This window comes from Citrobacter sp. H12-3-2, assembly GCF_009649895.1.
Taxonomy (GTDB): domain Bacteria; phylum Pseudomonadota; class Gammaproteobacteria; order Enterobacterales; family Enterobacteriaceae; genus Citrobacter; species Citrobacter portucalensis.
Genome location: NZ_CP045837.1, coordinates 4,722,765 through 4,778,434, shown reverse-complemented (window position 1 = coordinate 4,778,434; position 55,670 = coordinate 4,722,765). Strand labels below are relative to the sequence as shown.

Here is a 55,670-nt window from a genome sequence, read left to right as displayed (position 1 = left end):
GAGTACTTTGTTGAGCGTTGCCGCCAACAGGAAATGAATACGCAAACTGGTCGATTCGCTGCGGATATGCAGGTTTCACTGGTTAATGATGGCCCCGTGACGTTCTGGTTACAAGTATGAACCAGCTACCGGTGTGGCCGCGGACAACAAGAGAGAATACGACGATGTATCACCTTCGTGTACCGCAAACAGAAGAAGAATTGGAGCGTTACTACCAGTTTCGCTGGGAGATGCTGCGTAAACCGTTGCACCAGCCTAAAGGCTCCGAACGGGATGCCTGGGATGCGATGGCGCATCACCAGATGGTGGTGGACGAAGAGGGGAATCTGGTCGCAGTAGGACGTCTGTACATCAATGCGGATAACGAAGCCTCCATACGCTTTATGGCCGTTGACCCCTCCGTGCAGGAGAAAGGGTTGGGCACGCTGATGGCGATGACCCTGGAGTCTGTGGCGCGTCAGGAAGGGGTAAAGCGCGTAACCTGTAGCGCCCGTGAAGATGCGGTCGAATTTTTCGCCAAGCTGGGGTTTGTGAGCCAGGGAGAAATCACCACGCCGCAAACCACGCCGGTGCGTCACTTTTTGATGATTAAACCCATCGCGACGCTGGACGACATTCTCCATCGCGGGGACTGGTGCGGACAGCTACAGCAAGCCTGGTACGAACATATTCCATTGAGTGAGAAAATGGGTGTGCGCATTCAGCAATATACCGGGCAGAAATTTATCACCACGATGCCCGAGACGGGCAATCAGAACCCGCACCATACGCTGTTTGCCGGTAGCTTGTTTTCCCTGGCGACGCTAACGGGCTGGGGGCTAATCTGGCTAATGCTGCGCGAGCGTCATCTCGGCGGGACGATAATCCTTGCTGACGCGCATATACGGTACAGCAGGCCGATCACCGGGAAACCTACCGCTATCGCCGATCTGGGTTCGCTGAGCGGAGACCTGGACCGTCTGGCAAGAGGTCGTAAGGCGCGCGTTCAGATGCAGGTCGGGGTATTTGGCGACGACACGCCGGGCGTGGTGTTCGAAGGCACCTACATTGTGCTACCCGCAAAACCTTTTGGCGCATATGAAGAAGGTGGGAACGAGGAAGAGTAGGTCAGAGGGTATCTTCTCTACTCGATGAATGCGTCTGCCGGAAGATTAAAGCGTTCTGCAAGCGCTTTAATATGGCTTACAGTCAGTGCTCTGCGACCATTTAAGATGTTGCTGACGTTCGATTTTGAACCGAGTTCGTTGGCAAGGTCTGCTGCTTTGAGACTGTATTGATCCATGAGCGTACGCAATACTGAAACGCCAGAGGGTGTTTTCTCCAGGTGTTGGTTGAGTGCTTTGAATTCCGGCGCATGTTTTTCATATTTACTGATTCGGGCACAGAGCAATTCAAATAGTGGGTTTTCAAGATCGTCGTGGTCGACCAGATACTCCACTAGCGCAAGTGCCCTGCGATACTCAGTGTCATTTCGGTCTTCCCCCAACAGTGGGATGGTTTTTACCGCATCGCTGAAGGTATCAACAATCTTTTTTGCGCTGGCTGCATCCATATGACGATGCGTTCTCATTCTTTATTACCCCGATAATATGCTGTCAGTTTGTCATATTCGGCATGGGAAACGATATGTTTGACAAATATCTTATGTGACCTGAAATCTATGTAGGAGATGAGTCTTAGGCTGTTACCAGAAACATCAATCACCCACCATTTATCTCTGTACTTAAAATTATCCAGTGAAGGAATATACTGCTTCATCTCTTCAGGCTGAATGAATGTTTTTTTCTCCAAAACATTCAGTAAATCAGCGAGAGCAAGCTGATGATTTGGATACATGAGCATTGCCTCGTTAAAAGGTTTTCGGCTGATAACATGCACGGTGTAGTTCCATTACAAGGTTTTCAACCTGAAAACAAAATAACGCAACGCAATTAAGTTTACAAGATGAAAACACTATATTAATTAAGCATGTCTTATTGCTGTAGAATTTATGGCGCGCCAGGCAACATCCCGCATTGCGCTTCGTGCCGCTTGACTCACCCCTGCTAGCTGGAAAAATCCGTGGATAACACCGAGATAGCGTTGGCAGGTGCAATCCACGCCCTGCTCCTGGAACCGTTGATACAGGGCCTCACCCTCATCTCGCAGTGGGTCGAATTCAGCTGTAATGATGTGCGTGGGCGGTAAACCGTTGAAGTCTTCGCGCCAGAGCGGGCTGGCTTCGGGATGCAATGGATCGGTTTGCGGCATATACATCTCGTAGCCCGACAGGAGTGTGTCGCGGGTGATAATGTAATCCTGTCCATTATGGTCATAGCTCGCAAAGCTGGCGGTTGCATCCAGCATCGGGTAGATCAGCATAAGCTGCGCAGGTTGCCATTGCCTGGTAGCTTTCAGGCGTAGTGCGGTGACCAGCGCCAGATGCCCGCCAGCGCTGTCGCCAGCCAGCGTAATGTTGTCCCGGTCTACTCCCAGTTTCTTGGCATACTTCCAGATAATATTGGCCCCCGATTCAGCATCGTTATGTGCTGCCGGGAAGATGTGCTCTGGTGCGAGGCGATACTGCACCGCAATGACCCGACAGCCGCTGTACCAGGCGAGTTGCCTTAGCTGGTTATCATGAGTGGTAAATCCGCCGCTGACAAAGCAGCCGCCGTGATAATAGATAACGCAGGGGAGATTTCCCGTGCTGCCCCGCGGCGAAACTACGCGAAACATCATGGCATCGAGTTCAATATCTTCAACCTGTACGCGGGTTTCAGTGTCTCCGGCCAGTACCGTGCTGGCGATGTAGCCTGCTCTCCGGTCATCAATATTCTGCTCGCGCGAAGAAGGACGTCCCGCCGCGATAAATGCCTCAACCAGCTGTGCAATCCCGCTTTCCAGTGCCATTTTCACATCCCCTTATCTGTATGGATATACAGGTTTATAACCTGGATAACTAAGAATGAAAATGGGAAAAATGGGGGTGGTTATGATTCTGGAAAGTGGCTCGCAAAAGTAAAAATCGTTCGTGTGAAGGCTACTTTCCCGCTTTTCTCAGGTGTATGTTGTGTGGAAATTAATCGCCGATGATATACTGGAGGTATATGTGAGTATGATGGTTGGGATGGATATGGGCAGAATTTTACTCGATTTATCAGATGAGGTGATTAAACGTCTTGATGACCTCAAGGTTCAGCGCAATCTGCCGCGAGCAGAACTCTTACGGGAGGCCGTTGAACAGTATCTTGAGAGGCAGGATCAGGCTGAAACAACAATTTCACGCGCTCTTGGGCTGTGGCAAGGCTGTGAGGAAGATGGTGTTGAATACCAGCGTAAACTCCGTGAGGAATGGTAATGGTCAAAGGATCAGCGCTTTTTGATACCAACATCCTCATCGATCTGTTTAGCGGTAGAAATGAAGCAAAACTAGCGATAGAAACATGGCCGCCGCAGAATGCAATCAGCCTCATTACATGGATGGAGGTGATGGTGGGCGCAAAAAAATACCATCAGGAAGCCCGTACTCGCGTTGCGCTAGGCGCTTTTAACGTGATCGGCGTTTCACAGGATATTGCTGAACGAAGCGTGAGTATCAGGCAGGAGCATGGGATGAAATTGCCGGATGCCATTATTTTGGCCACTGCGCAGATTCATCGTCTTACACTGGTTACGCGAAATACCAAGGATTTTGCAGGCATATCAGGCGTGGTCACGCCGTATACGTTATAACCCGGGCGACTTACGCCGCCCGGTGGTGCGGAGTACTTACTCCCCTTCACCTGGGAACAGGAACGGGTTGATAGAGCTGCGGGCAAAGCCCTCTTGCTCCATGTGCGCGTCCAGCATCAGTGAGGCGAGATCGTCAGCCACGGCCTCAACTTTAGGGTCTTTTTCCTGATAGAGAATCTTCAGGTAAGTCCCACAGTCGCCGCAGCTTTCAGCTTTAATTGCCGCCTGTTCGTTATCCAGCGACCAGTAGTTCAAATCACGGCTTTGCTCGCAGTTGCTGCACTTCACGCGCACCACGTGCCACTCGGTTTCGCACAGGTTGCAGTGCAGATAGCGCAGCCCCTGAGTGGTACCGATTTGCACCATGCTGGAGACCGGCATTGAACCACACACCGGGCAGTACTGACGCTGTTCGCCGTATTCCGCACGGGCTTTGCCGGGGATCAGGCTTGCCATCTGCGCCCAGTAGAGCGACAGGGCAGCCCAAATAAACGGTGCTTTATCGCTGCTGACGGAGGCGAAATCAGAGGCAAACAGCGCGCTGGCCATCAGCTCCAGTTCCTGCTCTGAGGCTTTTTCCAGATTTTCGATCACGGCAAGCGCAGGGCCGCTCATTTCTGGTTTCAGCTCAGCAATTAACGATTGCAGCAGTTTTTGCCAGTGCTTGTCGCGTGGCAGAACGTGGATATCCAGCGGCGGTTTGCCCTGATCGTTCGCTTCTTTGATGCGAGCGGTCAGATCCATCTGCAGCGGATGGTCGTACAACACCACTTCCTGCGCGTGGGCGATCAGTGCGGCAAAGCGCAGGTAGTCGCCCAGCGGGTTGTTCTCGGCCAGCTCGCGCAGGCGCTCAGCGCGGCGGTTATACAAATTTTTGAGTCTGGGGAATAATAACGGCGGAATCATATCCGCCGTGCGTTTCTCGCTCTTCTCCAGCTCATCTTGCGGGATTATGCGAATACTCATTCAGATGACTTTTCCTGTTTCTGGCGGACTTCACGGTACCAGCGCGGGTGATGTTTCTTCGCCCATGAACTGGTAACCCATCCTTCCACCATCGCGGTAATGGTGCCTTTCACCCAAAGGGCGGCGTAAATGTGCACCATGATAACCACAATTAACGCTACTGCGGCAAATGAATGCAGCATTAACGCGAATCGGATCACCGGGATTGAGAAAGCAGGCGCAAAATACGGACGCCAGATGACCACTCCGCTCACCAGCAACAGGACCAGGAAGATAATCGCCGCCCAGAATACGCATTTCTGGCCGAAGTTATAACGTCCCGTGTCACCTACTTCCTCGTTGACGACAATCTTACGAATATTCTTCGCCCAAAAGATATCATCCCGATTGATTAGATTGTGGTGCCAGTAACGGAAAAACATGATGATAAACGAGGCAAACATGATCACGCCGACAAACGGGTGCACAATTCGCGCCAGTTGTGGAGTGCCCATGATGTGCATCAGCCAGTTAAAAGACGGGAAGAGAAAGCCCATCCCGCTCACCGCCGCCAGAATGAAGCAGAAGGCGGTGATCCAGTGGTTGATGCGTTCCGGCGCCGTGTAGCGCACGATGGTGTCACGTCGTTTCATTTGCGCACCTCGTCGTCTTTTTCATGCAGATTGTCTTCTTCCTCTTCCGCACGGTTCGGGCCTACGCCGACGTAGTGGAAGATGCTGGCCGCAAATGTCGCTGCAAAGCCGACGGCTGCGAGGGGTTTCCAGATGCCTTTCCAGAACTTAACGGTAGCGCTGATCTCCGGGTTCTCCGGCAGGCCGTGATACAGATTTGGCTTGTCAGCATGGTGCAATACGTACATCACGTGCGTCCCGCCAACACCCGCCGGATCGTACAGACCCGCGTTTTCGTAACCACGCGTTTTCAGCTCCGCCACGCGCTCGCCTGCCAGCGTTTTCATCGACTCTTTGGTGCCGAAATGAATGGCGCCGGTTGGACAGGTTTTCACGCAGGCCGGTTCTTGCCCGACCACAACACGGTCAACGCACAGCGTACATTTGTAGACGCGGTTGTCTTCCGGATTGAGGCGCGGCACGTCGAACGGGCAGCCCGCGATGCAGTAGCCACAGCCGATACACTGCTCAGACTGGAAGTCGACAATACCGTTGGCATACTGAATGATTGCGCCTTCAGCCGGACACGCCTTCAGGCAGCCCGGATCGGCGCAGTGCATACAGCCATCCTTGCGGATAAGCCATTCCAGTTTGTCGTTTTGTTCCACTTCCGAGAAGCGCATCACCGTCCAGGATTTGGCGGTCAAATCGGCCGGGTTGTCGTACACCCCAACGTTGTTGCCCACTTCATCACGGATGTCGTTCCATTCAGAACACGCCACCTGACACGCTTTACAGCCGATACAGGTGGTGACGTCGATAAGCTTCGCCACTTCTTCCTGATGGTCCCGCGCCTGAGGCGCGGGGGTGAAACCGTTAGTGGCGGAACGACGAATGATGTCTTGCGATTGATAAGCCATAGGTCGTCTCCGTTACACCTTTTCCACGTTCACGAGGAAGGACTTAAATTCCGGCGTCTGCGTGTTCGCATCACCGACGAATGGCGTTAACGTGTTAGCGATAAAGCCTTTTTTCGCCACACCTTCGTAGCCCCAGTGAATCGGAATACCGATAGTGTCGATATCCTTACCGTTAGCCTTCAGCGTGCGAATACGTTTGGTCACCACAGCCTTGGCCTTAATGTAGCCGCGATTAGAGGAGACTTTGACGGTATCGCCGTGGGAGATACCGAGCTTATTCGCCAGCTTCTCGCCAATTTCCACAAACTGTTCCGGCTGAGCGATGGCATTCAGCAGCGCATGCTTGGTCCAGTAGTGGAAGTGCTCGGTCAGACGGTAGGTTGTACCGACGTACGGGAACTTATCTGCTTTACCCAGTGCTTCTTCGTCACCTTTAAAGATGCGTGCGGCAGGGTTAGAGATAACGTTCGGGTGCAGCGGGTTAGTCCCCAGCGGTGTTTCAAACGGCTCGTAGTGTTCCGGGAACGGACCTTCCGCCATCTTATCGATAGCAAACAGGCGTCCCATCCCTTCCGGCTGCATGATGAACGGCCCTACGTTGCTGCCAGGTGCGGCGGCACTGTAGTCCGGAATATCCATCCCGCTCCACTTCGCCCCATCCCATTTCAGGATCTGACGTTTTGGATCCCACGGATTCCCCTGCGGATCAGCGGAGGCGCGGTTATACAGAATGCGTCGGTTAAGCGGCCATGCCCAGGCCCAGCCCAGCGTATTACCAAGGCCTGACGGGTCGGCGTTATCGCGACGTGCCATCTGGTTGCCTTCCGGCGTCCAGCTACCGGCAAAAATCCAGCAGCCGCTGGAGGTCGTGCCATCGTCACGCAGTTGGGCGAACGAGCTAAGCTGTTGGCCTTTCTTGACGATAACCGCACCGGTTGCCGGGTCGGTAATGTCGGCCAGCGCTTTACCGTTGCTCTCCATCGCCACTTCTTCCGAAGCTGGTTCGTGCGGGGTGGAGTAGTTCCAGGTCATGCTCAGCACCTGTTCCGGGTTCGCGCCACCTTGCTCGGCATACATCTTGCGCAGACGCAGGAAGATACCGGCGAGGATTTCGCCATCGGTAACGGCAATCCCCGGGGCATCCGCGCCTTTCCAGTGCCACTGCAGCCAGCGACCGGAGTTAACGATAGAACCGTTCTCTTCAGCGAAGCAGGTGGACGGCAGACGGAATACCTCGGTCTGGATTTTCGACGGATCAACATCGTTTGACTCACCGTGGTTCTGCCAGAAGGTGGAGGTCTCGGTGTTGAGCGGGTCGATAGTGACCAGGAACTTCAGTTTGGACAGTGAAGCCACAACTTTGTTTTTGTTCGGGAATGACGCGACCGGGTTAAAGCCCTGGCAGATATAGCCATTCACTTTGCCCTGATTCATCATCTCGAAGTACTGCAGGACGTCGTACCCTTTATCCCACTTCGGCAGCCAGTCGAAGCCCCAGCTGTTTTCCGCTGTCGCTTTATCGCCAAAGAAGGCTTTCATCATCGAAACGAAGAATTTCGGGTAGTTGCCCCAGTAGTTCACCTGACCTTCCAGCAACGGTTTTGGCGTGTTGGCGGCAAGGTAGGTTTGCAGGTCAGTTTGTTTCTCGCTTGGCAGCGTCATATAGCCTGGCAGGCTTTGTGACAGCAGACCTAAGTCGGTCAGGCCTTGAATGTTGGAGTGACCGCGCAGGGCGTTAACACCGCCGCCAGCCATCCCCATGTTGCCAAGCAGCAACTGGATCATCGCCATGGTACGGATGTTCTGCGCACCCACGGAGTGTTGTGTCCAGCCCAGGGCGTACAGGAACGACGCGGTTTTATCTTTGGCGCTGGTTTCTGCGATGTACTCACAGACCTTCAGGAAGTCGGCCTTTGGCGTACCGCAGATGTTTTCTACGACGTCCGGCGTGTAGCGGGAGACGTGCTGTTTCAGCAGGTTCCACACGCAGCGCGGATGTTGCAGGGTGACATCGCGTTTGGCGAAGCCTTTTTCATCCAGCTCGTAGTTCCAGCTGGTTTTGTCATACTTGCGTTTGTCCGCGTCGTAGCCGGTGAACAGGCCATCTTCGAAACCGTAATCCTCACGCACGATCAGGCTGGCGTTGGTATAGGCCTCAGTGTATTCGCGGTTAAATTTTTCGTTGTTCAGCAGGTACAGCAAAACGCCTGACAGGAAAGCAATGTCAGTACCGGAACGAATTGGCGCATAGAAATCAGCCACCGCAGCGGTTCGCGTAAAGCGTGGATCGATAACAATCAGCTTCGCGCCGTTGTGAATTTTGGCTTCCATCGCCCAGCGGAATCCGACCGGGTGAGCTTCAGCGGCGTTACCGCCCATCACCACGACGAGGTTGGCGTTTTTAATGTCGACCCAGTGGTTGGTCATCGCACCGCGACCAAATGTTGGAGCAAGACTTGCTACCGTTGGTCCGTGTCAGACGCGTGCCTGGTTGTCGACCGCGAGCATACCGAGCGCGCGGGAGAATTTTTGCGTTAAATAGCCGGTTTCGTTACTGGAAGCGGAAGCACACAGCATTCCGGTGGAAAGCCAGCGGTTAACGGTTACGCCTTCAGCGTTTTGTGCAACGTAGTTAGCGTCGCGGTCTTCTTTCATCAGTTTAGCGATGCGGTCAAATGCCTCATCCCAGCTAATCTGTTGCCACTTATCTGAGCCTGGTGCGCGATATTCCGGGAATTTCAGGCGGCTTTCGGAGTGGATGAAGTCCACAAGTCCTGCCCCTTTCGGGCACAGCGCGCCACGGTTCACCGGGTGATCCGGGTCCCCTTCGATATGGAAGATGGATGCTTTGGCGTTTTTTGCGCCGTCACCGAGGCTGTACATTAACAGTCCACAGCCAACGGAACAGTAAGTGCAGGTGTTACGGGTTTCGCGGGTGCGCAGCAGTTTATATTGCCGTGTTTCCGCGAGCGCTACGCCGGGTGCAAAACCCAGTGCCGCTGCCGTGGTGCCTGCCATACCGCCAGCGCAGATCTTAAAGAACTGCCTTCTGCTGACCTGCATGGTTCGCTCCTTGTTTCGACATTGTCACGTTCCCTTCGCTTTTCTGTAACGCGAACGCGAGGGAAGTGGTTGTTATTTTTCTTTGCGGACGGGACCGCAAAGGTCCAGAATTGGGTGAATTTCCCTCCGTCCAGGAGGGATTTGTAAAGAATACCACAATGTTGGTATGCGTGTTCCAATATGGTTAAAAGAAAGTGAATAAGATTATTCAAGAAAACATCAAGAATGTGACATCTTCGACAGGATCGCGCCAGTTGACCCTCTGGAAGCGCGAGGATTTGCAACATCCTCAGCCTGATGAGGTAGCTGAAGAAGTGCCTGTTGCGCTGGTATACAACGGGATTTCGCACGTGGTGATGATGGCATCACCGAAAGATCTTGAGCACTTCGCGGTGGGTTTTTCACTTTCTGAAGGCATTATTGAGTCCCCGCAGGATATCTACGGAATGGACGTAGTGCCTTCCTGCAACGGATTGGAAGTGCAGGTTGAACTGTCCAGCCGTCGCTTTATGGGGCTGAAGGAGCGTCGTCGCGCGCTGGCCGGTCGCACCGGTTGCGGCGTTTGTGGCGTGGAGCAGCTCAATGACATTGGCAAGCCGGTCCAGCCGCTGCCGTTTACCCAGACATTCGATCTGGCGAATCTTGATAACGCTTTACGACATCTCAACGATTTTCAACCCGTGGGGCAACTGACAGGCTGCACGCACGCGGCTGCCTGGATACAGCCGTCAGGTCATCTGGCGGGCGGGCATGAAGATGTTGGACGTCATGTTGCGTTGGATAAACTGCTGGGACGACGTGCAATCGAAGGGGAAACCTGGCAACAGGGCGCGGTATTAGTCTCCAGCCGCGCCAGTTATGAGATGGTGCAGAAGTCGGCGATGTGCGGTGTGGAGGTCCTGTTTGCTGTTTCTGCGGCGACAACGCTCGCCGTGGAAGTTGCAGAACGTTGTAACCTGACGCTGGTGGGTTTTTGCAAACCGGGCAGGGCGACGATCTATACGCATCCGCAACGTCTGGTCGCGCAGTGACGCCACCAGGCGGCCAGAATACTGCCGGAAAATGCCAGTTCCATGATTACGGCAACTGGCGAGCCAACAATCACATTGTTCAGCAGCCAACACAGGCTGCCACACAAGGTGTATCCCCGTAATTTTCCGCTGCGTTTTTGAAATGACGCAAAGGTCATCAGCAGGCTTCCCATCAGCGGCAAAATACTCGACAGATTTTGCCAAAGATAAATGCTACACAGCAGCGACCCCAGCATAAATCCCCACATCACCCAGCGGTGAAACGTGACGATGGCTGTCGCGTAGCGGCATGCGGCAATGATCATTAACCCAGCCGCAGCGTGTTGAGCCAAAAGATAGAAATGGATAGCTAACAGAGAAGTAGAGCTGGTGAGCAGCGTTAAAGTGATAGCCCGGCGTTGAAAATGAAAAGCGGAAATATCCAGTAAGAAGCTGATGCCAGCCAGCATCTGAGAAAGAAGAAATGCGTTCATTGTGGTCGCCATCTATTAAAGAGTGACGGGACAATAATCGACACATCACCGTAAGGCGTTAACCTTTGTTAAGACGCTGGCGAATACGGGACAGGCTAACGGGGGTAATGCCGATATAGCTGGCAAGATCGCGCTGGGTGAGCTGTGACTCCCAGTCCGGGAAGTGTGTTTGTACGTACTGATAGCGTTGCTCTGGGGTATTGAGCAGCAGCATTTGCTCTTTTTTCTCTTTGTAGATCAATTGCTGGACCAGTAGCTGAGTCTTAATATCCTGATTTTCCGGCGCATCAAGCAAAGCCAAGGGGATTTCAGTGGTTTCTCCCGCGGCGATCATTTGTAGGCTGTAATCGGCAGGTGTGTTAGTTAGCCAGTTCAGGTACAGAAAGCAGTATTCCCCGGCAAAGTAGAACTCTTTAACCCTTTCAACGCCGTTATCCGCGTGATAAACCGCACGAGCCACACCATGATGTAAAAGATGAATTTTACTTTGTAGTTCACCCTGACGAAGTAACCAATTACCCGCCGGTTGCGTTTTTCTACGGCTGCCAGCAAGCCATTGTGATTCCTGATTACGTAACATCTTATCTCTCAAATAATTTGAATAAGACTGGCAAATCCTTCCGCTTTCAGTTGTTCGGGTATCAGCCTATTATTTATCACATCAAGGCACGGTACCTTACTCAAACAACTAAGTTAAAGGGTCTATATCATGAAAAGCATCAAAACTTTTGTCGCAGTTATCGCTCTGGCTACTTCTTTCGGTTCTTTCGCTGCTCAGACAGTGACCGCAACCGGTTCTACGCTGGAAAGCGCTGAAGCAAAAATCGCCGCTCAGGCTGAACGTGCAGGCGCCAGCGATTACAAAATCACTCAGGCATACACCGGTAACCGCGTGCACATGACCGCCGAACTGCTGAAATAAGATACCTTAGTACTGTCGAAAGAGCGCCCTTGAGGCGCTTTTTTAGTTTATACCCGCCATTCGCAGCAATGCGGTCACCACTGCGGCAGCGACGATCACCACGATTAGCGGCATCTTGCGCCATGCGAGAAATACCGCAAAAGCCACGCCCAGCACGCGCGCCATGCCAGCGAAGTGTTCGCCTTCGTAAAAGGTAGTCGCCAGCGCAACGGAGAACAGTAATACCGTTGCGGCGTCGGAAAGCAGCGCCTGCGAGCGTTCCGAGAACGCTAAACGGCTCCCAAGCTTCGCTCCTCCTAAACGCATTAAATATGTTCCCAGAGATAACATGGCGATACCGACGATAAACAGCGTCATGTTGCCCATTATTTTTTCCTCGTCAGTAAGCCAAACAGTGAGAGCAGAACAGGTAAACCGACCGGCGCAAAGGGGATGGCGGCAAGCGACAACCCGGCGCCGCTACAGGCGCGAATCAGCGTGGTGCGGTTTTTAAAGGCCGGGACCACTAAGGCTAATAAAATTGCAGGGAAGACGGCATCCAGACCGATGGTTTCCGGGGCGGGGAGCAGTTTGCCGACGCCCGCGCCGATCAGTGTGCCAACAGGCCAGAAAAGCGCGACGCCCAGACCGCACAGCCAGAAGGCGGCTTTACGTTGTTCGGGCGTTTTTTGCGACAGGCCAAAGACTACGCTTTCGTCGTTCATGATATGACAGCCGAGGAAACTCGCAGCCCGCGAGCCCACCAGATCGCGCACCGTGACGCCAAACGGCACGTGTCGGGCGTTGACCAGTAAACCGGCAGCCGCCGCCGCCAGTGGGTTACCGCCGCTGGCGACGATACCGATAAACATAAACTCGGACGCACCCGCCAGTACCGTAATCGAAAGCACAAACGGTACCCACAGCGGGAAGCCGTAGGCCATCGCCAGCGAGCCGTATGACATGCCGACTACGCCGACGGCCAGACAGACCAAAAATATTGCTTTTATCGTGTCGCCTTTGAGACTGGAAAAATAATGTTTCATACCGTTTTAGCCATATCGAACGAATTTCCATTATAATGAACGCGACCAGTCAATATTACAAGTCGAACGAATCGTTCGATATAAAGAACGTGGAGTCGTGAATGACCCAGCCCATCAGTATGATCGCGAAAAGCCTTGTGCGTGAACGTCAGCGCACCGGTTTGTCATTGGCAGAGATTGCCCGTCGCGCAGGGATTGCAAAATCGACACTCTCGCAATTGGAAGCGGGCAATGGCAATCCTAGCCTGGAAACGCTCTGGTCGCTGTGTGTGGCGTTAGATATTCCCTTTGCTCGCCTGCTGGAGCCGCAGGAACAAAAAACGCAGGTGATTCGCCGCGGCGAAGGAACAAAGGTGGTGGCTGAGCAGGCCCACTATCAGGCCATTTTACTGGCCGCCTGCCCGCCGGGGGCGCGGCGGGATATCTATCTGCTGCTGACGCAGCCGGGCGCGGATCGTATTTCACAGCCGCATCCACCGGGATCGGTTGAACACATCATCGTGACGCAGGGTAAGGCGATGGTAGGATTGACGGAAGCCCCGGAGGAGTTAGGCGAGGGGGACTATATTTGTTACCCCGCCGATCGGGCGCATATTTTTAAAGCGCTGGAGCCTGACACCCAGGCGATTCTGGTTTCTGAGCAAAATTGAATTGCCGGATGGCGCTATCGCTTATCCGACCTACAAAAAATAAAACCGTAGGCCCGGTAAGCTTGCGCCACCGGGCATATAACTTACTGCAAATAAAACACTTCTTTTAGCTCTGCGCTAACCGGGCTGTTGTCCGGGTTTGCTGGCATTACGTCACGCATATGCTTCCACCAACGTTGGCAAACGTCGGTGCTGGCAACGGCATTCCAGCGTTCTTCGGACTCAATCTCAACGGTGGCGAACAGCAGATTGCGCGCCTGATCGAGATAAATCGCGTAGTGATGGGCGCCGTGCTCTTTCAGCACAGCTTCCAGCTCTGGCCAGATGGGATTGTGCCGACGTTGATATTCAACGTGCGCGTCGGCATTCACCTGCATCACAAAGGCCTTGCGGATCATAACGCCTCCAGATACAGCTCGCGGACCTCGTCGCGGCTGGCGGTGCGCGGGTTGCATGGCGCACACGGATCGGCCAACGCTTTATCCAGCCAGCCTTCAATATCCTCTTTCGTCACGCCAAGGGAACTAAAGCCCGCAGGAATACCGACACGCTTGCTGAGTGCACGAATCGCGTTGATGGCCTCCATACTTGCCGCTTCATCGCTCATGTCACGGGTATCGACGCCCATCGCCTGCGCCACGCGGGCAAAGCGCGCCACGGCGTTCGGACGGTTAAAGTTTTCGATTACCGGCAGCAGGATGGCGTTGCAGACGCCGTGTGGCAGATTATGGGTTGCGCCCGGCTGGTGCGCCAGCGCATGCACCAGACCCAGACCAGCGCTGTTAAATGCCATCCCCGCCAGATACTGACCAAACGCCATTTGCTCACGAGCTTCGAGGTTATGACCGTCGTCGACCGCTTTTGGTAGCCACAGGTTGATCAGGCGAATCGCTTCCAGTGCGTTAGCGTCGGTGAGCGGATGAGCACCAACGGAAACATAGGCTTCCACCGCGTGGGTCAGGGCGTCCATACCGGTTGCGGCGGTGACGGAGGCCGGGATTTCCAGCATGACGCTGGCATCATCCACGGCGATGTCCGGGATGATATTCGGGTCGATGATCACCTCTTTAACCTTACGGGCAGAGTCGATAATGACCGCGTTGCTGGTCATCTCTGCTGCCGTACCGGCGGTAGTGTTGATGGCGACCAGCGGGACGCCAGCATTTTTCACTTTGCCCACGCCGGAGTAGGTGGTAGAAGGGCCAGGGTTGGCTGTCAGGATTTTCACCGCTTTGGCGGTATCGATCGGGCTGCCGCCACCGAAGGCGATGATGTAGTCACATTCTGCGTTCTGATAGGCTGCAAAACCTTTCTGTACCAGCTCTTCTGTCGGGTTCGGGAATACTTCATCAAACAGGTGGTAAGACATTTGATGTTTATCCAGCGCGGCAAACAGGCTATCCAGCAGGCCCAGTTTTACCAGTTGACCATCGGTGACGATCAGCGCTTTGCCCCATTGTTTATTCGCCACGAGATTCACCATATCGGCAATCGCGCCGGCGCCATGCAGGCTAATTTTTGGCAGTGCCAACATAAAGCTCATCACTATTCTCCTTAATAATAAAATCCTGTAGGCCGGATAAGGCGAAGCCGCATCCGGCGTTGAGTTGGGAGGTATCAGTACAGCTCTATGGCGCTTGCCAGCGGCGTAACACCAAAGCGTTTGCCAAGTGCGACCAGCTCTTCACGTGAGATGGTTTGCTTCATACCGCCCATCGAAAAGATTTTGACCAGAACTTCGGCGGATTTCTCTGCGGTATCTATCAAACCGAACGCTTCGTCGAGGGTAGGTCCGCTTCCGAACACGCCGTGGAACGGCCAAAGTACCAGCGAGTGTTTCTGCATTTCCTTGGCGGTAGCCTGACCAATTTCATCTGTACCCGGCACCATCCACGGCAGAATGCCAACGCCATCCGGGAACACCACCAGGCACTCGGTGCTGCCTTCCCACAGCTTGCGGGTAATCAGCGCTGTATTGTTTTCCAGTACGTAGGTCAGAGCGATCAGGTTGGTGGCATGGCAGTGCATGATCACGCGGTCTTTACCGTTCGTCGCTTTAATGCGTTCGCAGTGAGAGAGGAAGTGAGCCGGCAGTTCAGAGGTCGGCACGGCCTCGTGGGTCAGGCCCCAGAGGATGTGGTAGCCCGCACCGTCGCTGTCTATTTGTACCACGCCCAAGTTTGCCGCGGGATCGAGCTGGACGTTACGGAAAAACTTACCGGAACCGGTGACGATAAACGGTGTGTTTGCCAGCAGCGGCATCGGCTGACTTAGCGCAATATAGCGTGGTTTTTCGTGGAAATCGGCGCTAAACGGCGCGATATCTGCTTCATCAAGACGCAGCGTCAGGTTGCCGCCATTACGCTCGTCCCAGCCTTTCAGCCACGCATCAGAAGTGGCTTTGATCATCCCCTGGACGAACCAGGAAGTCGTAATTTTTTGCATGTTCGGTGTTCCTGTTTATTGCCCGAACGTTATCGGGTCTTACGTAGGCCGGATAAGCGAAGCGCCATCCGGCAATCGTGTTTCATTTATTGCCGGATGGCGACGCGGGGCGTCTTATCCGGCCTACAAGCCTGGCGTCACGGTTAGCTACGTTTGCTCAAAATCTCTTTTTCATAAGCGCGCACGCTGTCCAGCCACTGGCTGCCCGCAGGCGTGTCGTGGCGCTGGCAATACATCTCCCAGACGGCCTGCCACGGCAGCGATTTTTGCTCTTCCAGCAGGGCCAGACGTGCGGTGTAGTCGCCGCTGGCTTCGAGCTGACGTAGTTGCTCGGTGGGTTCTAACAGCGCGCGCAGCAGGGCTTTTTTCATATTGCGGGTGCCGATCACCCACGCGGCGATGCGGTTAATGGAGGCGTCGAAGAAGTCGAGGCCAATGTGTACGCGGTCGAACAGGTTGTGGCGAACGATCTCGCTGGCAATCGCCTGAGTTTCATCATCCAGCAGCACCACGTGATCGCTGTCCCAGCGCACCGGACGGCTGACGTGCAGCAGCAGGCGTGGTACATACAGCATGGTGGCGGAAATTTTGTCGGAGATCACTTCAGTCGGATGGAAGTGGCCCGCATCCAGACACAGTGCGGTCTGGCGGCTGGTGGCGTAACCCATGTAGAACTCGTTAGAGCCCACGGTGTAGCTTTCCGCACCGATGCCAAACAGCTTGCTTTCGACGGCATCGATATGGTGCGCCGGGTCGAGTTTCTCGCTGATCACTTCGTCCAGTGCGTCCAGCAGACGCTGGCGCGGCGCTAAACGGTCAACGGTGATGTCTTTCATGCCATCCGGGATCCAGATGTTCATCACCGATGGTGTACCCAACTGCTCGCCAAAATACGCCGAGACGCGACGGCTGGCTTTGCAGTGATCGATCCAAAACTGGCGAATGGTGTCGTCGGCGTGCGCCAGCGTGAAACCGTCGGCGCTCAGCGGGTGTGAGAAGCAGGATGGGTTGAAATCCAGCCCTAACTGGTTCGCTTTCGCCCACTCCACCCAGTTTTTAAAGTGCTCAGGTTTGATTTGGTCGCGGGCAACCGGCGTATCAGATTCCAGATAGATCGCGTGCAAATTCAGACGTTTTGGACCAGGAATCAGGCTCAGCGCCTGCTCCAGATCGGCCCGCAGTTCGGTGGCGTTACGCGCTTTACCCGGATAGTTACCAGTAGCCTGAATTCCGCCAGTGAGCGAGCCTTCCGGGTTTTCGAAACCGGCGACGTCATCGCCTTGCCAGCAGTGCATGGAGACCGGCAGACGATCGAGCTGGCGTAAGGCCGCCTCGACATCAATACCTACCGCGGCGAAACGCAGTTTTGCCAGTTCCCAGGCTTGTTCAAGTTGAGTGGTCATGCGCAAAGCTCCTTTGTCTGTCGTAGTGATTGAAACTGCGCCTGGTAGCGGGCAATTTCACTTTCAGGATTGGGAATGAAGGTGGTCAGTTCGTAGTTGGCGCGCACCACCTGACGGAAATCATCGACGTTGTTCAGCTCGTCCAGCGTCATCAGCTGGATGCCAATATTGCCGAGCGTGGAGGCCTCAATCGGCCCGGACATCACGCGAATACCGCAGGCGTCCGCACACAGCTGGTTCAGTAAGGTGTTCTGGCAGCCGCCACCGACAATGTGCAGTTGGCTAAATGCTGCACCACGCAGTTGTGCCAGTTCTTGCAGGATGTCGGCGTACAGCAACGCCAGGCTGTCGAAGATACAGCGCGCCAGTTCGGCGTTTTGCAGGGGAACGGGTTGGCCTGATTCACGGCATGCTGCCTGAATTTCTGCACTCATATCGTCGGGGTTGATAAAGCGATCGTCGTTCGGGTTTATCAGGAACTGGCAGGCCGGCAGCGCTTGCGTTTGGCTGATAAGCGTTGGCAGGTCGGTAATCTGGCGCTCTTTTAATACGCGCTGGAGCAGCCATAGCCCCATGATATTTTTCAGGACACGGTAGCGTCCTTCCGCGCCGCCTTCGTTGGTAATATTCGCCGCCAGCGCCGCATCGTTGGTATACGGTGTTCTGCTCTCAAAGCCCATCAGCGACCAGGTCCCGGAAGAGAGATAGGCGCTGTTTTTGTCGGCCAGCGGAGAAGCAATGACCGCGCTGGCCGTGTCGTGACTGGCGACGGCGACAACCGGAATTTGGTTTTTCTGTGGGCAAATCCAGTGGCCGATCACGTTCCCTGGATGCGTCGGGCGACCAAACCAGGCTTTGTCTGCCCCGGTCCATGCCAGCAGTGTGTCATCCCAGTCGTCGGTATTGATATTGACGAGCTGGGTGGTGGTGGCGTTGGTGTATTCCCAGTTCATTTTGCCGGTCAGGCGAAAGCTGAAGTAGTCGGGGATCAGCAGGGCATGGGCCACCTGCGGGAGCAGTTCTGGCTGCTGTTCAACCAGCGCACGCAGTTGATACAGGGTGTTAAAGGGCAGAAACTGAATGCCGCTACGGCGGTAAATTTCACCTTTACCCGGCTGCTCCATCGCCTGCGCCATAATGCCAGTCGTGCGGCTGTCACGGTAAGAGACCGGCAGACCGACACGTTGACCGACGTTATCGATCAGAACGTAATCCACGCCCCAGGTATCAATGCCGATGCTGTCTATCCGAATGCCTTCATCGCAGACTTTTTTCAGGCCAAGACGAATATCGTTTTCCAGGCTGTCGATGTCCCAGGTGTCAAAACCGTCTGTTTTTTGCAGGCAGTTCATGAAGCGGTGGATTTCACGTAGCGTCAGGGAGCGGTGTTCACTGTCGTAACGCGCCAGCATTACGCGCCCACTGGATGCGCCGAGATCGACTGCGACACAATGGCGAAAAGTCATAGCGAGGTCCTTCTGAGTTTTATTGCACTCATTCTAAGAACCCCTGATAACGCGTACCTTCTTGACAGTGACAGCCACAATTAGCGGCTGGCAACATGGCAAAGGTGAACGTGACGCTGTTCACAATTTCTATTAATAGGACCTGTTTTAGCGGATGTGACGCCTTCCGCAATTCCCGATCTTTCCCGCCATTTCTTGAAGAATTGACCGTGTTTACGCACTTTGGCGTCAAAAATTTAAGGTGAGGGTGATAACCCTTAATTACTATTCAGCCATGTTCATTTGATCGGGAAGGATGTCATCATGACGGTATTGCATTGCGTGGATTTTTTTCCGACAGGTAAAGCGCCTGTGGCTATTGAACCGCGGCTTCCTCAACCTGCGTTTCCAGAGCATCATCATGATTTTCATGAAATTGTTGTGGTCGAACATGGAACGGGGATCCATGTGTTCAATGGGCAGCCTTACACCATCAGCGGCGGTACAGTGTGTTTCGTTCGCGATCATGACCGGCATTTATATGAACATACTGACAATCTGTGCCTGACCAATGTGTTGTATCGCTCCCCGGATGCGTTTCAATTTCTGGCTGGGCTGAATCAGCTTTTACCTCAGGAACAGAACGGGCAGTATCCCTCCCACTGGCGGGTGAATCAGGGGGTGTTGCAGCAGGTTCGACAACTGGTGGGGCAGATGGAAGCGCTCGGTGAGGGGATGGATACACCAACGGCGGCAAATCGCGAGATCCTGTTTATGCAGTTGCTGGTACTGCTGCGTAAAAGCAGCCTGATGGAAGCAGCGACCGATAACGACGCGCGGCTTAACCTCCTGATGGCGTGGCTGGAAGATAACTTTGCCGACGAGGTGTGTTGGGAGGCGCTGGCCGAGAAGTTTTCCCTCTCTTTGCGCACTCTGCATCGCCAACTCAAACAGCAAACCGGATTGACGCCGCAGCGCTACCTTAACCGCTTGCGTCTGATCAAGGCCCGGCATCTGCTTCGCCACAGTGATGACAGTGTGACAGACATCGCTTATCTCTGCGGATTCGGCGACAGTAACCACTTTTCGACGCTTTTTCGTCGTGAGTTCAAGTGGTCACCACGCGATATTCGTCAGGGGCGCGATCTCGTTGTGGCAAGCCGCCTCCAGTAACGCGAAAGCTATCAACGTTTTTTACCGCCGAATCTCAGATAATCATGTCCCTTAACGCCGGATGGTGGCTACGCCTTATCCGGCCTACGTGTCACGTAATCTGTAGGTCGGATAAGGCGTAGCCGCCATCCGACAGGGAATATTGTGATGGCGAATCATCTGGTCCTTCTGAAATCAGACTTCTTTGCGCATGAGCAGCAGGCTGTGGCCGTGGCTGACCGTTATCCGCAGGATGTCTTTGCTGAGCATACCCACGAGTTTTGCGAGCTGGTTATGGTCTGGCGCGGTAATGGTCTGCATGTCCTTAACGATCGCCCGTACCGGATAACCCGTGGCGATCTGTTTTACATTCGCGCCGAAGATAAACACTCCTACACCTCTGTGAACGACCTGGTGTTGCAAAATATCATCTACTGCCCGGAGCGGTTGACGCTGAATGTTGACTGGCAAGGGGCGATCCCCGGATTTAACGGTACGCCGAGGCAGCCGCATTGGCGACTCGGCAGCGTTGGCATGAGCCAGGTCCGACAGGTGATAAGCCAGCTTGAACATGAAAGTAATCAACGTGATGCACAGGCTTTTACCATGGCTGAGCTGCTGTTCGGGCAGCTGGTGACACACCTTAAGCGGCATCGTTATGCCACGGATACGCTCCCGGCGACCTCCAGTGAAACGCTGTTGGATAAACTGATCACCGCGTTAGCCGGTAGCCATGAGCATGCGTTTGAACTGGATACGTTTTGCGAGCGCGAACAATGCAGCGAGCGCGTTTTGCGCCAGCAGTTTCGCAGCCAGACCGGGATGACCATCAACCAGTATCTCCGCCAGGTGCGGGTTTGCCATGCGCAGTATCTGCTCAAACATAGTCGGTTGATGATTAGCGAGATTTCCATGCGCTGCGGCTTTGAGGACAGTAACTACTTTTCGGTGGTATTTACGCGGGAAACCGGGATGACGCCGAGCCAGTGGCGTCATCTCAGTACTCAGCATGCTTAGCTGGCCATTCCCAGACCGACAATGTTTGCCGCGACAATGATCACTACGCAGCCGAGGCTTAACACGCTGACCGGACGACGACCCGCGTTTTTCCACTCTTTCAATACCAGACCGACAATCCCGCCGCACAAAACATAGAAGCTCATGTGCAGCATCCAGCTTACATAGTCATACTGCGCCGGAATACGTGCGTGGCCCCAGGCGTAGAAGAAGAATTGTAGATACCACATCAAGCCACCAAGCGCAGAGAGCAGCACGTTGGTGATAATCAGCGGTTTGGCTAACGAGAAGTCGGCTTTTATCGACAAGTTCTTCACTTTTGCCAGACGAATGAAGCAGAAGCCCAGGTTAACAAGCGCGCCACCGCCCATAATGACCACATAGCTAGGCAGGGCGACATACAGCGGATCGACGCCCAACGCGGCGGCGGCATCGTGCATCGGTTTCGCCGCGTTCATCGCAAAGGACATCCCGGCGGAGAAAATACCGCACATGACGGCCAGAACCAGACCTTTTTTCAGGTTGAAATCTTCCGCTTTGATGCCCATTTTTCGTTCTTTTAACTGACCGGCACGGGTAACAATGCCCACGCCAATCAGCGCGACCAGTACGCCAAGCAGCGTCATGCGGCCACCAGAGGTATTGATCAGTACATCAAAATTGCCGTTGATAATCGGGGTCATCAGCGTGCCGACAATCAGCGTAATACCTATCGCAATCCCGATACCCATCGACATACCGAGATAGCGCATGGTCAGGCCATAGTTGATATTGCCAATCCCCCACATTGCACCAAACAGAAATACCGGCGCCAGCGTGGAGAGGCTGAAGGAGCTGAAGTAGGCCCAGAAATCGGGAAGTAACATGGCGCTGATGGTCCACGGCAGGATTATCCAGGAGACGATCCCGCCAACCGACCACATCGTTTCCCATGACCAATGTTTGACTTGCTTGAACGGGGCATAGAAGCAGGCGGCACTGGCTGCCCCTATCAAATGCCAAAAGATACCCATCGTAATCGCGTTACTCATGACTTAATCCTCGTTATTTTTTATCGTCGGTAATGACCCCTCCGACCTAACGAGTTTAAAAATTACGCAGGTGGTTAACCTTTTGACGATTGCCGCCCTTTTGCGCATGTTGGCAATTATCACGTTAAGTGGGTGATTCGGCTCACATCTTTAACAATGGGTTTGATTCATTAAAACCCTGTAAAAAGTACGGCATTGATAATCATTTTCAATATCATTTAATTAACTATAATGACCCAACTGCTTACGCGGCGTTAACACTGGCCGCCCGACAATACTGGAGATGATTATGAGTTATACACTGCCATCCCTGCCGTACGCTTATGATGCCCTTGAACCGCACTTCGATAAGCAGACGATGGAAATCCACCACACCAAACACCACCAGGCTTACGTAAACAACGCCAACGCTGCGCTGGAAAGCCTGCCTGAATTCGCCAGCCTGTCCGTTGAAGAGCTGATCACCAAACTGGATCAACTGCCAGCAGACAAGAAAACCGTACTGCGTAACAACGCGGGCGGTCACGCTAACCACAGCCTGTTCTGGAAAGGCCTGAAAACCGGTACTACGCTGCAGGGCGACCTGAAAGCGGCTATCGAACGTGACTTCGGCTCCGTTGACAACTTCAAAGCTGAATTTGAAAAAGCAGCGGCAACCCGCTTTGGCTCCGGCTGGGCGTGGCTGGTTCTGAAAGGTGACAAACTGGCTGTTGTTTCCACCGCCAACCAGGATTCCCCGCTGATGGGTGAAGCTATCTCTGGCGCTTCCGGTTTCCCAATCGTGGGCCTGGACGTTTGGGAACACGCTTACTACCTGAAATTCCAGAACCGTCGCCCGGACTACATCAAAGAGTTCTGGAACGTGGTGAACTGGGACGAAGCTGCCGCGCGTTTCGCAGCAAAAAAATAAGTTCTACGCTTTAACGAAGCCCTGCAAGCGATGCTTGTGGGGTTTTTTTGTGATCAAACTCAATATAAAAACAATGATCCACTTAAATTGAAACAAGGTTTTATTATGCGAGTGGGATCACTTTTATAGTCTCTATGAATGTCTATCTTCTTTTCATCAAGACGGGCGCATCTCAAAGCAAGATGCAATCGCCCATAAAAATTGCCCCATTTTTATGTCTACAGGTGATGGAAATGCAGATCAAACGTACGATAGAGAAAATCCCAGGCGGTATGATGCTGGTGCCGCTTTTCCTGGGCGCGTTGTGTCACACCTTTTCCCCCGGCGCCGGGAAATATTTCGGCTCTTTTACCAACGGTATGATCACCGGTACGGTGCCTATCCTGGCAGTCTGGTTCTTTTGCATGGGGGCGTCGATCAAGCTAAGCGCCACCGGCACCGTGCTGCGCAAATCAGGTACGTTAGTCATAACCAAGATTCTGGTGGCGTGGGTGGTTGCAGCGATTGCTTCACGCATTCTGCCGGAACATGGTGTAGAGGTCGGATTCTTCGCTGGGTTGTCTACGCTGGCGCTGGTGGCCGCGATGGATATGACCAACGGCGGGCTGTATGCCTCGATTATGCAGCAGTACGGCACCAAAGAAGAGGCCGGGGCGTTTGTCCTGATGTCGCTGGAGTCTGGCCCGCTGATGACCATGGTGATTCTGGGAACCGCCGGGATCGCGTCGTTTGAACCACACGTATTTGTTGGTGCGGTATTGCCGTTCCTGATTGGCTTTGCGCTGGGGAATCTGGACCCTGAACTGCGGGAGTTCTTCAGCAAAGCGGTGCAGACGCTGATCCCGTTCTTTGCCTTCGCATTAGGTAACACCATTGATTTGAGCGTGATTGCGCAGACCGGCGTGCTGGGTATTCTGCTGGGCGTGGCGGTGATTATCATCACTGGTATTCCATTGATTATCGCCGATAAACTGATTGGTGGTGGCGATGGTACGGCGGGGATTGCCGCTTCCAGTTCTGCGGGGGCGGCGGTTGCTACGCCTGTGCTGATTGCTGAAATGGTTCCGGCATTTAAACCGATGGCACCGGCAGCAACTTCCCTGGTCGCCACGTCGGTGATTGTGACCTCCATTCTGGTGCCGATTATCACGTCTATCTGGTCGAAAAGGGCCAAAGCAAGGGCGGCAGAAATTGATATTCGTGGCACCGTGAAGTAAGTCTCTTAAGCCGGATGGTCTGCACCATCCGGCTTAATTATTTACCCTTTGACGACAAACACCTCATCGATTGTTCGACACTCACTCTCGTTCAACTCTCCACCGGCATTACGTGACACGCTGGTACAATAGCCAAACTTACGCGATACCACGGTTTTGATGGTGGTGACAAAATCTTCGCCGATGGCATAGATGGACATGTAGGTGCCAATCTGGTCCTGAATATCGCGAAGCGCTGCCAGGTCGCCCTGTTTAAACGCTTCCCGCGCGCTGACAAACAGTTCCGGCATGACGTTGTTCAACCCTGAAATTATCCCCGCGCCACCTGCTAACAGGTTGGGAATGTAGTATTCGTCATAGCCGGACAGCACGGCAAAATCCTCCCGCACGGCGCGGGTGGTCTGAATCATACTGCGGGTATGGGACTGGCAGTCGACGGTGTCTTTAATGCCAGCGAAATTCGGGAACTCGGCGGCGAGGGTGGCTACCAGTTCGGGGGTTAAATCGCAGCCGGTGCGTGCCGGGAAGTTATAAGCAAACCATTTGCCGCTGAGTGTCTGCCCCAACTGACGGAAGTAGCTCAGCAGCTGTTTCGCCGTTTGTCCGTAGTAGTAGGGCGGCAGGATCATCACGGCATCGTAACCTGAGCGATACGCTTCCTGCGCCATCAATAAAACATCATTCTGGCAGGTGGATGAGACGTTGGCGACCATCTTCAGCGAGCTCATGGCCCGGGCCTCGCGGATCAGCAGCAGCCTTTCTTCAAGCGTGAAGGAGGCAAATTCCCCGATGCTGCCCATCAGCAAAATCACGTCGATTTTGGCCTCGGTAAGGCGTTTGAGATGCTGGCTTAGACCGTTGAGATCGATCTTGCCATCATTGTCCATTGGCGTAATGGAAGGACACCAGACGCCAGCAAATTGCGATTGACCAGTCACGTTGTCGACTCCTTATTTGAAATGACGTTTCAAAACCAGATTACATTGATAGCATGTGTCCCTAAGTTTCATGTGAACCGTGCTCTCATTTTGAGCGACTGGGGTAAAATAAATGTGGTGTAATGGGGGAAATTTATCGGGAGAGGGAACAGATGCGATATCCGGTCGATGTTTTTACGGGCAAAGTTCGGGACTACACGGGAAGCCGTCCCAGCGCGATTGCTAAAGTCCAGATTGACGGTGAGTTGATGCTGACCGAACTGGGGCTGACGGGGGATGAACAAGCGGAAACGAAAATTCACGGCGGGCCGGATCGCGCGCTGTGTCACTATCCGCGTGAACACTATCAGCACTGGAGACAAGCGTTTCCGGAGCAGGCGGAGCTATTTGTCGCCCCCGCGTTTGGTGAGAACCTCTCTACTGAGGGGCTGACTGAAGATAATGTGTATATTGGCGACATTTTCCAGTGGGGAGAGGCGCTGATTCAGGTCACGCAGCCGCGCTCGCCGTGCTTTAAGCTGAATTTCCATTTTGGCATCAGCGATATGGCCAGCCAGATGCAGGATGCGGGCAAGACGGGCTGGCTGTGTAGCGTCATCGCGGCTGGTCAGGTGTCAGCAGACGCGCCGTTGATCCTGGCGTCACGCGTGAGCGACGTCAGCGTGGGGGAGGCTATTGCTATCGCCTGGCATATGCCGTTTGATGATTCACAATATCACCGTTTACTGTCGGCTGCTGGGTTATCAAAAAGCTGGACCAGAACGATGCAAAAGCGCCGTTTAAGCGGCAAGATCGAAGACAATTCCCGCCGTTTGTGGGGAAAATAAACCTACCTTCATCTGGCAATTAAATCAGGTGGCGACACCTGATTTACCTCTCCCCGTGGTTCATCCCCCTGCGTACCAAACCGGGCAAAAACCTGACGGTCACGGTTTGCTTCAAAGCCATTCTTGATACCTGGTCCACAAAAAGAAACTCTGCGTTGAAAAAAAACTTGAGTATTTCCTGCACTCAAATATCTTAGCTTCAAATTGGTTTAAACCAGATGAGCGAAATGAAAAAGAAAAACAATGTTGATGTGCTCAGGGAGCGCTTTGAAAGCTGGTTAAACGAGAAGAATTTACCAGCGGGGTCCAAATTGCCTTCGGAAAGGGAGTTATGTGAGCTGCTGGATGCAAAGCGTATGACCTTACGTCAGGTTCTGATTGAGCTTGAGATCGATGCGCGTATTTTCCGTAAGAACCGCAGTGGTTGGTTTATTTCGTCGAAGCGATTTATTTATAACCCTAAATCACTTTCCAGCTTCAATGCTGAAGCCTGTGCTCAGGGACGTAAGCCTTTTTGGGATTATTTAACCAAAGAAACCATTGATACAGTCCCACACCATGTTGAGGATGTTTTTCTCTCTTCGGGCGATCGTTATCTGATTACCGGTTGGTGCGGTCTTGATTCACATAAAGTGTTTTACCATGAATCCTATATTGATGCCGATGTTGCGCCAGGATTCATTAATAAATTGGGCAATCAGTCTTTTGCCAGCGTCTGGGAAGATGCATTTGGCCATGTTTTAAATATCAAAGAAATGGTTTTTAAACCGGTCAATATGCCAGAAGTGGCCTGCAAAGAGCTGGGTGTTGCGCCTAATACGTATGGAATTTTAGTAGAAAAACATCGGGCTACCCGAGATAAAAAAGTGGTTCAGGTTGATTTCGAATACTGGAGACTTGAATCAGTGGAACTTGTTATTCGCGATGAATGAGAAAAATAATGGGAAAATGTAACCAAGAACTTCTTGCGGAACGCGCGAGAAATATACCGCTGTACCTACATGCTTATGCTTTTCATCTGAATATGCGCTACGAGAGAGTCCTGCCGGGGGATCTTCTGGATATTGCGCATCAGCAAAAATTGAAGGGTGTAAAAATACATGTTGAGGATGGTGAGTCCCAATCACTGCAGAAACTGAACGATCAGCAGCTACACGATTTTAAAGAGAAGGCCAAAAAATATAATCTGGATGTGCATATCGAAACAAGCGCATCGGATAAGGCGACATTGACGGATGCCATCCGTATTGCTGTTGCTACTGGTGCAACTTCAGTGCGTTTCTACCCGCGTTATGAAGGGCATCTCAACGATGTTATGGCGAAGATTGCCAATGATATTGCATGGCTGTCTCAGTATGACGATTGCGGACTAAGCTTTACTATCGAACAGCATGAAGATCTGCAAGGCCATGAGCTGGTGACGCTGGTTAACAATAGCGGGATGAAAAATCTCTCTATTCTGTTTGATTTTGGCAACATGATTAATGCTAATGAACAGCCGCTTTCTGCGTTAGAGGTTATGTCTCCTCTGATCACTCAGGTGCATATCAAAGACGCAAAAATTATCAAAGAAGGTAAAGGCTGGGGGCATGAGGCTTGTCGTTCAGGACACGGCGATTTACCCATGGAAGAAATGCTTAAGGCATTATTACTTTTAGGTGAAGATAAACCGCAAGTACATGCTTTTGGCCTGGAAGAAGAAGTTGAATATTATGCCCCTGCATTTCGCTTCGACGATGAGGGTGATAATCCATGGATCCCATGGCGCGATGCAAGTTATACGCCGCTGCCTGACAGCAACATGATTGATGCGCGATTGGCGCAGGAAAAAGAACATGCTCTTGCCCAAATAAAATACATTCGTGATATATGTGACAAGTTTATAGGCAATTAATTAGTTTTCTTAAAATATTATTAAATGCGGAAAGGATTATGAAAATAATCCCCTGGCTTTATTAATTATACAATTTAATTTAGATATTTCTCTCAACAAGCAATGAGGGTTTAATCATGTTCATGAATAAATGGGCAAGGCTCTGTTTTTTGATTTTAGGCGGCGGCACGATATTCAAGCTTTCAAGTATGAAAGATGTTTTCTATGTGCCAATGCAGAATGACTGGGGTTTAACTAATACGCAAATTGGGTTGAGCTTTACGGTTTATACGATTGTTCAGACAACCGGACTTTTTCTTTCTCTCTATATCGCAGATCGTTACTCCAAGAAAATATTATTACCGTTCGGTCTGATTGGCGTTGGGTTATGTGGCTTATATCTGGCAACGCTACCGTCATTTACTGGTTATCTCATTTGCTTTGCCGCGATGGCTTTCTTTGCCGATGTGGTTTATTGGCCGGTATTGCTGAAAGCCGTTCGTTTGCTGGGAACGAAAGAAGAACAAGGACGCATGTTCGGCTTTTTAGAAGCCGGACGTGGCGTGGTGGATGTTATCGTTGCATCTGGCGCTCTGTTTGTCTTCGTTCAGTTTGGTGAAGGTAAAGCGGGGATGCAGGCGGGCCTGTTGTTCTATACGGTAATTACGCTTGTGGCAGGTATTGTGACGTACTTTATTGTCGATGATGACAAAGTGAAAGGCGGCGAGAAAACCAGTGCCAACATGGAAGTGTTAAAGGGTATCAAACATGTTTTGTCCTGCCCTAATGTTTGGCTGGCTTCTTTAGGTATTTTCTTCGTTTATGCCGCGTACTGTGGACTGACTTACTTTATTCCGTTCTTAAAAGATATCTATATGCTGCCGGTAGCTCTCGTCGGTGCGTACGGCATCATCAACCAGTATGCGTTAAAAATGGTAGGTGGGCCGATTGGTGGAATGTTGGCAGATAAAGTTGCTAAATCACCGACAGTGTATCTGAAGTGGACGTTCCTGATCTCTGCTGTGGCGATGCTTGTGTTCATGCAGTTACCGCATCAAACAATGAACGTGTATATCGGTATGGCGGCGACATTAGGGTTCGGAGCGATTATCTTCTCACAGCGCGCCATTTTCTTCGCGCCGATGGATGAGATCGGTACCCCACGTGAGTATGCGGGCTCGGCAATGGCATTTGGTTGCATCATCGGTTATATGCCAGCGATGTTTGCGTACACGTTGTACGGCTATTTGCTGGATACCAATAGCGGCATCACTGGCTACAACTATGTCTTTAGCGTGATGATTGCGTTCAGCTTAATGGGCTTTATCTGTTCGACAATTCTGGTGAAGCGGATTAAAAAGCAAAAGCTAGCGGCTGCGGCAGCATAACGTGAGTGCTTCCCCGGCAATAAATGACCGGGGAAGCCTGTTAAGCGCGTTTATACAGCGGTAACCAAATCACCAGCCGTAAACCACCCAGCGGGCTGTCTTCGGCCTTCACCCAGCCACGATGCTGCTGGATCGCGGTTTCCACAATCGCCAGACCCAGACCTGTTCCGCCAGACTCGCGATCGCGCGCCTCATCGGTACGATAGAACGGACGGAAAATCTGTTCTCTGTCTTCAGGGCTAACGCCAGGGCCATCGTCGTCCACGGTGATGGTAATCCCGTCGATATCCACCGCGAAGCCAACTTCAATCTTCGTATGTGAATAGCGCAGGGCATTGCGCACAATGTTTTCCAGCGCACTTTCCAACGCATTTGGGTTACCGTACAGCGGCCACGGACCCGGCGGGAAATTCACCGTGAGTGATTTACCCATCTGCTCAGCTTCAAAGGCGGCGTTATCCAACACTTCACCCCAAAGCTGATTAGCTTTCACTGTTTCGCTGACCAGCGCGTTTTTCTGCTGATTACGTGACATCACCAGCAGGTCGTTGATCATGCTGTCCAGTCGGTGAGCTTCTGTTTCAATGCGCTCCAGCTCTTTGCTCTCACCGCTACGACGGCGCAGCAGAGCGGTGCCCAGTTGCAGACGCGTTAGCGGTGTTCTCAGCTCGTGAGAGATGTCCGACAGCAGGCGTTGCTGTGTGGTCATCATCCGTTCCAATGCCGTCACCATCTGGTTAAAGCTTGCGCCTGCCGCCAGGAACTCCTGCGGACCGGCTTCCAGCTCTGGATGCTGACGCAGGTTACCCTGAGCTACTTCATCCGCCGCGTTTTTCAACTTACGCGCCGGTTTCGCCAGACTCCAGGCAAGCCAAAGCAATAGCGGTGAGCTGACTAACATGGTGACGATCAGCAACAACAGCGGTCGGTCGAACAGCAGGTTGATAAAGTCAGATTGTGAGCTGCTGGCAGGTCGTATGAGATACAGCTGGTAGTTATCTTCACCGTCTCTGACGGAGAAAGGCCCGACCATCTCAACGCGACCGTATTTTTTCTTTTGCGGATGGTCGGCGTTATCGGCCTGACCAATAAAGTTACGAATGATCTGCATTTCGTTGCGTTCTGCGCCGATCACGCGTCCTTCCGTCGTAACAAGTAATAGCCGCTGTCCTGGCGGCGCCCACTTGTCTATCGCCCGAAACAAGCGACGCCACCACATCAAATCGTTGGGTGGATCGTTCGCCAGTTCAGCTTCAACATGTTGCTCAATCATTAACCCCTGGCGCTGCTCGCTGTCCAGTAGCTCGGTCATCTGGCGTGAGTCGAGCTTGGGTAACATCAGTACCAACATCAACACCAGTGCCAGCGTCAACCAGAAGATGGCAAAGATGCGTGCGGTTAAGCTCCCTATCATGAAGCGGAGACCATCAGGTAGCCGCGACCACGCAGGGTTTTAAACCACGGGTGTCCGTCTTTACGCTCTGGCAGCTTACGACGCAGGTTCGAGATATGCATGTCGATCGCGCGATCGAAAGGCGTCAGGCGTTTGCCCAGCACTTCCTGGCTCAGGTGCTCACGCGAAACCACCTGACCGAGATGCTGAGCCAGCAAATAGAGCAGGGTGAATTCGGTGCCGGTTAGCTCCAGAATTTGCCCGTCAAAGCTGGCTTCCTGGCGACCCGGATTAAGGCTTAACGCATCTACTTCCAGCGTCGGCGAGCCGTTATCGCTGTTCTGCTGCTGTTCGCTCCAGTGTGAGCGACGTAGAATAGCGCGGATGCGCGCGACCAGTTCACGGTCGTTAAACGGTTTAGGTAAATAGTCGTCCGCGCCCAGCTCAAGGCCAAGTACGCGATCCAATTCGCTGCCGCGAGCGGTCAGCATGATTACAGGTGTCTGGTGTGTCTGACGAAGTGCTTTCAGCGTATCAATGCCGTTTTTCTTCGGCATCATGACGTCGAGCAAAAGTAAATCGATGCTGTCATCCAGAAGCTCAAGCGCCTGTTCCCCATCATAGGCAACCAGCACATCGAAACCTTCCATTTCGAGCAACTCCTTTAACAGGGAAGTCAGCTCTCGGTCATCATCAACTAACAGGATTTTATTCATTGTTTACGTACCTCCGAGGCAGAAATTACGTCATCAGGCGTCGCTAATCTATGACTTTACGTTGTTTTACACCCCCTGACGCATGTTTGCAGCCCGAATCGTAAACTGTCTCTCGTTGAATCGCGACAGAAAAGATTTTGGGAGCAAGTGATGGGCAAAGTTACCGCTGCCGTCATGGCCTCAACGCTGGCACTCAGTACATTTAGCCATGCAGCTGAAGTCGTCACAGGCGATCACTGGCACCTGGGTGAAGGCTCATCGCAACGCAGCGTTCAGAGCCACATGTTTGACGGTATCAGTTTAACCGAACATCAACGTCAACAGATGCGAGATTTAATGCAGCAGGCAAGACACGAACAGCCTCCTGTTAATGTTAGCGAAATGGAGACAATGCATCGCCTTGTCACCGCAGAGAAATTTGATGAAAGCGCAGTGCGCGCTCAGGCAGAAAGAATGGCGCAAGAACAGGTTGCCCGCCAGGTTGAAATAGCCAGGATCCGCAACCAGATGTATCGCCTGTTAACGCCAGAGCAGCAAGCGGTTTTAAATGAGAAACATGAACAACGAATGGAGCAACTGCGCGATGTAGCGCACTGGAAAAAAAGCTCATCGTTGAATTTATTGAGTAGTAGCAACTCACGTTCCCAGTAGTAACCCTGTTTTCCTTGCCATAGACACCATCCCTGTCTTCCCCCACATGATGTGGGGGTTTTTTTTTGCCCAAAATTTGTCCCTCGGTTATTGCCTGACTGTTTTACTTCATCCGTTATACTAGCGGCATATCCTGGCAGGAGTGTTTATGAATCAAACCTATGGGCGGCTGGTGAGCAGGGCGGCAATCGCGGCGACCGTGATGGCATCGCTGTTACTTTTGATCAAAATTTTCGCGTGGTGGTACACCGGATCGGTCAGTATTCTGGCTGCACTGGTGGATTCTCTGGTGGACATCGCGGCGTCGTTAACCAACCTGTTGGTGGTGCGCTATTCGCTGCAACCGGCCGATGATGAGCATACGTTCGGACACGGAAAAGCGGAATCGCTGGCGGCGTTGGCGCAAAGCATGTTTATTTCTGGTTCGGCGCTGTTTTTATTCCTGACCGGGATTCAGCATCTCATCCAACCCACGCCGATGAAAGATCCTGGCGTTGGAGTGGTTGTCACCATCATTGCGTTAGTGTGTACAATCATTCTGGTCTCGTTTCAGCGCTGGGTAGTGAAGCGCACGCAAAGTCAGGCCGTTCGGGCAGATATGCTTCATTATCAGTCTGATGTTATGATGAACGGTGCGATTCTCATTGCGCTCGGGCTGGCATGGTATGGCTGGCATCGTGCAGATGCCTTGTTTGCGCTCGGGATTGGCATCTATATTTTATATAGCGCATTACGCATGGGGTATGAGGCAGTGCAATCTTTGCTGGATCGCGCTTTACCCGATGAGGAACGTCAGGAAATTATTGATATCGTGACGTCATGGCCTGGAGTCAGCGGCGCTCACGATCTTCGCACGCGGCAGTCAGGGCCGACCCGCTTTATTCAGATTCATTTGGAAATGGAAGATAATCTGCCGCTCGTTCAGGCGCATTTAGTGGCTGAACAGGTTGAGCAGGCAATTTTACGGCGTTTCCCGGGATCGGATGTCATCATTCATCAGGATCCCTGTTCAGTCGTACCCAAGGAAGGCAAGATGTTTGAGCTTTCATAATTCGTTGTAAAAAAAGTGAACCGGGCCAGCATTTTGTGTATAAATTACCACCATTTGGCCTGACCTGAATCAATTCAGCAGGAAGTGATTGTTATACTATCTGCATATTCGTTGGATCGTTTCGATATGCGGAATCGACTTCCGGCAGCAGATTTCATTTTGCATTCCAAAGTTCAGAGGTAGTCATGATTAAGAAAATCGGTGTGTTGACAAGCGGCGGTGATGCGCCGGGCATGAACGCAGCAATCCGTGGTGTTGTACGTGCAGCGTTGACGGAAGGGCTGGAAGTCATGGGGATCCATGATGGCTACCTGGGTTTGTATGAAGACCGTATGGTCCAGCTTGACCGCTACAGCGTGTCCGACATGATCAACCGTGGCGGTACTTTCCTCGGTTCTGCTCGCTTCCCGGAATTCCGTGATGAAAACGTACGTGCGGTGGCGATCGAAAACCTGAAGAAGCGTGGCATCGACGCCCTGGTTGTTATCGGGGGTGACGGTTCTTACATGGGTGCAAAACGCCTGACCGAAATGGGCTTCCCATGCATCGGTCTGCCGGGCACTATCGATAACGATATCAAAGGTACCGACTACACCATCGGTTACTTCACCGCTCTGGGTACCGTTGTCGAAGCGATTGACCGCCTGCGTGATACCTCTTCTTCTCACCAGCGTATTTCTATCGTTGAAGTGATGGGCCGCTACTGTGGTGACCTGACCCTGGCAGCAGCGATTGCCGGTGGCTGTGAGTTCGTGGTGGTTCCGGAAGTGGAATTCAGCCGTGACGATTTGGTTACTGAAATCAAAGCGGGCATCGCGAAAGGTAAAAAACACGCAATCGTAGCGATCACTGAACACATGTGTGACGTTGACGAACTGGCACATTACATTGAGAAAGAAACGGGTCGTGAAACGCGTGCAACCGTACTGGGTCACATTCAGCGTGGTGGTTCCCCGGTTCCTTACGACCGTATCCTGGCATCCCGTATGGGCGCCTATGCCATTGAACTTCTGCTGGAAGGTCACGGCGGTCGCTGCGTAGGTATTCAGAACGAGCAGCTGGTTCACCACGACATCATCGACGCTATCGAAAACATGAAGCGTCCGTTCAAAGGTGACTGGCTGGACTGCGCGAAAAAACTGTACTAATTGCAATTGCCGGATGGCGGCTTGCGCCTTATCCGGCCTACATGATGCAAATCGTAGGCCTGATAAGCGTAGCGCCATCAGGCAAAAACTCGACTCCATATATTCCCCCAAGTTATAGCAAATCTTTTTTTATTCTTTAATGTTTGGATGCCTTTCTGGCACGCTTTGCTCATCACAACACTACCTAAGAGAGCTGGGCGATGAACAAATGGGGCGTAGGGTTAACATTATTGCTGGCATCGACCAGCGTTCTGGCAAAGGATATTCAGTTACTTAACGTATCGTACGATCCAACGCGTGAATTGTACGAGCAGTACAATAAGGCCTTCAGCGCGCACTGGAAGCAGGAAACGGGCGACAACGTTGTGATCCGCCAGTCGCACGGCGGTTCGGGTAAACAGGCGACTTCCGTCATCAACGGCATTGAAGCCGATGTTGTGACGCTGGCACTGGCTTACGACGTGGATGCCATTGCTGAACGTGGCCGTATCGATAAAAACTGGATTAAACGCCTGCCGGATAATTCTGCGCCTTACACCTCCACCATCGTGTTCCTGGTCCGCAAAGGCAATCCCAAACAAATTCATGACTGGAACGATTTAATCAAACCGGGCGTGTCGGTCATTACGCCAAACCCGAAAAGCTCCGGCGGAGCTCGCTGGAACTATCTGGCGGCATGGGGCTATGCCCTGCACCACAACAACAACGATCAGGCCAAGGCACAAGACTTTGTGAAGGCCCTGTATAAAAACGTTGAGGTACTCGATTCTGGCGCACGTGGCTCAACCAATACCTTCGTTGAACGTGGTATCGGTGATGTGCTGATTGCCTGGGAAAACGAAGCGCTGTTGGCAACGAACGAGCTGGGCAAAGATAAATTCGAGATAGTGACCCCGAGTGAATCTATTCTCGCGGAGCCGACCGTATCCGTGGTTGATAAAGTGGTGGAAAAGAAAGATACCAAAGCGGTGGCGGAAGCTTACCTGAAGTATCTCTACTCGCCGGAAGGTCAGGAGATAGCAGCGAAAAACTTCTACCGTCCACGTGATGCAGAAGTCGCGAAGAAATACGAAAACGCATTTCCGAAGCTGAAGCTGTTCACTATCGACGAAGAGTTTGGCGGCTGGACGAAAGCGCAGAAAGAGCACTTCTCTAACGGCGGTACGTTCGACCAAATCAGTAAACGATAAATAAGTCTGTGATTTACCGACCCGGTGGCCTAACGCGACCGGGTTTTTTATTTGTCATGGTTTTGCGTTACTCTTGCCCTTCAATGGGATACAGGAAACGCGTAATGAAAAAAGCAGGCTATCTTTTACTGGCGGTGATTGTGGTCGCCGCCGCTGCAGGTATCGGGTACTGGAAATTCACCGGCAACCCGGACGCATTACGCCAGATCGTTCTTCAGCAATGCCTGCCGCACCAGTTGCAGCAGCAGGACCCCGCCCCATGCGCTGAAGTAAAGCCGGATGCCGGATATGTGGTGTTCAAAGACCGTAACGGCCCACTGCAATATCTGTTGATGCCTACCTGGCGGATCAACGGTACGGAAAGTCCGCTGCTGTTGAAATCAGGCACGCCGAACTTTTTCTGGCTGGCCTGGCAGGCGCGTAGCTTTATGAGCCAAAAATACGGCCAGGAAATCCCTGACAAAGCAGTCTCTCTGACCATTAACTCTCGTAGCGGGCGTACGCAAAATCACCTGCATATTCATATCTCCTGCCTGCGAATCGATGTCAGAAAGCAGCTGGATGACAACCTGGCGAAAATCAGCACCCGCTGGCTACCATTACCGGGTGGGCTGCGCGGTCATGAATATCTGGCACGTCGCGTCACGGAAAATGAACTGGCACAACGCAGCCCGTTTATGATGCTGGCGGAAGAGGTGCCGGATGCGCGTGAGCATATGGGCAGCTATGCGTTGGCGATGGTGCGCCAGAGCGACGAATCCTTTGTCCTGCTGGCTACTCAGCGCAATCTGCTGGCTCTGAATCTCGCCTCCGCTGAGGAAATTCAGGATCATCAATGTGATATTCTGCGTTAACCCCACCTAATCTGGCGTTTACTCCGCATGCCTGTCCCCGTATTCTTGTTGAAAAAAACAACAGGAGACAGGCATGTCGCTCTGGCTTACACACCCTCTGTTTATCCCCTCTCTGGTGGTTGGTATCACCATTCTGCTCTGGGCTACGTCGCTGCTGCCGGAGTTTATAACGGCGCTGCTGTTCTTTGCCGTGGCGATGGTGGCCAAAATCGCGCCACCGGATGTGATTTTTGGCGGCTTTGCGTCCTCCGCGTTCTGGCTGGTATTTAGCGGCTTTGTACTGGGTATCGCGATTCGTAAAACGGGGCTGGCGGACAGGGCGGCGAGGGCGCTGTCATCGAGGTTGACTGATTCCTGGCCGTTAATGGTGGCGAGCGTAGTGCTGCTGAGTTACGCGCTGGCATTTGTAATGCCATCCAACATGGGCCGCATTGCGCTGCTGATGCCGATCGTCGCGGCGATGGCGAAACGGGCTGGAATTAACGACGGCACGCGTGCCTGGTATGGTCTGGCACTGGCCGTCGGGTTTGGGACGTTCCAGCTTTCTGCGACGATTTTACCCGCTAACGTACCGAATCTGGTGATGAGCGGCGCGGCGGAAGGCTCTTACGGCATCCACCTCAATTATCTTCCCTATTTGCTGCTGCATACGCCGGTTCTGGGTTGGCTTAAAGGCGCGGTGCTCATTGTGCTTATCTGCTGGTTGTTCCCTGGCAAGCCGCATGCGCCGCGCGATCTCACGCCGCCGGAGCCGATGAGCCGGGATGAAAAACGTCTGGCCTGGATGTTAGCGGTGGTGCTGTTCTTGTGGGTAAGCGAAAGCTGGCACGGCATTGGCCCCGCGTGGACCGGGCTGGCGGCGGCAGTTATCACATTGCTACCACGGGTTGGCTTTATCAATGGCGACGAGTTTTCCACTGGGGTCAACATTCGTACCTGTATTTATGTGGCGGGTATTCTGGGGCTGGCGATCACCGTCACGCAAACCGGTATTGGTAGCGCTGTTGGCGAAGCGCTGTTACAGGTGATGCCGCTGGATGCGGAAAAGCCGTTTACCAGTTTCCTCGCGCTGACCGGTATTACCACTGCGCTTAATTTTATTATGACGGCGAACGGTGTTCCGGCGCTGTATACCACGTTGGCGCAAAGTTTTGCCGATGCGACGGGATTCCCTCTGCTGTCGGTGATTATGATCCAGGTGCTGGGTTATTCAACGCCACTGTTGCCGTATCAGGCTTCACCGATCGTAGTGGCGATGGCGCTCGGGAAAGTACCTGCAAGGGCGGGGATGCTGCTGTGTATCGCACTGGCGGCGGCAACGTATTTGATTCTTCTGCCGCTGGATTACGCCTGGTTTACGGTGTTAGGAAAACTGTAGATGTATCAAAATGTTAATTTTATGTTTTGTGAGTGAGTGAATTGTATTATGCGCGGCAATATCGGTTAATGCCTGAGCGCAGATTTGCGCACTGGAAACTCAAGGATTGATTCATGGACAGTTTGACCCCTATCCGCTGTTGGCCTGCCATCATTTCGCTCGCGATCACGCTGACCATCTGGTTTGTTATCCCGTGTCCGCCTGATGTCACTCCGCAAGCGTGGCACCTGCTGGCACTGTTTATTGGTACGATCGCTGCGATTATCGGTAAAGCTATGCCCATTGGCGCAATTGCGATTGTGGCGATTATGCTGGTGGCGATGACTGGCGTTACTAACCCCGGCAAACCCTCCGCGGCGTTGAACGATGCGTTGAGTGGCTTTTCTAACCAGTTAATCTGGCTGATTGGTTTATCCATTATGCTGTCGCAAAGTCTGTTAAAGACTGGTCTGGGAGCGCGTATTGGCTACGGGTTTATTGCGCTATTTGGTAAAAGAACGCTGGGTATTGCGTGGGCATTAACCCTTGCGGAAACGCTAATTGCACCCGTAACGCCAAGCAATACCGCGCGTGGCGGCGGCATTATCCACCCGGTAATGCGGGCGATTGCGGAGAGCCTCGGCTCGCAGCCAGGCCATGCCGAGAATGGCTCAACGGGCCGTTATCTCGCGCTGGTGAACTACAACATTAACCCGATCAGCTCGGCAATGTTCATCACCGCGACCGCACCTAACCCGTTAATCGTCAGCTTTTTGACGAAGGGGACGGATGGCGTGCTGAACATGACCTGGGGAATGTGGGCTATTGCGGCGCTTCTTCCCGCTCTGGTATCACTGGTTGTCATGCCGATTGTAATCTGGTGGCTCTATCCGCCAGCTATCACGCGCACGCCAAATGCGCCGCAGTTCGCGCGGCAAAAACTGGATGCGCTGGGTCCACTATCACTGGCAGAAAAAATCACCCTGGCAGTGTTCATTTTGCTGCTCTGCCTGTGGGCGGGTGTTCCAGCGATGCTGATGGGCAGTGCCTGGAGCGTAAACCCCACTAGCGCCGCGTTAATTGGTTTGTCGATTCTATTGATGGCGGGCGTATTGAGCTGGGATGACATTCTTAAATGCCGCGGGGCATGGGATACGATAGTCTGGTTTGCCGCGCTGGTGATGATGGCGGATTTTCTCAGCAAACTGGGGTTGGTGGGATGGCTGGCAACCAGCGTTGGTAGCGCAATCGACCATCTTGGCGTGCACTGGAGTGTTGCAACGCTGCTGTTGATTCTGCTTTATGTCTACTCGCACTACTTTTTCGCCAGCACTACTGCGCATATTACGGCTATGTTCGCTGCGTTCTTCGCCGCAGGATTAGGCCTCGGCGCGCCGCCAGCATTGCTTGGTTTAATGCTCGGTTTCTCCTCCTCCTTGATGATGTCGCTCACGCACTATGGCACGGGTACTGCGCCGATCATCTTTGGTTCGGGCTATGTCACGCTGGCAGAGTGGTGGAAAACGGGGCTGGTGATGAGTGTGGTCAACCTGACCATTTGGGGGGTGACCGGCGCCTTCTGGTGGCACTGGTTGGGGTACTGGTAGTTAATACGGCGGGAGGAGTGCTCCTCCCGCCTTAACAACTTAAGCCTGTTTAGCGGCTTCTGCTGCTTTAACGATGACTGCGAAGGCGTCTGCTTTCAGAGAAGCACCACCGACCAGCGCACCGTCGATGTCCGGCTGAGCAAACAGTTCTGCCGCGTTAGCTGCGTTTACAGAACCGCCGTACTGGATGATTACTTGCTCAGCGATTTTCGCGTCAGCTTTAGCAATGTGGTCACGAATAAATTTGTGAACAGCCTGAGCCTGAGCAGGAGTTGCAGATTTACCGGTACCGATAGCCCATACTGGTTCGTAAGCGATAACGACGCCTTCGAATGCTGCCGCGCCCTGAGTTTTCAGAACTGCGTCGATCTGACGTGCACAAACTTCTTCAGTTTTGCCCGCTTCGTTTTCTGCTTCGGTTTCACCGATGCACAGAACTGGAGTCAGACCCTGCTCTTTCAGTACGGCGAATTTTTTAGCGATCAGCTCGTCAGATTCTTTGTGGTAAGTACGACGCTCAGAGTGACCGATAATGATGTACTGCGCGCCAATGTCTTTCAGCATTTCAGCACTTGTTTCACCAGTGAATGCGCCAGACAGGTTCAGGTCAACGTTCTGCGCGCCCAGAATGATGTGGCTACCGGCAGCGGCGTGTTTCGCCAGGTCGATATACATTTCCGGCGGAGCAATCGCTACTGCACAGCCAGCAACGCCAGCCAGTTCTTTACGCAGATTAGCAACCAGTTCGTTTACCATGTGGCGGCTGCCGTTCAGTTTCCAGTTACCCATCACTAAAGGATGTCGCATTTCATTTCTCCACGCTTGTCAGCGAATTAAGGAATATGGCCGCCCGTCAGGGCAGCATGGTCTGTGAAACAGTATAGAGATTCATCCCCCGAAAGGCTTTGCTTTTTGTCATTTCCCCGTCATTCTCCACGTTGCAGGTGCGTTGGCTGTACTCTCTCACCCCAGTCACTTACTGATGTAAGCTCCTGGGGATTCGTTGCGTCGCCGCCTTCCTGAAACGTGAATAATTTAGGGGGAATTCGACCCTTCGAGGTTTTCAGATAGAGCCAGCTTAATCGGTTCAACAGCGAAGGTCAGCCCCTTTTCACCGTTATCTGCCACGACATAGCGAATTGCGCCTTCTGTTTCGGCGTAATAGTGCTTACCTTTGCCTGCGGCGAGCAGTTTTTGCAGTTTTTTCTGGCTCTGTTCCTTCGTCAGTAGCGGTGCGACGGTGCGGATGACGGCGGTCATGTATTCCAGCGCTTTCGCTTTGGCTGCCTTTTGCTCTGGCCCTTGAATTGGTAACCAGGTTATCTGCATGCTTTTGATTTTCAGGGTACCGCGCTCAAGGGCGGAAGACGCATACAGGTTTTCATTGATTTTGCTGGCCGCGCGGGTGAGATTTGCCCGATCGCGACTGCTGTCGATGGCGCGGAACTCATTCAGGATCAGCTTCGGATTCTGTGTATTAAAGTTTTCGCGAAACTGGCTAATCGACAGGTCAAAGGTCGGCGCGCCCGCCAGTAAATAGGGGGCTGTGGTTGCCGTCGATGGCGCTTCCGCCAATGCCGCAGGGCTGGCGGTTAAGGCTGAAAACAATAATAAAAACAGTGTAAATCCGTGCTTCATCAATCGTACCTTTCATTCTCACTGCTCACGATTAAAACGGTAACCGTCGAGCTTGTCAAAAGGGTAAACTGTTCTGGAAGGTAATAATAAAGGAACTTACATGACCATACAGCAGTGGTTATTCTCATTTAAAGGGCGCATCGGGCGCCGTGATTTCTGGATTTGGATTGGCCTATGGATCGTCGGCATGCTGGTTTTGTTTTCGCTGGCGAGCAAACAATTACTCGATATTCAGACCGCGGCTTTTTGTCTGGTGTGTCTGCTATGGCCAACGGCGGCAGTGACGGTAAAACGTCTGCATGACCGTGGGCGTTCTGGAGCGTGGGCGCTGTTGATGATTCTGGCGTGGATGCTGCTGGCCGGAAATTGGGCGATGTTACCCGGCGTCTGGCAATGGGCGGTAGGCCGCTTTGTTCCAACGTTGATTCTGGTCGGCATGCTTATCGATCTGGGTGCGTTCATTGGCACCCAGGACGCAAATAAATATGGTAAGGATACGCAGGACGTAAAGTACAGGGCTGACTCGTAGGCCGGATAAGTGTATGCGCCATCCGGCAAAATGCCCGGGCGTTTACCGGGCATTGAAACGTTCTTACCAGTAGTGCTCTGCGGTCATATGGCCCGGTCGGCGGCGCAGGTGTTTGGTCATCTGCCGGGTGTCCTTCAGCAACTGCTGGGTATCGCGCACCATCTGCGGGTTTCCGCAGAGCATCACATGACAGGTTTCTTTATCCATTGGCAGCCCGACCGCTTTTTCCAGTTCACCGCTTTCAATTAGTGCCGGTACACGCCCGGTCAGCGAATCTGCCACGGTTTCACGACTGACCACCGTCTGGATGCGTAATTTACCTTCGTAGCGCTTTTCCAGGGCCTGCATCAACGGTAGATAGCTCAAATCGGCGGCATAGCGCGCGGCGTGGACCAGCACCAGATTTTTGAAGCGATCCAGGTCTTTGCCTAATTGCAGAATCGACAAATATGGGCCGATAGCCGTGCCGGTTGCCAGCATCCACAGCGTGTCGCAATCGGGGACTTCATCCAGCACGAAGAAACCAGCAGCTTCACTCACCACCTGGACTTCATCGCCAGGCTTCAGCGCTGCCAGACGAGGGCTGAGTTTGCCGTCGGGAACCGTCACCAGATAAAACTCTAAATCGGGGTTATCAGGGGCATTGACGTAAGAATAGGCACGCTGGACGCGCTCGCCGTCGATCTCAAGGCCAAGCTTGGTGAATTGACCTGCAGTGAAAGGAAGAACCGGAGCTCGCACGGTCAAACTAAACAGGGCATCGGTCCAGTTCTGTACCTTCGTGACTTTGCCTGTTACCCAATCTGCCATGGTTTTCTCCTGTCTGCTTTGATTGCCTTATCTTCGTTCGTTGGACGAAAGATTTCCAGCCCATATGGGCTGGAAGGCTCTATTGATCAAATCAATTACAGGATGTGCGCCTGCACATCGGGATCTTTACGATCGAGGTAGTGAATCGACTGAATGCGACGGATCGTACGTGATTTGCCGCGGATCAGCAGCGTTTCGGTGGTCGCGATATTACCTTTGCGGCTAATCCCTTCCAGCAAATCGCCTTTGGTGATGCCGGTGGCGGAGAAAATGACGTTGTCGCTACGCGCCATTTCATCGAGACGCAGCGCTTTGCCCGCTTCAATACCCATGGCGGCGCAACGAGCGAGTTCCTGTTCGCCAATGCGACGGTTCTCTTCGCTGCCGCCTTTGACGTCATGACGCGCCAGCAAACGACCCTGCATGTCGCCGTCCAGCGCGCGGATAACGGCGGCAGAAACGACACCTTCCGGTGCGCCGCCAATGCCGTACAGCACGTCAACTTCACTGTCTGGCATGCATGTCAGAATGGAAGCAGCAACGTCACCGTCTGGAATAGCAAAGACGCGCACGCCCAGTTTTTGCATTTCGGCGATCGTTTCATCATGGCGTGGCTTGGCCAGAATGGTGACGGTCAGTTCACTCAGCGGCTTATTGAGTGCAGCGGCAACGTTATGCAGGTTGGCTTCCAGCGACAGGTTCAGGTCGATAGACCCTTTTGCGCCTGGGCCGACAATCAGCTTTTCCATGTACATGTCTGGCGCGTTCAGGAAGCAGCCTTTATCGCCAACAGCCAGTACGGCCAGCGCGTTTGCCTGACCCATTGCCGTCATGCGTGTGCCTTCGATAGGATCGACGGCGATGTCGACCGCATCACCAAGACCGGTCCCGACTTTCTCACCGATAAACAGCATCGGTGCTTCATCGATCTCACCCTCGCCAATCACGATGGTGCCGTCGATATTGACCTGGTTGAGCATAATACGCATGGCGTTTACCGCCGCGCCGTCAGCGGTATTTTTGTCGCCGCGGCCCAGCCATTTATAGCCAGCCAGCGCGGCCGCTTCGGTCACGCGTGAAAATTCAATGGCAAGTTCTCGTCTCATTGCAAACTCGTAGCTAAAAGGAATGGCGCGAAGTGTAGCACAGGGGAGGGGGCGAGATTATTGATGTGTGTGCGGGGTTGCCCCCGCACGAAGATATTGCCGGATAAGGCACAGTTGCCATCCGGCTATGACGTATTACTCGTCGTGATCTTCCCACGCCATGGCGCGTTTGACCGCTTTTTTCCAGCCGCTGTAACGGAAGTTACGTTCGGTGGTTTCGATACCTGGGCGGAATTCACGCTCGATGACCGCTTTTTCCTGCAGCTCATCCAGATTCTGCCAGAAGCCTACTGCCAGACCAGCCAGGTATGCCGCACCCAATGCGGTGACTTCGCGGACTTCCGGGCGCTCAACGCGCGTGCCGAGAATGTCGGACTGGAACTGCATCAGGAAGTTGTTGGCGACCGCACCGCCATCGACGCGCAGGGCGTGCAGGCGAATACCGGAGTCAGCCTGCATTGCTTCCAGAACATCACGGGTCTGGTATGCAATAGATTCAAGCGTGGCGCGGATGATGTGGTTGGAGTTTACCCCACGGGTCAGACCAAAGATGGCGCCGCGAGCATACGGGTCCCAGTACGGTGCGCCCAGGCCAGTAAATGCCGGAACGACGTACACGCCGTTGGTGTCTTTCACTTTGGTGGCGAAATATTCGGAGTCGAACGCATCGCTGATGAGTTTCATTTCATCACGCAGCCACTGGATAGATGCGCCAGCCATAAATACCGCACCTTCCAGCGCGTAGTTCACTTCCCCGGTCGGTCCGCAAGCGATGGTGGTCAGCAGTCCGTTTTCGGACTTAACGGCTTTCTCGCCGGTGTTCATCAGCATGAAGCAGCCGGTACCGTAAGTGTTTTTCGCCATCCCTTCCTTCACGCACAGCTGGCCAAACAGCGCCGCCTGCTGGTCACCGGCGATACCGGAGATAGGAATACGAATACCGCCTTTACCACCGATGTTGGTCTGGCCGTACACTTCAGAAGAGCGACGAACTTCAGGCAGCATTGCACGCGGAATATCCAGCGCATCCAGCATCGTGTCATCCCAGTCCAGGGAGTGGATGTTGAACAGCATGGTACGTGAGGCGTTGGTGTAATCCGTGACGTGTACACGTCCCTGCGTCATTTTCCAGATAAGCCAGGTATCTACGGTACCGAACAGCAGTTCGCCGCGACGAGCGCGCTCACGCGAGCCTTCTACGTGGTCGAGGATCCACTTCACTTTGGTGCCGGAGAAGTACGGGTCAATGACCAGACCTGTATTATTACGGATGTACTCTTCCATACCGTCGCGCTTGAGCTTTTCGCAGATATCCGCGGTACGACGACACTGCCACACAATCGCGTTATAGATAGGTTTACCGGTTTCGCGTTCCCAGACGATGGTGGTTTCACGCTGGTTGGTAATACCGATCGCTGCAATTTCATCGGAACTGATATCGGCTTTCGCCAGAACTTCTACCAGCGTGGAGCTTTGGGTCGCCCAAATTTCCATCGGGTCATGTTCTACCCAACCTGCTTTCGGGTAGATTTGCTCGAATTCGCGCTGTGAAACGGCAACGATATTCGCATCGTGGTCCATTACGACCGCGCGGGAGCTGGTGGTGCCCTGGTCGAGCGCAACGATATATTTTTTTTCAGTCATAATTTTTTGTCCCGTAGTCACATTACTGCGAAGCTTTTTGTTGAGTGTTGGCCGCAACGTCTTTTTCTTCAATCGCGCAGACATCGCACGGTAAATGACGACCAATCAGTTTGCGATATGCCCATGCGCCCAAAATCGCGCCGGTAATCGGGCCAAACACCGGAACCAGGAAGTAAGGGATATCGCGACCACCCGTGAAGGCAATCTCACCCCATCCGGCCATCCAGGCGAAGAGTTTCGGTCCGAAGTCACGTGCCGGGTTCATCGCAAAACCTGTCAGCGGACCCATGGAAGCACCAATAACGGCAATCAACAAGCCGATCAGCAGTGGTGCCAGCGGACCACGAGGTACACCGTTACCATCGTCGGTCAGAGCCAGAATCAGCCCCATTAGAATAGCGGTAATGACCATTTCAACCGCGAAGGCCTGCACAAAATTGATATGCGGGTTCGGATAGGTGGAGAAAGTACCTGCCAGACCCAGGCTCTCGGTACTGCCGCGTACGATATGGTTAGTTTGTTCGAAATCGAGGAAAAGATTGTAATAAAGCCCGTAAACCAGTGCCGCTGCGCAAAAGGCGCCGGCAATTTGCGAAATAATAAAAGGAACAACTTTGCGTTTATCAAAACAGGCGAACAGCCAGAGTGCGATGGTTACCGCGGGATTCAGGTGTGCACCAGAAACGCCTGCGGTCAGATAGATAGCCATCGCTACCCCCAGACCCCAGATGACACTGATTTCCCACTGACCGAAAGTAGCCCCAGCCACTTTAAGTGCAGCGACACAGCCCACACCGAAGAAAATCAACAACCCGGTACCGAGGAATTCAGCAATGCACTGGCCTTTTAAGGTTGATGTTTGACTCATAATCGGATCCTGAAGAGAGTTTAATGTTTATTGTGTGCGAGAAGGTCACTGACATCCCCGGAGCCGGTAGGCACACTGTTAATTTATCGTTAACGCGCAAAAACGAGAAATATCGAAATTAAAATGTGTGTACTGCATCAACAAAATGAGCGTTTTCGCGCCATTGTGAGGTATTTGTTATACAAAAATAGTGTGAGCTGAATCATTTCACTGATCAATCTGTTAACACTTAAGAGTTATGACAGTAATGTCACCAGGAGAAAGACTAAAAGTGTTGCAAACCGCAATCTGCGCGGGATGCCGCTGGACAGGGATGACGCGGCTTCATACAATCGGTGTTAAGTAGAGTGCGCTCGTTTTTATTAAGGCGTCGCCGGTTATCGGGACGAGGATTTTTATCCATCAACGCCTTGCAATTCAGGAGAGGTATGACGATGTCATTAGAAGTGTTTGAGAAACTGGAAGCAAAAGTACAGCAGGCGATTGATACCATCACGCTGTTGCAGATGGAAATCGAAGAGCTGAAAGAAAAGAACAACTCACTGTCGCAGGAAGTTCAGACTGCACAGCAGCAGCGTGAAGAACTGGAGCGTGAGAACAACAACCTGAAAGAACAGCAGAACGGCTGGCAGGATCGTCTGCATGCCCTCCTCGGTCGTATGGAAGAAGTCTAATTACGCTTTATCTTTCGCGCCGTAGCTGCGTTGGCCGCGCTCAGTTACCCCAGTCACGTAGTTTACTACGCTTCTGGGGATACCTTCGTTTGCCGCCTTGCTACAACACGAAATCTTTCGCGTAACCGCCCCTGATTGTAGGCCGGATAAGGCGTAAGCCGCCATCCGGCAATCAGTGACACGCATAAAAAAGGCACCTTGCGGTGCCTTTTTCGCTTACTCGATATCGAGCGGGTCTTCGGAGAGGATTATCCCGGTGTTATCGGCGTACAGGTGGTCGCCGGAGAAGAACGTCACGCCGCCAAAGTTGACGCGCACATCGCTTTCCCCAATGCCTTCACCGGAAGCGCCTACCGGAATTGCGGCAATCGCCTGAATGCCGATATCCAGTTCTTCCAGATCGTCTACCTGGCGTACTGAGCCGTAGATGACCAGACCTTCCCATTCATTCTGTACGGCCAGCCGCGCCAGTTCGGCATCGACCAGCGCACGACGGACAGAACCGCCGCCATCGACCAGCAGAATGCGACCACGGCCGTTTTGTTCGAGCAGATCGTACAGCAACCCGTTGTCCTCGAAACATTTTACCGTGATGATTTGTCCGCCAAACGACGACCGTCCTCCAAAGTTAGAGAACAGCGGTTCCACGACGTTGACATCTTCCTGATAGATGTCACAAAGCTCGGATGTATCGTATTTCATAGGCTTAACGTTCAGTTGCTGCGAGAATTTTTAGTATATCGCGCTATGTGTACTGTTGGCAAAATCATCAATTGTTAATTGATATTTGTCAGTTAAAGAGACCACTGACTTAAGAAAATTCCAACGACAAACAGCAGGTTAGTTAACAATGCCGCTTTTACGGTGCGTTCCAGCATCGGACGCATTGCAGCCGGGTCCATCTCGCGCATTACATAGCGAGCCTGTTTGATCAGCAGCGGAGCGGCGAGGATAAACAGCCATCCCCACAGGCTTTGCAGTGAGAACAGGTTGAACAGTGCCAGACAGACCAGCGTGCCCATCAGCAGACAGGCGTGGTAGCGGCGGGCATTGACAGCACCTAAACGTACGACCAGCGTGTTCTTGCCGTTCTCTCTGTCGCTGTTGATATCGCGCAGGTTGTTGACGTTGAGCACGGCGGTTGCCAGCAGGCCGCAGGCGGTGGCAGGCAGAATCAGCGCTGGAATCAACGTATGCGCCTGCAGATACCAACTTCCCATTACGCTGAGCCAGCCGAAGAATACCAGCACAGAAATATCGCCCAGGCCGATATATCCGTAAGGGCGATTACCCACGGTGTAGGTGATCGCGGCGATAATCGACAGACCGCCGAGCACCAGGAAACCGACAAAATCCGCCAGCGTGTGACAGGCTACAGCAACCAGGGCTAGCCCGGACAGACAGATCAGCACCACGGTGACGATCAGCGCGCGCTTCATCTGCTGTTGGGTGATGACCCCTTTTTGCATACCGCGCAGCGGTCCAATACGGTCGGGTTTGTCGCTGCCTTTAACGGCATCGCCATAGTCGTTAGCGAGATTGGACAGAATTTGCAGCAGTCCTGCCGTAATCAATGCCAGCAGAGCAACCAGCGGATCGAAGTATCCTTGCCACCATGCTAATGCCGTACCGACGATGATCGCCGCGAAGGCGAGCGGTAAGGTCTTAGGTCGTAAACTTTCCAGCCAGGCTTGTGAGCGGCTAATTTGTTGTTGTTCAGTCATATTTAGCGCCAATAAAAATGGGGCTTTATCAGCCCCATCAACAGTGATGAAAATGCATTGAACGCGATTATAGGATAAAACGGCTCAGATCTTCATCTGCGACCAGCGCATCCAGATGTTTGCTCACATATTCGGCATCAATTGTGATGCTTTGGCCGTTCAAATCGCTCGCATCATAGGAAATATCTTCCATCAGACGTTCCAGAACGGTATGCAGACGACGTGCACCGATGTTTTCGGTGGTTTCGTTAACCTGCCAGGCCGCTTCGGCAATGCGTTTAATACCGGATTCAGTGAAGTTGATGTCCACACCTTCAGTCGCCATCAGCGCTTTGTACTGGACGGTGATGGAGGCATTCGGTTCGGTAAGGATACGCTCAAAATCGCTGGTGGTCAGCGCCTGCAGCTCGACACGAATCGGCAGACGACCCTGCAGTTCTGGGATCAGGTCGGACGGTTTGGCTACCTGGAATGCACCAGAAGCGATAAACAGAATGTGATCTGTTTTCACCATGCCGTGCTTGGTGGAGACCGTGCAGCCTTCAACCAGCGGCAGCAGGTCGCGCTGTACGCCTTCACGGGACACGTCCGGGCCGGAGGATTCGCCGCGCTTACAGATTTTGTCGATTTCGTCGATAAACACGATCCCGTGCTGCTCAACGGCGTCGATAGCTTCTTGTTTCAGCTCTTCCGGGTTCACCAGTTTGGCCGCTTCCTCTTCAATCAGCAGCTTCATCGCGTCTTTGATTTTCAGCTTACGCGGTTTTTGCTTCTGACCGCCCAGGTTCTGGAACATGGACTGCAGCTGGCTGGTCATCTCTTCCATTCCTGGAGGCGCCATAATTTCAACGCCCATCGGTGCGGCCGCGAGATCGATTTCGATCTCTTTATCATCCAGCTGGCCTTCACGCAGTTTTTTACGGAATGCCTGACGCGCTGCAGAAGGTTCCTGCGGCTGCTCTGACTGCCCCCAGTTATTTTTAGCTGGTGGGATCAGCACGTCGAGAATGCGCTCTTCCGCCATCTCTTCGGCACGGAAGCGGTTTTTCTCGATTGCCTGCACGCGGACCATTTTGATGGCAGCATCGGTCAGATCGCGGATGATGGAATCTACTTCTTTACCAACATAGCCGACTTCGGTGAATTTTGTTGCTTCAACTTTGATGAACGGCGCGTTGGCTAGTTTTGCCAGACGACGGGCGATTTCGGTTTTACCGACGCCGGTCGGGCCAATCATCAGAATGTTTTTCGGCGTGACTTCATGACGCAACTCTTCGTTGAGCTGCATACGACGCCAGCGGTTACGCAGGGCGATCGCCACGGAACGCTTAGCGTTATCCTGGCCGATGATGTGTTTGTTCAGTTCGCTGACAATTTCGCGTGGGGTCATTTCAGACATGGGGGATCCTTACGCTTTGGAGTTCAATTCTTCGATGGTATGGAAGTGGTTGGTATAAATGCAGATATCCCCTGCAATATCCAACGCTTTCTCAGCAATCTCGCGTGCGCCAAGCTCGGTATTTTCAAGCAGAGCGCGTGCAGCAGCCTGGGCGTAGGGACCGCCGGAGCCGATGGCAATCAGATCGTTTTCTGGCTGGATGACGTCGCCGTTACCGGTGATGATGAGCGATGCAGTTTCATCTGCGACGGCCAGCAGCGCTTCGAGTTTGCGCAGCATACGGTCGGTACGCCAGTCTTTTGCCAGTTCAACGGCAGCTTTCACCAGGTGACCCTGGTGCATTTCCAGCTTGCGTTCAAACAGTTCAAACAGCGTGAATGCATCCGCAGTACCGCCCGCAAAGCCCGCGATGACTTTATCGTTGTACAGACGGCGGACTTTCTTCACGTTGCCTTTCATTACGGTGTTACCCAGTGTGGCCTGACCATCACCGGCGATTACCACATGGCCGTTACGGCGTACGCTTACTATTGTTGTCACGAGCAGACCCCTTGGTTACAAATGCAATGTACAGGCCCCGCACAGTGTACGGGGCGTAATGCAAGTATAGATGGGGGGGATTTTGGGGGTTTCAACCCCCAGTGGAGAGTCGAATGCAGTTTGTGTGACCAGCAACCTTCAGGCGGCTGATGGTGTTGTCGGCATTCTCTTTGCCTTTGACCGGACCAATGACCACACGATTCCAGCCGTTATTGGTGGTAATACGGGAGTTAAAGCCTTCAAAGGCCAGCTGCGCACGCACAGTTTCTGCCTGCTCAGCGCCTTTAAATGATCCGCACTGAACCATCCAGCGGCGTTCATCTTTTTTCTCAGCAGTCTGTTTTGGCGGCTGCGTTTCATTCGTTATTGGCGCGGCCGGTTGCGTTTTCGGCTGAGCGGCGGTGGTATGCGCTGGCGTTTGCAGCAGATCCTGATACGGCTGTTGCGCCGCCGGTTTTGGCTGCGCTTTCGGCTGCTGTACCGGCGCGGCTTGTGCTGTACGCGCTTGCTGCTGCTGATACGGCTGTTCTGTTGCCCGTGGACGCGGCTGCTGAGCCTGCTGCTGGGTGTTGTTCCACTGCTGCTGTTGCACCTGACGCTGACGCTGCAGCGTTTGCTGGCGCTGTTCAGGCGTTTGCTCGTTCCACGGTACTTCGTTGAGCTGTGTCGGCTGTTGACGCATATCAGCCTGCATTTGCGCCAATAGCTGGCGCTGCTCATTGGTTAGCTGGTCGGCATTCAGCACCTCGCCGCCCGCAGACGGTTCGGTAGGCGCACGTACGCCAGGCTGACGGCTTTCCAGCTCTTTGATGTATCGCCAGCGCTCTTCCGGTTTTGGCGGAATGCCATTACCGGTGACTTTCTGGTTTTGCAGCGTTTCGGACTCTTCTTTCTTGTGATGCGTAATGAAGTACAGACCACCGATAAAGGTCACGAGTACGGCTGCAGCAATAGCAACCATTGCGGGCGATACCGCAGGCGTATTGCGTTGTTTTTTCCGTGATGTGCTCTTCTTGCGCCGCGAAGGTGCCGGTTGGCCGCGACGTACATAATCTCGTTGTGCCACTATCGTTTCGCTGTATTTATTCGTTCGTCAGCCCGCCATGTTACTTAAGCGGCGGGCCTTTGACCAGACAGGGGAGTCCGAAAGCACTTTACTTTACGTCAGTGCCCGGGTAGTACCCCGAATAATAAGCTCGCAGTCCAGTAAACGTGAGCCACTGCTGACGCTCTGCCCTTGTAATTGATCGAGCAGTAACAGCATAGCTTCACGTCCGATATCGAAACGCGGCTGTGCGACGGTTGTCAGGGGTGGATCACAAAATTCCGTGAGCGAAATGTTATCAAAGCCAATAATGGATAAATCATCAGGGACTTTCAGACCCTGACGTTTGGCGTAAGAGAGTGCACCCAGCGCCATGACGTCGCTGTGACAAAAGACAGCGGTAGGCGGCTGCGGTAGTTCAAGGAGCTGCTTCAACGCATTGGATCCCGCTTCATAGGTAAAGTCACCGCGCGCGATGAAATGCGGATCGACCGTAATTCCGCTGCGGCGTAATGCCTGAACGTAGCCTTGCAGACGGTAATGGCACAGCGGCATATCTTCGGGCCCGGCGATACAACCAATGCGTTTATGCCCCAGTTCCAGCAGATAATTCATCGCGTTAAAGGCGGCGGTGAGGTTATCAATGTGCACGGTAGGGAGTTCCAGCTCTGGCGCGAACTCGTTCGACATGACCATCGGCGGTAAATTGCGCTGTTCTTCCACGCTGGCATCAAACGGCAGGCGCGAGCTGAGCAGTACCATGCCATCGATCTGCTTGGTGATAATGAGGTTAAGAAACGTCTTTTCCTGCTGATTCTGGTGCGCGCAGTCGCCAATAAGCACCAGGTATCCCTGTTCTGCGGCAGTCACTTCGATGCCACGAATCACTTCGCTAAAAAACGGATCGCAGATATCCGGCACAATCACCAGAATGGTACGTGACTCATTACGCTTAACGTTACGTCCCATTGATTGAGGTAGATATCCCACTTCCAGTGCCGCCTGCTCAACCTTGTTACGGGTTGACTGCGAGACTTTGTCCGGGTTCATTAATGCGCGGGATACGGTTGCCGTTGAGACTTTCGCCTTCAGAGCAACATCTTTCATTGTAGCGGCGGCAACCTGCTTATTCGGTTTCACTCTTTCTCCTCGCCAGAGAGCTGCTGGCACAGACTCGTCCCTGGATAACCTTCATCTGAAACATTTTTATCAGATAGTGAATGGAAGCGGTTACAGAATTTTCATAAAAAGTGTGATGGATCTTTAATTTTACGATCCGCCTCGCATCGTGAGGGGTTATCCCTCGATGGGATCGACATCCAGCACCCATTTAACCTTGCGTGCATCGGGTAGCGTATTGATCAGTGCCAGCGTGCCGCTGACGATATGTTGCAGACGAATCCGTGATGGATGTTGCAACAATATTTGCCAACGATAACGACCACCGCGTTTGGGCGCCAGTGCGGGAACCGGGCCGAGCACCCAGAGTTTGTCATCGGCCAACGGGCTGGCTTGAATGAGATTCCGTAGTTGCTGCAAGAACATTGGTGCATGCTGGTTGTTATGATCTTCTGCCCGCACGATCACATGGCTGGTCCACGGTGGAAGCTGGAGCGTTTGTCGCTCGGCCAGCGCCTGTTCGGCAAACGCGTCATAGCCTTTATACAGCAAGGTTTGCAGCAGCGGATGTTCAGGATGGTGCGTTTGCAGCACCACTTCGCCTTGCTTCCCGGCGCGTCCGGCACGGCCAGAGACCTGCGTATAGAGCTGGGCGAAGCGTTCTGCTGACCGGAAATCTGCAGAGAATAGCGCGCCGTCAACGTCCAGCAGCGCCACCAGAGTGACGTCCGGGAAGTGGTGGCCTTTGGCCAGCATTTGCGTGCCTATAAGAATTCGTGCGCCGCCGCGATGCACTTCCGCCAGATGCTGCTCCAGCGACCCTTTACGGCTGGTGGTGTCGCGATCGATACGTGAAATTGGCACACCGGGGAAAAAAGGTGCCAGAGCCTGCTCAAGCTGTTCGGTGCCGAGTCCTACCGGAACCATATGCGTCGAACCACAGGAAGGGCACTGACGCGGTATTGGGCGCTGGCTGTCGCAGTGGTGGCAACGCAGGTGGTGTTGCGCCTGATGTAGCGTGTAGTAATGATCGCAACGCGGACATTCGGCAATCCAACCACAGTCGTGGCACAGCAGCGCAGGCGCAAAACCACGACGGTTCAAAAACAGGATCACCTGGTTATCCGCCTGCAGGTGCTGACGCATACGGGCGATCAGCGCAGGGGCGAGTCCGGCCTGCACCTGCTGACCTTTGAGATCCAGCACGTGCTGAGTGGCTGGGCGCGCATTTCCGGCGCGGCGCGTCAGGCGCAGCATGCGGTATTTGTTCTGCCGCACGTTACACAGCGTTTCCAGTGCCGGGGTGGCTGAGCCGAGAATAATCGGGATTTGCTCGCTATGGGCGCGGTAAACCGCGAGGTCGCGCGCATGATAGCGCCAGCCTTCCTGCTGTTTATAAGAGCTGTCGTGTTCTTCGTCGATGACAATCACGCCGAGATTTTTAAACGGCGTAAACAGCGAAGAACGCGTGCCGATAACAATCGCCGCCTCGCCATTTTTTGCTTTCAGCCAGGCTGAAAGACGTTCACTGTCGTTTAAACCGGAGTGCAGGACTTCGACCGGCGCATTAAAACGTTCGCGAAAACGGGCAATAGTTTGCGGCGTCAGGCCAATCTCCGGCACCATCACCAGAGCCTGCTTGCCCTGGGCAAGGACGTTTTCCAGAACGCTAAGATAGACCTCTGTTTTGCCTGATCCCGTTACGCCCGCTAATAGCCAGGCGCTAAAACTGTCTGAGGCGCTGTGAATCGCCCCGACGGCGGTGGCCTGCTCGGTGTTCAGCCGCAGACGCTCACCAGAAACCGCGTAGTGCGTACGCCAGTCGCTAAAGCCTGGTGTTTCGCTCGCCAGATCGCACAGCCCTTTTTTCCGCAGTGCCTGTAATGCGGCATCATTAAATTCCAGTTCAGCCACCTGGTCGCGCCAGATTTTCCCCTGGCGTAGCGCAGCCAGCGCCTGTTGCTGCTTGGGAGAACGCTTCAGGCTGTTGAGGTCAATAACCTGGCCTTCTTCAGTGGCAAACCAGTACCACATGGGCGCATTTGTCGCCGGGCGTCCCTGGCGCAGTAAAATTGGCAGAGCGTGAAACAGTACGTCACCGATGGGATGATGATAATAATCAGCCGCCCACAACAGCAGACGCCAGACAGAGGTCGAGTAGACAGGTTCGCTGTCCAGCACTTCGAGAACGGCTTTCAATTCGCTCCGCGGCAGTTCACTGTGCTCGCTGACGGAAAGGACGATACCCACGCGCTCCTGCTGCTTGCCAAAGGGCACGCGTACACGACACCCGGCTTTGGCACTCAAGCCTTCCGGCAGGAGGTAGTCAAAGGTGCGAGGTAGCGGAACAGGTAAGGCAACGTGCGCAACGGGCATTGAATCATCCTGACTTGAAATCTGGCGGGTTAGTATACACATTAGTGGAGGGTAGAATGCGGATCAGTTTGCATGAGCAGGTTAATTTCTGTATGATTCGCCGCCTTTGATGCAAATTGATTGCGTCAAACAATGACCATTACCCGAGAGTTTCAGGCTGTTGATGCAGCGTGAAAGGTAACGGGGAATAATTAACATCGCGTGGTGTCTGGCGTTAGGGCTGGAAGAGCGACGCGGCCTTAAACCGAGGTTTTCCCATGAAAAAAGATATTCACCCGAAATACGAAGAAATTACTGCAAACTGCTCTTGCGGTAACGTCATGAAAATCCGCTCTACCGTCGGTCACGATCTGAACCTGGACGTGTGCGGTCAGTGCCACCCGTTCTATACTGGCAAGCAGCGTGATGTTGCTACCGGTGGCCGTGTTGATCGCTTCAACAAGCGTTTCAGCATCCCAGGCAGCAAGTAAGTTTCAGCTGTCAGAAAAAAGCGCCTTATGGCGCTTTTTTTGTTTCTGCGCTTCAGAACTGAAATATATATTGATGTATTGAATAATCTATTTTATTCAATAAATAAAACGGCGTTTTATTTTTTCGATAAAATATTGCAACTGGTGATCTGCGTCCTTTTTATCTTCTGTCTTTTGCCACTTTTACCAGCTCCTGGCAAAATACCAAAGGTTTCTGCTTTCTTTCTAAAATACACTTTCGTGGAAATATAAAATTAATCTAAAAGCCTTTTTGTTTTCCCATTTTATGGACAAACGAGATGGATTATTTCCGTTGTTGAGTGTGAAGAGGGATTGTCATGAAATTTAAATCTGCGTTATTACTGATTCCATTATTCTCTGCGGCCGCACAGGCGGGTTATGTTGATTACCGACATGAATATTATGACGATGGACGTAATTACGATCGTGTGTATATGTCTCACCGTTTTGCCACGGGTTTTGGTGTGGCAGTAGAAGCCATTTCTCGTTCCGAAAACACGCAGTCAAATGATGCGTGGAATAATATGGAAAGTAACGGCAACGAGTATACCGCAAGCTATCAGTTCACCTGGCAGGGTCTTGTCTGGCAGCCCGGCATTGCAATCGAAACGGGCGATAATATCGCGATTTATAAGCCTTATATCCGCGTACAGTACAACATCAACGACAACTGGTGGACCGCGTTCCGCTATCGTCAAGAGTACATGCGCAGAAACACT

General features: G+C 52.9%; 59 protein-coding genes (2 of these 59 cut by a window edge). 26 read left to right on the top strand and 33 right to left on the bottom strand.

Annotated features, from left to right (window positions below):
* Together dtd and fabY are read left to right on the top strand one after the other, a co-directional pair.
* Nucleotides 1–120: the end of a D-aminoacyl-tRNA deacylase gene (gene dtd, locus GHC22_RS22690; protein ID WP_003825289.1), read on the top strand. 318 nt of this gene lie to the left of the window's left edge; the window shows 120 of its 438 coding nt (coding positions 319–438); the start codon falls outside the window, past its left edge; the stop codon is at nt 118–120.
* A 44-nt stretch (nt 121–164) separates the two neighbouring features.
* Complete coding sequence (gene fabY, locus GHC22_RS22685) at nt 165–1,106, top strand: fatty acid biosynthesis protein FabY (RefSeq protein WP_003825286.1); 942 nt, start codon at nt 165–167, stop codon at nt 1,104–1,106.
* A 17-nt stretch (nt 1,107–1,123) separates the two neighbouring features.
* Here the strand turns inward: fabY and GHC22_RS22680 are convergent, their stop codons facing one another.
* The 3 genes from GHC22_RS22680 to GHC22_RS22670 form a co-directional block, all read right to left on the bottom strand.
* Nucleotides 1,124–1,570 carry a type II toxin-antitoxin system HigA family antitoxin gene (locus GHC22_RS22680; RefSeq protein WP_048215203.1) on the bottom strand — a complete coding sequence of 149 codons (447 nt, stop codon included), beginning with the start codon at nt 1,568–1,570 and terminating at the stop codon, nt 1,124–1,126.
* Nucleotides 1,567–1,878 carry a type II toxin-antitoxin system HigB family toxin gene (locus GHC22_RS22675; protein ID WP_048215202.1) on the bottom strand — a complete coding sequence of 104 codons (312 nt, stop codon included), beginning with the start codon at nt 1,876–1,878 and terminating at the stop codon, nt 1,567–1,569. The genes GHC22_RS22680 and GHC22_RS22675 overlap by 4 nt, the downstream gene beginning before the upstream one ends.
* A gap of 84 nt (nt 1,879–1,962) precedes the next feature.
* Nucleotides 1,963–2,892, bottom strand: coding sequence for an alpha/beta hydrolase (locus tag GHC22_RS22670; protein ID WP_103285937.1), 930 nt, complete (start codon nt 2,890–2,892; stop codon nt 1,963–1,965).
* A 205-nt stretch (nt 2,893–3,097) separates the two neighbouring features.
* Between GHC22_RS22670 and GHC22_RS22665 the strand changes: the two genes are divergently transcribed.
* Nucleotides 3,098–3,340 carry a CopG family transcriptional regulator gene (locus tag GHC22_RS22665; RefSeq protein WP_020996119.1) on the top strand — a complete coding sequence of 81 codons (243 nt, stop codon included), beginning with the start codon at nt 3,098–3,100 and terminating at the stop codon, nt 3,338–3,340.
* Nucleotides 3,340–3,714, top strand: coding sequence for a type II toxin-antitoxin system VapC family toxin (locus GHC22_RS22660; RefSeq protein WP_020996118.1), 375 nt, complete (start codon nt 3,340–3,342; stop codon nt 3,712–3,714). Before GHC22_RS22665 ends, GHC22_RS22660 begins: the two co-directional genes overlap by 1 nt.
* Before the next feature lie 36 nt (nt 3,715–3,750).
* Here the strand turns inward: GHC22_RS22660 and fdhE are convergent, their stop codons facing one another.
* From fdhE to fdnG, 4 genes are read right to left on the bottom strand one after another with little or no spacing between them, the layout of a single operon-like run.
* On the bottom strand, nt 3,751–4,680 hold the full coding sequence (fdhE, locus tag GHC22_RS22655) for a formate dehydrogenase accessory protein FdhE (protein ID WP_003028685.1): 930 nt from the start codon (nt 4,678–4,680) through the stop codon (nt 3,751–3,753).
* A complete protein-coding gene (fdoI, locus tag GHC22_RS22650) occupies nt 4,677–5,312 on the bottom strand; it encodes a formate dehydrogenase cytochrome b556 subunit (RefSeq protein WP_003028686.1) in 636 nt (211 codons plus the stop codon). The genes fdhE and fdoI overlap by 4 nt, the downstream gene beginning before the upstream one ends.
* The gene (gene fdoH, locus GHC22_RS22645; RefSeq protein ID WP_003825273.1) at nt 5,309–6,211 is read right to left on the bottom strand and encodes a formate dehydrogenase O subunit beta; all 903 of its coding nucleotides are present in this window, start codon (nt 6,209–6,211) and stop codon (nt 5,309–5,311) included. Before fdoH ends, fdoI begins: the two co-directional genes overlap by 4 nt.
* A gap of 12 nt (nt 6,212–6,223) precedes the next feature.
* Nucleotides 6,224–9,274: a formate dehydrogenase-N subunit alpha gene (gene fdnG, locus GHC22_RS22640; RefSeq protein ID WP_100247862.1), complete on the bottom strand. Its 3,051-nt coding sequence runs from the start codon at nt 9,272–9,274 to the stop codon at nt 6,224–6,226.
* Between the two features lie 194 nt (nt 9,275–9,468).
* Here fdnG and fdhD point away from each other — a divergent pair, with 194 nt between their 5' ends.
* On the top strand, nt 9,469–10,305 hold the full coding sequence (gene fdhD / locus GHC22_RS22635; protein ID WP_057066657.1) for a formate dehydrogenase accessory sulfurtransferase FdhD: 837 nt from the start codon (nt 9,469–9,471) through the stop codon (nt 10,303–10,305).
* Here the strand turns inward: fdhD and GHC22_RS22630 are convergent.
* Together GHC22_RS22630 and GHC22_RS22625 are read right to left on the bottom strand one after the other, a co-directional pair.
* Nucleotides 10,272–10,778: a YgjV family protein gene (locus tag GHC22_RS22630; RefSeq protein ID WP_153753922.1), complete on the bottom strand. Its 507-nt coding sequence runs from the start codon at nt 10,776–10,778 to the stop codon at nt 10,272–10,274. The genes fdhD and GHC22_RS22630 overlap by 34 nt on opposite strands.
* A gap of 58 nt (nt 10,779–10,836) precedes the next feature.
* Nucleotides 10,837–11,358: a Crp/Fnr family transcriptional regulator gene (locus GHC22_RS22625; RefSeq protein WP_125363050.1), complete on the bottom strand. Its 522-nt coding sequence runs from the start codon at nt 11,356–11,358 to the stop codon at nt 10,837–10,839.
* Between the two features lie 129 nt (nt 11,359–11,487).
* Between GHC22_RS22625 and GHC22_RS22620 the strand changes: the two genes are divergently transcribed.
* Complete coding sequence (locus GHC22_RS22620; RefSeq protein WP_003825262.1) at nt 11,488–11,700, top strand: DUF1471 domain-containing protein; 213 nt, start codon at nt 11,488–11,490, stop codon at nt 11,698–11,700.
* A gap of 42 nt (nt 11,701–11,742) precedes the next feature.
* Here the strand turns inward: GHC22_RS22620 and GHC22_RS22615 are convergent, their stop codons facing one another.
* Together GHC22_RS22615 and GHC22_RS22610 are read right to left on the bottom strand one after the other, a co-directional pair.
* Entirely contained in the window at nt 11,743–12,066 is a 324-nt protein-coding gene (locus tag GHC22_RS22615) for an AzlD domain-containing protein (protein ID WP_003825260.1), read from the bottom strand.
* Nucleotides 12,066–12,725, bottom strand: a complete 660-nt coding sequence (locus GHC22_RS22610) for an AzlC family ABC transporter permease (RefSeq protein ID WP_048215195.1) — start codon at nt 12,723–12,725, stop codon at nt 12,066–12,068. Before GHC22_RS22610 ends, GHC22_RS22615 begins: the two co-directional genes overlap by 1 nt.
* Before the next feature lie 101 nt (nt 12,726–12,826).
* Between GHC22_RS22610 and GHC22_RS22605 the strand changes: the two genes are divergently transcribed.
* The gene (locus tag GHC22_RS22605; RefSeq protein ID WP_003825255.1) at nt 12,827–13,375 is read left to right on the top strand and encodes a helix-turn-helix domain-containing protein; all 549 of its coding nucleotides are present in this window, start codon (nt 12,827–12,829) and stop codon (nt 13,373–13,375) included.
* An 83-nt stretch (nt 13,376–13,458) separates the two neighbouring features.
* On the opposite strand, the gene rhaM is transcribed toward GHC22_RS22605, so the two are convergent.
* The 5 genes from rhaM to rhaB all read right to left on the bottom strand — a co-directional run bounded on the left by rhaM (nt 13,459) and on the right by rhaB (nt 18,689).
* Nucleotides 13,459–13,773: an L-rhamnose mutarotase gene (gene rhaM / locus GHC22_RS22600; protein WP_003825253.1), complete on the bottom strand. Its 315-nt coding sequence runs from the start codon at nt 13,771–13,773 to the stop codon at nt 13,459–13,461.
* Entirely contained in the window at nt 13,770–14,918 is a 1,149-nt protein-coding gene (gene fucO / locus GHC22_RS22595; protein ID WP_153753921.1) for a lactaldehyde reductase, read from the bottom strand. The genes rhaM and fucO overlap by 4 nt, the downstream gene beginning before the upstream one ends.
* 74 nt (nt 14,919–14,992) lie before the next feature.
* Complete coding sequence (rhaD, locus tag GHC22_RS22590; protein WP_153753920.1) at nt 14,993–15,820, bottom strand: rhamnulose-1-phosphate aldolase; 828 nt, start codon at nt 15,818–15,820, stop codon at nt 14,993–14,995.
* Between the two features lie 143 nt (nt 15,821–15,963).
* Nucleotides 15,964–17,223, bottom strand: coding sequence for an L-rhamnose isomerase (rhaA, locus tag GHC22_RS22585; protein ID WP_048237088.1), 1,260 nt, complete (start codon nt 17,221–17,223; stop codon nt 15,964–15,966).
* Nucleotides 17,220–18,689, bottom strand: a complete 1,470-nt coding sequence (gene rhaB, locus GHC22_RS22580) for a rhamnulokinase (RefSeq protein ID WP_060683050.1) — start codon at nt 18,687–18,689, stop codon at nt 17,220–17,222. Before rhaB ends, rhaA begins: the two co-directional genes overlap by 4 nt.
* A 303-nt stretch (nt 18,690–18,992) precedes the next feature.
* On the opposite strand from rhaB, the gene rhaS reads away from it, so the two are divergent.
* Together rhaS and rhaR are read left to right on the top strand one after the other, a co-directional pair.
* Nucleotides 18,993–19,841, top strand: a complete 849-nt coding sequence (gene rhaS / locus GHC22_RS22575) for an HTH-type transcriptional activator RhaS (RefSeq protein ID WP_008787013.1) — start codon at nt 18,993–18,995, stop codon at nt 19,839–19,841.
* 147 nt (nt 19,842–19,988) lie between these two features.
* Entirely contained in the window at nt 19,989–20,837 is an 849-nt protein-coding gene (rhaR, locus tag GHC22_RS22570) for an HTH-type transcriptional activator RhaR (RefSeq protein WP_008787014.1), read from the top strand.
* Here rhaR and rhaT read toward each other — a convergent pair.
* On the bottom strand, nt 20,834–21,868 hold the full coding sequence (gene rhaT, locus GHC22_RS22565) for an L-rhamnose/proton symporter RhaT (protein ID WP_003825242.1): 1,035 nt from the start codon (nt 21,866–21,868) through the stop codon (nt 20,834–20,836). The genes rhaR and rhaT overlap by 4 nt on opposite strands.
* A gap of 289 nt (nt 21,869–22,157) precedes the next feature.
* Here rhaT and sodA point away from each other — a divergent pair, with 289 nt between their 5' ends.
* Nucleotides 22,158–22,778 (top strand): superoxide dismutase [Mn], encoded by a 621-nt coding sequence (sodA, locus tag GHC22_RS22560; RefSeq protein ID WP_003825239.1) that lies wholly within the window; start codon nt 22,158–22,160, stop codon nt 22,776–22,778.
* A gap of 233 nt (nt 22,779–23,011) precedes the next feature.
* The gene (gene kdgT / locus GHC22_RS22555) at nt 23,012–23,995 is read left to right on the top strand and encodes a 2-keto-3-deoxygluconate transporter (RefSeq protein WP_020996114.1); all 984 of its coding nucleotides are present in this window, start codon (nt 23,012–23,014) and stop codon (nt 23,993–23,995) included.
* Nucleotides 23,996–24,036: 41 nt separating this feature from the next.
* On the opposite strand, the gene GHC22_RS22550 is transcribed toward kdgT, so the two are convergent.
* Entirely contained in the window at nt 24,037–24,933 is an 897-nt protein-coding gene (locus GHC22_RS22550; protein WP_048237085.1) for a dihydrodipicolinate synthase family protein, read from the bottom strand.
* Nucleotides 24,934–25,085: 152 nt separating this feature from the next.
* Between GHC22_RS22550 and yiiM the strand changes: the two genes are divergently transcribed.
* The 4 genes from yiiM to GHC22_RS22530 all read left to right on the top strand — a co-directional run bounded on the left by yiiM (nt 25,086) and on the right by GHC22_RS22530 (nt 29,021).
* Entirely contained in the window at nt 25,086–25,760 is a 675-nt protein-coding gene (yiiM, locus tag GHC22_RS22545) for a 6-hydroxyaminopurine reductase (protein WP_153753919.1), read from the top strand.
* 227 nt (nt 25,761–25,987) lie between these two features.
* A complete protein-coding gene (locus GHC22_RS22540; protein WP_032945585.1) occupies nt 25,988–26,692 on the top strand; it encodes a GntR family transcriptional regulator in 705 nt (234 codons plus the stop codon).
* An 8-nt stretch (nt 26,693–26,700) separates the two neighbouring features.
* Entirely contained in the window at nt 26,701–27,654 is a 954-nt protein-coding gene (locus tag GHC22_RS22535) for a sugar phosphate isomerase/epimerase (protein WP_020996111.1), read from the top strand.
* Between the two features lie 122 nt (nt 27,655–27,776).
* Nucleotides 27,777–29,021, top strand: coding sequence for an MFS transporter (locus GHC22_RS22530; protein WP_103015331.1), 1,245 nt, complete (start codon nt 27,777–27,779; stop codon nt 29,019–29,021).
* A 40-nt stretch (nt 29,022–29,061) separates the two neighbouring features.
* Here the strand turns inward: GHC22_RS22530 and cpxA are convergent, their stop codons facing one another.
* Together cpxA and cpxR are read right to left on the bottom strand one after the other, a co-directional pair.
* On the bottom strand, nt 29,062–30,435 hold the full coding sequence (gene cpxA, locus GHC22_RS22525; RefSeq protein ID WP_003028758.1) for an envelope stress sensor histidine kinase CpxA: 1,374 nt from the start codon (nt 30,433–30,435) through the stop codon (nt 29,062–29,064).
* Nucleotides 30,432–31,130 (bottom strand): envelope stress response regulator transcription factor CpxR, encoded by a 699-nt coding sequence (gene cpxR / locus GHC22_RS22520; protein ID WP_003028763.1) that lies wholly within the window; start codon nt 31,128–31,130, stop codon nt 30,432–30,434. Before cpxR ends, cpxA begins: the two co-directional genes overlap by 4 nt.
* Nucleotides 31,131–31,280: 150 nt before the next feature.
* On the opposite strand from cpxR, the gene cpxP reads away from it, so the two are divergent.
* The 7 genes from cpxP (at nt 31,281) to GHC22_RS22485 (ending at nt 38,988) form a co-directional block, all read left to right on the top strand.
* Nucleotides 31,281–31,781, top strand: coding sequence for a cell-envelope stress modulator CpxP (gene cpxP, locus GHC22_RS22515; RefSeq protein ID WP_008787022.1), 501 nt, complete (start codon nt 31,281–31,283; stop codon nt 31,779–31,781).
* Between the two features lie 148 nt (nt 31,782–31,929).
* Nucleotides 31,930–32,832 (top strand): CDF family cation-efflux transporter FieF, encoded by a 903-nt coding sequence (gene fieF, locus GHC22_RS22510; protein ID WP_003825216.1) that lies wholly within the window; start codon nt 31,930–31,932, stop codon nt 32,830–32,832.
* Nucleotides 32,833–33,017: 185 nt separating this feature from the next.
* Nucleotides 33,018–33,980, top strand: a complete 963-nt coding sequence (pfkA, locus tag GHC22_RS22505) for a 6-phosphofructokinase (RefSeq protein WP_003825214.1) — start codon at nt 33,018–33,020, stop codon at nt 33,978–33,980.
* Between the two features lie 200 nt (nt 33,981–34,180).
* Nucleotides 34,181–35,170: a sulfate/thiosulfate ABC transporter substrate-binding protein Sbp gene (sbp, locus tag GHC22_RS22500; RefSeq protein WP_032945592.1), complete on the top strand. Its 990-nt coding sequence runs from the start codon at nt 34,181–34,183 to the stop codon at nt 35,168–35,170.
* 104 nt (nt 35,171–35,274) lie between these two features.
* Entirely contained in the window at nt 35,275–36,024 is a 750-nt protein-coding gene (locus GHC22_RS22495) for a CDP-diacylglycerol diphosphatase (protein WP_153753918.1), read from the top strand.
* Nucleotides 36,025–36,097: 73 nt separating this feature from the next.
* Complete coding sequence (locus GHC22_RS22490; RefSeq protein WP_008787026.1) at nt 36,098–37,402, top strand: SLC13 family permease; 1,305 nt, start codon at nt 36,098–36,100, stop codon at nt 37,400–37,402.
* Between the two features lie 113 nt (nt 37,403–37,515).
* A complete protein-coding gene (locus GHC22_RS22485; RefSeq protein WP_100271680.1) occupies nt 37,516–38,988 on the top strand; it encodes a DASS family sodium-coupled anion symporter in 1,473 nt (490 codons plus the stop codon).
* A 39-nt stretch (nt 38,989–39,027) separates the two neighbouring features.
* Here the strand turns inward: GHC22_RS22485 and tpiA are convergent, their stop codons facing one another.
* On the bottom strand, nt 39,028–39,795 hold the full coding sequence (gene tpiA / locus GHC22_RS22480) for a triose-phosphate isomerase (RefSeq protein ID WP_003028783.1): 768 nt from the start codon (nt 39,793–39,795) through the stop codon (nt 39,028–39,030).
* Between the two features lie 228 nt (nt 39,796–40,023).
* A complete protein-coding gene (locus tag GHC22_RS22475) occupies nt 40,024–40,626 on the bottom strand; it encodes a YiiQ family protein (protein WP_071444510.1) in 603 nt (200 codons plus the stop codon).
* Nucleotides 40,627–40,726: 100 nt separating this feature from the next.
* Here GHC22_RS22475 and GHC22_RS22470 point away from each other — a divergent pair, with 100 nt between their 5' ends.
* Entirely contained in the window at nt 40,727–41,155 is a 429-nt protein-coding gene (locus GHC22_RS22470; RefSeq protein ID WP_008787028.1) for a DUF805 domain-containing protein, read from the top strand.
* Between the two features lie 63 nt (nt 41,156–41,218).
* On the opposite strand, the gene fpr is transcribed toward GHC22_RS22470, so the two are convergent.
* From fpr to GHC22_RS22450, 4 genes are all read right to left on the bottom strand, one after another.
* Complete coding sequence (fpr, locus tag GHC22_RS22465; protein ID WP_008787029.1) at nt 41,219–41,965, bottom strand: ferredoxin--NADP(+) reductase; 747 nt, start codon at nt 41,963–41,965, stop codon at nt 41,219–41,221.
* A gap of 95 nt (nt 41,966–42,060) precedes the next feature.
* A complete protein-coding gene (glpX, locus tag GHC22_RS22460; RefSeq protein WP_111466272.1) occupies nt 42,061–43,071 on the bottom strand; it encodes a class II fructose-bisphosphatase in 1,011 nt (336 codons plus the stop codon).
* Between the two features lie 135 nt (nt 43,072–43,206).
* A complete protein-coding gene (gene glpK, locus GHC22_RS22455) occupies nt 43,207–44,715 on the bottom strand; it encodes a glycerol kinase GlpK (RefSeq protein ID WP_003028792.1) in 1,509 nt (502 codons plus the stop codon).
* Nucleotides 44,716–44,737: 22 nt separating this feature from the next.
* Entirely contained in the window at nt 44,738–45,583 is an 846-nt protein-coding gene (locus GHC22_RS22450; protein ID WP_008787032.1) for an MIP/aquaporin family protein, read from the bottom strand.
* A gap of 428 nt (nt 45,584–46,011) precedes the next feature.
* On the opposite strand from GHC22_RS22450, the gene zapB reads away from it, so the two are divergent.
* On the top strand, nt 46,012–46,257 hold the full coding sequence (gene zapB / locus GHC22_RS22445) for a septal ring assembly protein ZapB (RefSeq protein WP_088732415.1): 246 nt from the start codon (nt 46,012–46,014) through the stop codon (nt 46,255–46,257).
* A gap of 216 nt (nt 46,258–46,473) precedes the next feature.
* On the opposite strand, the gene rraA is transcribed toward zapB, so the two are convergent.
* The 7 genes from rraA to priA form a co-directional block, all read right to left on the bottom strand.
* Entirely contained in the window at nt 46,474–46,959 is a 486-nt protein-coding gene (gene rraA / locus GHC22_RS22440; protein ID WP_008787034.1) for a ribonuclease E activity regulator RraA, read from the bottom strand.
* A 92-nt stretch (nt 46,960–47,051) separates the two neighbouring features.
* Entirely contained in the window at nt 47,052–47,981 is a 930-nt protein-coding gene (menA, locus tag GHC22_RS22435) for a 1,4-dihydroxy-2-naphthoate polyprenyltransferase (RefSeq protein ID WP_003825185.1), read from the bottom strand.
* A gap of 67 nt (nt 47,982–48,048) precedes the next feature.
* Nucleotides 48,049–49,380 carry an HslU--HslV peptidase ATPase subunit gene (gene hslU / locus GHC22_RS22430; protein WP_003028803.1) on the bottom strand — a complete coding sequence of 444 codons (1,332 nt, stop codon included), beginning with the start codon at nt 49,378–49,380 and terminating at the stop codon, nt 48,049–48,051.
* A 9-nt stretch (nt 49,381–49,389) separates the two neighbouring features.
* Nucleotides 49,390–49,920: an ATP-dependent protease subunit HslV gene (hslV, locus tag GHC22_RS22425; protein WP_003028805.1), complete on the bottom strand. Its 531-nt coding sequence runs from the start codon at nt 49,918–49,920 to the stop codon at nt 49,390–49,392.
* A 91-nt stretch (nt 49,921–50,011) separates the two neighbouring features.
* On the bottom strand, nt 50,012–50,986 hold the full coding sequence (gene ftsN, locus GHC22_RS22420) for a cell division protein FtsN (protein WP_153753917.1): 975 nt from the start codon (nt 50,984–50,986) through the stop codon (nt 50,012–50,014).
* 93 nt (nt 50,987–51,079) lie between these two features.
* Nucleotides 51,080–52,105 (bottom strand): DNA-binding transcriptional regulator CytR, encoded by a 1,026-nt coding sequence (gene cytR / locus GHC22_RS22415; protein ID WP_125363043.1) that lies wholly within the window; start codon nt 52,103–52,105, stop codon nt 51,080–51,082.
* Nucleotides 52,106–52,261: 156 nt separating this feature from the next.
* The gene (gene priA, locus GHC22_RS22410) at nt 52,262–54,460 is read right to left on the bottom strand and encodes a primosomal protein N' (protein WP_048215183.1); all 2,199 of its coding nucleotides are present in this window, start codon (nt 54,458–54,460) and stop codon (nt 52,262–52,264) included.
* Between the two features lie 257 nt (nt 54,461–54,717).
* On the opposite strand from priA, the gene rpmE reads away from it, so the two are divergent.
* Both rpmE and GHC22_RS22400 read left to right on the top strand, forming a co-directional pair.
* The gene (gene rpmE / locus GHC22_RS22405) at nt 54,718–54,930 is read left to right on the top strand and encodes a 50S ribosomal protein L31 (RefSeq protein ID WP_008787040.1); all 213 of its coding nucleotides are present in this window, start codon (nt 54,718–54,720) and stop codon (nt 54,928–54,930) included.
* Between the two features lie 338 nt (nt 54,931–55,268).
* Nucleotides 55,269–55,670 carry the 5' portion of an oligogalacturonate-specific porin KdgM family protein gene (locus GHC22_RS22400; RefSeq protein ID WP_003825173.1) on the top strand. 279 nt of this gene lie beyond the right edge of the window, so 402 of the gene's 681 nt are visible here — the first part of the coding sequence; its start codon is at nt 55,269–55,271; its stop codon lies off the right edge, out of view.

What these genes read in the sequence shown, in the direction of transcription:
- fdoH (WP_003825273.1), bottom strand. Translation starts at nt 6,211, where the DNA reads ATGGCTTATCAATCGCAAGACATCATTCGTCGTTCCGCCACTAACGGT.
- GHC22_RS22495 (WP_153753918.1), top strand. Translation starts at nt 35,275, where the DNA reads ATGAAAAAAGCAGGCTATCTTTTACTGGCGGTGATTGTGGTCGCCGCC.
- rhaA (WP_048237088.1), bottom strand. Translation starts at nt 17,223, where the DNA reads ATGACCACTCAACTTGAACAAGCCTGGGAACTGGCAAAACTGCGTTTC.
- GHC22_RS22450 (WP_008787032.1), bottom strand. Translation starts at nt 45,583, where the DNA reads ATGAGTCAAACATCAACCTTAAAAGGCCAGTGCATTGCTGAATTCCTC.
- fabY (WP_003825286.1), top strand. Translation starts at nt 165, where the DNA reads ATGTATCACCTTCGTGTACCGCAAACAGAAGAAGAATTGGAGCGTTAC.
- kdgT (WP_020996114.1), top strand. Translation starts at nt 23,012, where the DNA reads ATGCAGATCAAACGTACGATAGAGAAAATCCCAGGCGGTATGATGCTG.
- GHC22_RS22485 (WP_100271680.1), top strand. Translation starts at nt 37,516, where the DNA reads ATGGACAGTTTGACCCCTATCCGCTGTTGGCCTGCCATCATTTCGCTC.
- GHC22_RS22665 (WP_020996119.1), top strand. Translation starts at nt 3,098, where the DNA reads ATGATGGTTGGGATGGATATGGGCAGAATTTTACTCGATTTATCAGAT.
- sbp (WP_032945592.1), top strand. Translation starts at nt 34,181, where the DNA reads ATGAACAAATGGGGCGTAGGGTTAACATTATTGCTGGCATCGACCAGC.
- tpiA (WP_003028783.1), bottom strand. Translation starts at nt 39,795, where the DNA reads ATGCGACATCCTTTAGTGATGGGTAACTGGAAACTGAACGGCAGCCGC.
- rhaT (WP_003825242.1), bottom strand. Translation starts at nt 21,868, where the DNA reads ATGAGTAACGCGATTACGATGGGTATCTTTTGGCATTTGATAGGGGCA.
- rhaS (WP_008787013.1), top strand. Translation starts at nt 18,993, where the DNA reads ATGACGGTATTGCATTGCGTGGATTTTTTTCCGACAGGTAAAGCGCCT.
- fpr (WP_008787029.1), bottom strand. Translation starts at nt 41,965, where the DNA reads ATGGCAGATTGGGTAACAGGCAAAGTCACGAAGGTACAGAACTGGACC.
- rhaB (WP_060683050.1), bottom strand. Translation starts at nt 18,689, where the DNA reads ATGACTTTTCGCCATTGTGTCGCAGTCGATCTCGGCGCATCCAGTGGG.
- priA (WP_048215183.1), bottom strand. Translation starts at nt 54,460, where the DNA reads ATGCCCGTTGCGCACGTTGCCTTACCTGTTCCGCTACCTCGCACCTTT.
- fucO (WP_153753921.1), bottom strand. Translation starts at nt 14,918, where the DNA reads ATGAGCTTTATGTTGGCACTGCCAAAAATTAGCCTGCATGGCGCCGGC.
- rraA (WP_008787034.1), bottom strand. Translation starts at nt 46,959, where the DNA reads ATGAAATACGATACATCCGAGCTTTGTGACATCTATCAGGAAGATGTC.
- GHC22_RS22630 (WP_153753922.1), bottom strand. Translation starts at nt 10,778, where the DNA reads ATGAACGCATTTCTTCTTTCTCAGATGCTGGCTGGCATCAGCTTCTTA.
- GHC22_RS22475 (WP_071444510.1), bottom strand. Translation starts at nt 40,626, where the DNA reads ATGAAGCACGGATTTACACTGTTTTTATTATTGTTTTCAGCCTTAACC.
- GHC22_RS22625 (WP_125363050.1), bottom strand. Translation starts at nt 11,358, where the DNA reads ATGTTACGTAATCAGGAATCACAATGGCTTGCTGGCAGCCGTAGAAAA.
- fieF (WP_003825216.1), top strand. Translation starts at nt 31,930, where the DNA reads ATGAATCAAACCTATGGGCGGCTGGTGAGCAGGGCGGCAATCGCGGCG.
- cpxP (WP_008787022.1), top strand. Translation starts at nt 31,281, where the DNA reads ATGGGCAAAGTTACCGCTGCCGTCATGGCCTCAACGCTGGCACTCAGT.
- fdhE (WP_003028685.1), bottom strand. Translation starts at nt 4,680, where the DNA reads ATGAGTATTCGCATAATCCCGCAAGATGAGCTGGAGAAGAGCGAGAAA.
- GHC22_RS22615 (WP_003825260.1), bottom strand. Translation starts at nt 12,066, where the DNA reads ATGGGCAACATGACGCTGTTTATCGTCGGTATCGCCATGTTATCTCTG.
- sodA (WP_003825239.1), top strand. Translation starts at nt 22,158, where the DNA reads ATGAGTTATACACTGCCATCCCTGCCGTACGCTTATGATGCCCTTGAA.
- glpK (WP_003028792.1), bottom strand. Translation starts at nt 44,715, where the DNA reads ATGACTGAAAAAAAATATATCGTTGCGCTCGACCAGGGCACCACCAGC.
- pfkA (WP_003825214.1), top strand. Translation starts at nt 33,018, where the DNA reads ATGATTAAGAAAATCGGTGTGTTGACAAGCGGCGGTGATGCGCCGGGC.
- GHC22_RS22535 (WP_020996111.1), top strand. Translation starts at nt 26,701, where the DNA reads ATGGGAAAATGTAACCAAGAACTTCTTGCGGAACGCGCGAGAAATATA.
- rhaD (WP_153753920.1), bottom strand. Translation starts at nt 15,820, where the DNA reads ATGCAAAAAATTACGACTTCCTGGTTCGTCCAGGGGATGATCAAAGCC.
- GHC22_RS22470 (WP_008787028.1), top strand. Translation starts at nt 40,727, where the DNA reads ATGACCATACAGCAGTGGTTATTCTCATTTAAAGGGCGCATCGGGCGC.
- cpxR (WP_003028763.1), bottom strand. Translation starts at nt 31,130, where the DNA reads ATGAATAAAATCCTGTTAGTTGATGATGACCGAGAGCTGACTTCCCTG.
- rhaR (WP_008787014.1), top strand. Translation starts at nt 19,989, where the DNA reads ATGGCGAATCATCTGGTCCTTCTGAAATCAGACTTCTTTGCGCATGAG.
- menA (WP_003825185.1), bottom strand. Translation starts at nt 47,981, where the DNA reads ATGACTGAACAACAACAAATTAGCCGCTCACAAGCCTGGCTGGAAAGT.
- yiiM (WP_153753919.1), top strand. Translation starts at nt 25,086, where the DNA reads ATGCGATATCCGGTCGATGTTTTTACGGGCAAAGTTCGGGACTACACG.
- GHC22_RS22610 (WP_048215195.1), bottom strand. Translation starts at nt 12,725, where the DNA reads ATGAAACATTATTTTTCCAGTCTCAAAGGCGACACGATAAAAGCAATA.
- GHC22_RS22540 (WP_032945585.1), top strand. Translation starts at nt 25,988, where the DNA reads ATGAAAAAGAAAAACAATGTTGATGTGCTCAGGGAGCGCTTTGAAAGC.
- fdoI (WP_003028686.1), bottom strand. Translation starts at nt 5,312, where the DNA reads ATGAAACGACGTGACACCATCGTGCGCTACACGGCGCCGGAACGCATC.
- GHC22_RS22530 (WP_103015331.1), top strand. Translation starts at nt 27,777, where the DNA reads ATGAATAAATGGGCAAGGCTCTGTTTTTTGATTTTAGGCGGCGGCACG.
- cpxA (WP_003028758.1), bottom strand. Translation starts at nt 30,435, where the DNA reads ATGATAGGGAGCTTAACCGCACGCATCTTTGCCATCTTCTGGTTGACG.
- rhaM (WP_003825253.1), bottom strand. Translation starts at nt 13,773, where the DNA reads ATGATCCGCAAGGCCTTTGTGATGCAGGTGAATGCCGACGCGCACGTT.
- GHC22_RS22605 (WP_003825255.1), top strand. Translation starts at nt 12,827, where the DNA reads ATGACCCAGCCCATCAGTATGATCGCGAAAAGCCTTGTGCGTGAACGT.
- GHC22_RS22490 (WP_008787026.1), top strand. Translation starts at nt 36,098, where the DNA reads ATGTCGCTCTGGCTTACACACCCTCTGTTTATCCCCTCTCTGGTGGTT.
- hslU (WP_003028803.1), bottom strand. Translation starts at nt 49,380, where the DNA reads ATGTCTGAAATGACCCCACGCGAAATTGTCAGCGAACTGAACAAACAC.
- GHC22_RS22670 (WP_103285937.1), bottom strand. Translation starts at nt 2,892, where the DNA reads ATGGCACTGGAAAGCGGGATTGCACAGCTGGTTGAGGCATTTATCGCG.
- glpX (WP_111466272.1), bottom strand. Translation starts at nt 43,071, where the DNA reads ATGAGACGAGAACTTGCCATTGAATTTTCACGCGTGACCGAAGCGGCC.
- GHC22_RS22620 (WP_003825262.1), top strand. Translation starts at nt 11,488, where the DNA reads ATGAAAAGCATCAAAACTTTTGTCGCAGTTATCGCTCTGGCTACTTCT.
- zapB (WP_088732415.1), top strand. Translation starts at nt 46,012, where the DNA reads ATGACGATGTCATTAGAAGTGTTTGAGAAACTGGAAGCAAAAGTACAG.
- rpmE (WP_008787040.1), top strand. Translation starts at nt 54,718, where the DNA reads ATGAAAAAAGATATTCACCCGAAATACGAAGAAATTACTGCAAACTGC.
- GHC22_RS22680 (WP_048215203.1), bottom strand. Translation starts at nt 1,570, where the DNA reads ATGAGAACGCATCGTCATATGGATGCAGCCAGCGCAAAAAAGATTGTT.
- GHC22_RS22660 (WP_020996118.1), top strand. Translation starts at nt 3,340, where the DNA reads ATGGTCAAAGGATCAGCGCTTTTTGATACCAACATCCTCATCGATCTG.